The following is a 54,664-nucleotide window of genomic DNA, read 5'->3' on the forward strand; positions in this document are numbered from 1 at the left end:
TTGTCGGCGGTCAGCCGGTCCAGCCAGTAGCGCAGCCGGGGCCGCCCCTCGGTCTCCACCAACTCCTCGTACGACGGGCCCTTGCCGCCCCGCGCGCCCCGCAGCCCCCACTGCCCCAGGAACGTCGCCCGCTCGTCCAGCAGCGCCGCATACTCCGCCAGCGGCACCCCCCGCACCACCCGCGTGCCGAGGAACGGCGGCGTCGGCACCGCCACGTCGACCGCCACGTCCGAGCGCACCGACGCGTCGTCCAGCCCCGGCAGCGCCTGACCGACCGTCGCCCGCTGCCGCTCGCGGCGCTGCCGCCGGGCCGCCAGGGCCGCCTCCCGCTGCGGGTCCACCACCGGAGCGCCGCCCCGCTTGGCCGCCATCACCCGGTCCATCAGCGACAGCCCCTCGAACGCGTCCCGGGCATAGTGCACCTGACCGGGGAACGCCGCCCGCAGGTCGTCCTCCACGTACGCCCGGGTCAGCGCCGCCCCGCCGAGCAGCACCGGCCAGCGCTGCGCCACCCCGCGCTCGGCCATCTCGGCCAGGTTCTCCTTCATGACCACCGTGCTCTTGACCAGCAGCCCCGACATCCCGATCGCGTCGGCCCGATGCTGCTCGGCCGCGTCGAGGATCGCCGAGATCGGCTGCTTGATGCCGATGTTGACCACCTCGTAGCCGTTGTTGGACAGGATGATGTCCACCAGGTTCTTGCCGATGTCGTGCACGTCGCCCTTGACCGTGGCCAGCACGATCCGGCCCTTGCCGCCGTCGTCGGCCTTCTCCATGTGCGGCTCCAGGCAGGCCACCGCCGTCTTCATCACCTCGGCCGACTGGAGCACGAACGGAAGCTGCATCTGGCCCGAGCCGAACAGCTCCCCGACCACCCGCATGCCGTCCAGCAGCAGGTCGTTGATGATCGACAGCGGCGACCGGCCCTCCGCCATCGCCGCGTCGAGGTCGGCCTCCAGGCCGTTGCGCTCGCCGTCGACGATCCGCCGCCGCAGCCGCTCGTCCAGCGGCAGCGCCGCCAGCTCCTGCGCCCGGGTGGCCCGCGCCGACGAGGCGTCCACCCCCTCGAAGATCTCGATGAACCGCTGCACCGGGTCGTGGCCGGCGCGCCGCCGGGCGTACACCAGATCCAGCGCGGCCTCCCGCTGCTCGTCGGGGATCCTCGACATCGGCAGGATCTTGCTGGCGTGCACGATCGCCGAGGTCAGCCCCGCCCGCACGCACTCGTGCAGGAAGACCGAGTTGAGCACCTGCCGGGCCGCCGGGTTCAGCCCGAACGACACGTTCGACACGCCGAGGGTGAAGTTGACCCCCGGCCAGCGCCGCGCGATCTCCCGGATCGCCTCAATCGTCTCGACGCCGTCGCGGCGGGTCTCCTCCTGGCCGGTGGCGATCGGGAACGTCAACGCGTCGATCAGGATGTCGGACCGGCGCAGCCCCCACCGACCGGTCAGGTCCTCGATCAGCCGCCGCGCGACCCGCACCTTCCACTCGGCCGTGCGGGCCTGCCCCTCCTCGTCGATGAGCAGGGCCACCACCGCCGCCCCGTGCTCGACGACGACCGGCATCACCCGGGCGTAGCGGGAGCCCGGCCCGTCGCCGTCCTCGAAGTTGACCGAGTTGACCACGCACCGCCCGCCGAGCATCTCCAGCCCGGCCTCGATCACCGCCGGCTCGGTCGAGTCCAGCATGACCGGCAGCGTGGACGCGGTGGCGAACCGCCCGGCCAGCTCCCGCATGTCCCGGGCGCCGTCGCGGCCCACGTAGTCCACGCACAGGTCCAGCAGGTGCGAGCCGTCCCGGGCCTGGCCGCGGGCGATCTCCACGCACGCCTGCCAGTCGCCGGCCAGCATCGCCTCCCGGAACGCCCTCGACCCGTTGGCGTTGGTGCGCTCCCCCACCATCAGGACGCTGGCGTCCTGCGCGAACGGCACCTGGTGGTAGATCGAGGAGACCCCGGCCTCGGGGCGCGGCTCGCGGGCGCCCGGCCGCGCCCCGCGCAGCCGCTCGGCGACCAGCCGGACGTGCTCCGGCGTCGTCCCGCAGCACCCGCCGACCAGCGACACCCCGTACTCGGCGACGAACCGCTCCAGCGCGTCGGCCAGCTCCACCGGGGTCAGCGGGTAGACCGCGCCGTCGGCGGTGAGCTGCGGCAGGCCGGCGTTCGGCATCACCGACAGCGGCACCCGGGCGTGTCGGGACAGGTGGCGCAGGTGCTCGGTCATCTCCGCCGGGCCCGTCGCGCAGTTCAGCCCGATCAGGTCGACGCCCAGCGGCTCCAGCGCGGTCAGCGCCGCGCCGATCTCGCTGCCCAGCAGCATCGTTCCGGTGGTCTCCACGGTGACGTGGCAGATCAGCGGCACGCCCCACCCGGCCTCGGCCATCGCCCGGCGGGACCCGACCACCGCCGCCTTCACCTGGAGCAGGTCCTGGCAGGTCTCGACGATCAACGCGTCCACGCCGCCGGCGAGCAGGCCCGCCGCGTTCTGCTGGTACGCGTCGCGCAGCGTCGCGTACGCGACGTGCCCGAGGGTGGGCAGCTTCGTGCCGGGACCGATCGACCCGAGCACGAACCGGGGCCGCTCGGCGCTGCCCCACGCGTCGGCGGCCTCCCGGGCGATCCGCGCGCCGGCCTCGGACAGCTCCCCGATCCGGTGCTCGATACCGTATTCGCCCAGATTGGCGAGGTTCGCGCCGAAGGTGTTCGTCTCGACGCAGTCCGCGCCCGCCGCGAGGTAGGCGTCGTGCACCCCACGGATCACGTCCGGGCGGGTGACGTTGAGGATCTCGTTGCAGCCCTCGTGCCCCTCGAAGTCGTCCAGGGTCAGCTCGGCCGCCTGGAGCATCGTCCCCATCGCGCCGTCGGCGACGAGAACCCGCTCCGCCAGCACGTCCAGCAGCGAAGTCTGCACCTCACTCAGGGTAGTGCGAGGATCCGGCGGCGGGGGCGGGCCGCCGCGTACCGGGCCCGTGGGCCGGACCGGCGCGGCCGACGGGCCGCATCCGGCGCCGACACGTAGGCTGACGGACGTGAAGGACATCAGGGACGCCACCGGGCCCGGCGGGCGGACGACCGGGCCGCAGCCCGGGACCGCCCGCCGACGACAGGGTGAGGTGACGGCATGACCGAGTTCGACGGACTGCCGGTGCTGCGGTCCCCCGTGGCCATCGCCGCTTTCGAGGGCTGGAACGACGCCGCGGACGCCTCCACCGCGGCGGTCGAGCACCTGGAACAGGTGTGGCAGGCGCGGCAGGTCACCGAGCTGGACCCGGAGGACTTCTACGACTTCCAGGTCAGCCGGCCGACCATCACCATGGCCGACGGCGAGACCCGCCGGGTCGAGTGGCCCACCACCCGGTTCATGGTGGCCAGCCCGGAGGGCACCGAGCGGGACGTGGTGCTGATCCGGGGCATCGAGCCGAGCATGCGCTGGCGCACGTTCTGCGAGCAGGTGCTGGAGATCTGCCACAGCCTGGAGGTCGAACGGGTGGTGCTGCTCGGCGCGTTGCTGGCCGACGTGCCGTACACCCGGCCCCTGCCGATCAGCGGCAGCGCCTCCGACGCGGAGGCCGCGCGGCGCTACCAGCTCACCCCCACCCGCTACGACGGCCCCACCGGCATCGTCGGGGTGCTGCACGACGCCTGCACCCGCGCCGAGGTCGACGCGGTGTCGTTCTGGGTGCACGTGCCGCACTACGCCAACAACCCGCCGTGCCCCAAGGCCACCCTCGCGCTGCTGCACCGGGTCGAGGAGGTGCTCGACCTGCCGGTGCCGATGGCCGACCTGGCGGAGGAGGCTGCGGAGTGGGAGCAGCGGGTGCGCGGCGCCGCCGAGCAGGACGCCGAGCTCGGCGAGTACGTCCGTGAGCTGGAGGAACGCGTCGGCGACGCGGGCATCACCCCGCTGACCGGGGACGAGATCGCCCAGGAGTTCGAGAAGTACCTGCGCCGCCGCGGCGGCTCCGCCGGCCCCACAGCCGGCTCCTGGTAGTCACGCCTCTTCCGAAAGCCCCCGGATCGAACCGGTCCGGGGGCTTTCGCGTGTCCGGGGGGCTTTTGCGTGTTCGGGGTGGCGCGGTCACACCCGCTGGGGCATCCTAGGAACCTAGCTGTGATCTCCAGGAGGAGCCATGCAGATCAACCCGGGCGCCGCCGAGTTCCCGCACCGGCAGATCGCCGCGCAGCTCAAGGCCCAGGTGCGCCGCGGCGACTGGGGGCCGGGCGAGCGACTGCCGTCCATCCCGGCCATCGCCGAGATGTTCGGCGTCGCCAAGCAGACCGTGCAGCGCGCCGTCGACCAGCTGCGGGTCGAGGGCATCCTGATCACCAAACCCGGCTCCGGCACGTACGTCAGAGGCACCCGGCGTCGGCTCAACCGCCTCTCCCGGGGCCGGTACGGCGGCTTCCGCGGCTACCACACGGACCTGGCCGCCCGGTACCGTCAACAGCTCGTCTCGGTCGGCCGCGCCCCCGCCCCGCCCGAGGTGGCCGACGCGTTCGGGGTCGCCGACGGCACCGAGCTGCTCTGCCGCCGCCACCTCGTACGCACCGAGGACTCCCCCGTCGAGGTGGGCGCCTCCTGGTTCCTCCCGGCCGACACCGCCGGCACCACCCTGGAGCGGGGCGAGGCCTTCGGCCGGCCCCTCTACCAGGAGGCGGAGGAGGCCACCGGCCGGCAGTACGTCACCGCCACCGACACCATCACCGCCCGCCAGCCCAGCCGGGAGGAGGCCGAGACCCTCCAGATCCGCCCCGACACCCCCGTGCTGCACCTGCTGCACGTCGCCTACGACGCCCGGCGCAAGCCCATCGAGGTCGCCCAGGCCACCTGGCCCGGCCCGATGACGACGCTCACCGAGGAGTACAAGATCCCGGCCCCCACCCCGGCCCCCGACCCGGACCCGGGCCTGATCCTGGGCTGACTCCCCCTGCCCCCTGCCCCCGGTGCCGCCCCCGCCCCCTGGCCCCGGTGCCGGCCCCGGCCCCGGCGCCAGCCCCGGTGATCAAGAGGTTTGCGTCATCGCCGAGATCAACTCTGACGCTTTTCTCTTGATCACCGAGCCGGGCTGGGCCGGGCGGAGCTGGGCCGGGCCGGGCTGGGCTGGGCTGGGCGGAGGCGGGCCAGGCCGGGGGGGTAGGGGTGGGGGTGGGGTGTCAGAGGTGGAGGCCCAGGAGGGCGTCCAGGGTGGTGGCGAAGAGGTGCGGGGCGTCGGGGTCCGTGCCCGTGCCCGCCAGGGCACGCTCCGCCCAGTCGTCGGCGAGCGCGAGCGCACCCGGGGTGTCCAGGTCGTCGCCGAGGCGCTCGCGTACCCCCGCCAGGAAGTCCTCGCCGGACGGCCCGGACGGCGCGGCGGCGGCCCGCCGCCAGCGGGCCAGGCGCTCCTGGGCGGCGGCGAGCAGGTCGTCGGTCCAGGTGCGGTCGGCGCGGTAGTGGCCGGCCATCAGCCCGAGCCGGACCGCCATCGGGTCCACCCGGTCGGCCCGCAGCCGGGAGACGAAGACCAGGTTGCCCTTCGACTTCGACATCTTCTCGCCGTTCAGGCCGATCATGCCGGCGTGCACGTAGTGGGTCGCGAACGGCGACCGGCCGGTGAGCCGCTCGGCGTGCGCGGCGGAACACTCGTGGTGCGGGAAGATCAGGTCGTTGCCGCCGCCCTGCACGTCGATCGACTCGCCGAGCAGGTTCAGCGCGATCACCGCGCACTCGATGTGCCAGCCGGGCCGGCCCGGGCCGAGGTCGCCGCCGGGCCAGGACGGCTCGTCCTCGCGGGCGCCCCGCCACAGCAGCGGGTCCAGGGGGTCGCGCTTGCCGGCCCGCTCCGGGTCGCCGCCGCGCTCGGGGAAGATGTCCAGCATCTCGGCGCGGGACAGGTTGGACTCGTAGCCGAATGTGGGCACGGCGGTGATGTCGAAGTAGACGTCGCCGGTGCCGTCGTCGAGCCGGTACGCGGCACCGTCCTTGAGGAGGGTGAGGACCTTGTCGGCGATGTCGGGGATCGACTCGACCGCGCCGACGTAGTGCGCTGGCGGGATCATCCGCAGCGCCTCCATGTCCTCGCGGAACAGCGCGGTCTCCCGCATGGCCAGGACCTTCCAGTCCTCGCCGTCGCGTGCGGCGCGTTCCAGCAGCGGATCGTCGATGTCGGTGACGTTCTGCACGTAGCGCACCGTCAGGCCGGCGTCGAGCCACATCCGCTGCACCAGGTCAAAGGTGATCATGGTGGCGGCGTGGCCGAGGTGTGTGGCGTCGTACGGGGTGATGCCGCAGACGTACATGGTGGCCACGTCGCCAGGTCGACTGGGATGGGCACCGCGTCGCGCCGAGTCGAACAATGTCAGCGGGCCGCCCCTGCCGGGCAGCCGTGGCACCTCATGTCCCGTCCAAGACTCCATGACCGTCAGCCTAGCCAGCCGCCCCGCGCGCCGGACCCACCCCACGGGTGACCAACGCGACAGCCGCTCACGTCCCTGGTAGGCGACCCGGGCGATCCCACCGGCGGCCGAGATGCGGCCGAAGGGCACGGCATCGGGGCCCGCCGGGCAGCCCCGGAGGGGCAGTCCGGGGCGGTGGTCGGAGGCCGCCGGGCGGCCCCGGAGGCGGTAGTCGGAGGCGGTAGTCGGAGGCCGCCGGGCGGCCCTGGAGGCGGCCGGGCGGGTCGCCCGGTCGGCCCGGTCGACAGCTACATGGGCGGCCAGGGCATCGCCGGCCAGTCCTGCGGCGGCTGGGGGAACCGGCCGCCGTCGCGCAGCCGGCCCACGCGGGCCGCCAGCTCGGCGACCTCGCGGATCGTCAGGTGCTCGGCCAGCTCGTCACCCAACTCCCCGCCGAGCCGGACGGCCAGGTCGGCGAGCATGTCGAGGGCGTCCGGCGGCAGCTCGCGGCCGGCCCAGCCCCAGAGCACGGTGCGCAGCTTGTCCTCCACGTGGAAGCTCACCCCGTGGTCGACGCCGTAGATGCGGTCGTCCGCGCCGACCAGCACGTGACCGCCCTTGCGGTCCGCATTGTTGATGACCGCGTCGAGCACGGCCAGCCGGGCCAGGCGCGGATCGTCGGCGTGGGCCAGCGCGTACGCGGCGCCGTCGTCGTCCCGGGCCGCCGCGATCGGGAACCAACGCGGCGGCACCGCCTCCGCCGGCACGAACCCGACCAGCGGCTCGGCCTCGGCGGGCTCGTCGATCCACAGTTGACAGGAGCCGGGCCCGAACGGGCCGTCGCGCAACACCGTCGGCGGGACCAGATCCCAGCCGGTGGCCCGGGAGACCAGGTACGCCGAGACCTCCCGGCCGGCGAGGGTGCCGTCCGGGAAGTCCCAGAGGGGACGCTCACCGCGTACCGGCTTGTAGACGCAGCGGGCGCTCACCCCGTCGAGCGTGAGCGCACCGAGCAGCGTCGCGTTGGACGCGTCGACCAGGCGGCCCTCGACGGTCAACTCGCCGTCGCGGAGCAGCCGTAGCGTCGCCGCGTCGTCGTGCCGACGTTCGAGTTCCGACGAGGTCACCGGTGATAACCGTTGTGCCGCGGGCAGAGGTGCCCGGCGGGATCCAGCGGCTGGCCGCACAGCGGGCAGGGCGGGCGGCCGGCGTTGACCACCCGGCGGGCCCGCTCGATGAACTCGCGGGTCGCCTCGGGGGTCAACCGGACCCGCAACCGGTCCAGGTCCTCGTCCGGCTCCTCGTCGTCCTCGTCGTCGTCATCGTCCTCGCCGCCGCCCAGCTCGACCTCGGCCTCCGCCTCGCCGGCGGCGATCGCCTCGATCACGACGGTCGCGGTGTCGACGTCGAAGGCCAACCCGAGGGTGCCGACGCGGAACTCCTCGTCGACCGGCGTGTCCAGCGGGTCGTTGTCGCCCACGGACGCCACGGCCTCGGGCAGCTGCACGCCGAAGCGGCGCTGCGCCTCGGTGAGCAGCTCCTCCAGCTTCTCGGCGAGCAACGACACCTGGACCTTCTCCAGCGCGACGCTGACCAGCCGGCCGCCGCCGCGGGCCTGCAGGAAGAACGTGCGCTCCCCGGGCGGCCCGACGGTCCCGGCGACGAACCGCTCCGGCGGCTCGAAGGCGTGCACCTGGTGGGTCATACCCACGACCCTATCCGGCGCGCCACGGCGTCGCGCACCCCACCGACCCGGAATCGCGCGCCCGCGCCGCGCCCGTCGTGCCGCCCGGCCCGCCCGACCGGGGAGACACCTGCCGTCGGCCTCACCGCCCGGTCCCCGCTCCCCCGCCGACCGCGGCGTCGGACTCCGCCGGCCGCGCGGCCCGCCGCCGGCGCTTGCGCGGCGGCGGCACCAGCCCGGCCAGGTCACCCCCCGTGTCGTTGAGCCGCAGCAGGAAGGGCCGCAGCGGCGTGTACCGGATCGCCGTGACCGAAGCCGGGTCCGCGACGATGCGCTGGAAAAGATCAAGGTGTACGCCGAGCGCGTCCGCGACGATGGCCTTGATCACATCGCCGTGGCTGCATGCCAGCCAGATCGCCTCGGGCCCGTGCTCGGCGGTGATCCGGGCGTCCCAGGAGCGCACCGTGGCCACGGCGCGGGCCGCCATCGCCGCCATGGCCTCCCCGTCGGGGAAGACGACGGCGCTCGGGTGCTGCTGGACCACCGGCCAGAGCGGCTCCTTGGCGAGCTTCTTGAGCGGCTGCCCCTCCCAACTGCCGTACCCGCACTCGATCAGCCCCTCGTCCACCGCCGGCGTGGCCTGCGGCAGGGCCAGTTCCAGGGTCTGCCGGCACCGGACCAGCGGGCTGGTCACCACCGCCGCGAGGGGCAGCCCGCGCAGCCGCTCACCCACCGCCGTCGCCTGGGCCCGGCCCGTGTCGTCCAGCTCGACGGGCTGCCGTCCGGCGAGACCGCCGTCGGCGTTCGCGGTGGTGCGGCCGTGCCGCAGGAGGAGAAGAGTCGCCACCCTGCCCACCCTAGGCGGTACGGGCCGGCGCGGGACGAGGGGTTGATCGACTCCATGTCAGGGAGATGGCGGCATCCCGTCCCGTTGATACCCGCATCTGCCCGGCATCCCGTCACCCCTCGGCCGGGTTGGGCGGTTTGTCCGGCCTGGCGGGGCGGGGCGGGGCGGGGCGGGGTGACCGGCGGCACCCTGGGGCCGGAATCCCGGCCGGGCCGGGGTCGTTACACCTGACGGACCACCGAAGCAGCCCCCGCACCCCTGCGATCCGGCAGGCCCCCGCCCCCTGGGTGTCGTCACCCCCCCGGAATGCGGGCCGGCCGCCGGTCGTTACACCCGGACCCGGCGCCGCACGGCAGCCACCCCTGCTCGTTCTTCTGAGTTCGTTGTTCGGGCGCCTCGACGTGGTGCTCGCGCACCCCCTCACCGTCCCCCCTTGCGGGCGTGGGGTGCGCCGACCCCCGGATTGGAGACACCCCCATGAACACGACCATCCTGCGCAAGAGCATCCTCGGCATCGCCGGACTCGCCTTCGCCGGCGGTCTCGCCGCCGGACCCCTCCACCACACCACCCCCGACGCCGGCACCGGCACCGTCGACGCCCGGCCCGTCGCCGCTACCGTGCAGGCCGACAAGCCCACCGCCGGGGTCGACACCGGCAAGCTCATCCCCCACGGCGTGCAGGGCACGCAGTCGCGCATCGACCTCGACACCGAACAGACCGCCAACGCCAAGGCCATCATCGCCGCCACGAAGAAGACCGGCCTGGACGAGCGGGCCGCGGTCATCTCGATCGGCACCGCCCTGCAGGAGTCGAAGCTGCAGAACCTGGGCCACCTCGGCGACCGCAACGACCACGACTCCCTCGGCCTGTTCCAGCAGCGCCCCTCCAGCGGCTGGGGCTCGCCGGAGCAGATCACCGACCCCGAGTACGCGACGACGGCGTTCCTCAAGGGCCTCAGGCAGGTCGACGGCTGGCACGACATGGCGCTGACCGACGCCGCCCAGACCGTGCAGGTGTCCGCGTACCCCGACGCGTACGCGCAGTGGGAACAGCAGGCCGCCGACCTCGTCACCCAACACTGGAACAGCTGACACACGCACACGCCGACGGCCGGGCCCCGACCACCAAGGGGCCCGGCCGTCGGCGTCCCCACCACCCCGCCCAGCGTGGCGTTAACAAGGGGCCCTTCCTCTACAGAAAGCGTTAACAAGGGGCCCTTCCTTGCATCCCTAGGTGGCGGCGATCGTGCCCGTCATCAGGAGTGCCAGGACGAGGGTGCCCAGGGCGACCCGGTACAGCACGAAGACGTACAGGGTGTGGTGGGCGACGTAGCGCAGCAGCCAGGCGATGGCCGCGTAGCCGACGACGAAGGCGATGAGCGTGGCCACCACCATCTGCGCCCCGCTCGGCGCGGACGTCCCCGGCGCGGACGGCTCGAAGACGTCTCCGACGCTGAAGATGCCGGACATCACGACCGCCGGGATGGCGAGCAGGAACGAGTACCGGGCCGCCGCCTCCCGGGTGAGGTTGAGCAGCAGGCCGGCGGTGAGCGTGCCGCCGGAGCGGGACACCCCGGGGATCAGCGCCATCGCCTGGGCGAAGCCCATCACGATGCCGTCGCGCATCCGGAAGTTCGCCAGGGTGCGGTGCTGCCGCCCCCAGTACTCGGCGAAGGCCAGCACGAACGCGAAGACGATCAGCGTGGTGGCGACCACCCACAGGTTGCGTCCGGCGGTGCGGATCTGGTCCTTGAACAGGAAGCCGAACAGCCCGATCGGGATCGAGCCGACGATGACGTACCAGCCCATCCGGTAGTCGAGGCTGGACCGCACCGAGCGGTCCCAGAGCCCGACGATCCAGGTCCGGGTGATCCGCCAGATGTCCTTGGCGAAGTAGATGAGCACCGCAGCCTCGGTGCCGAGCTGGGTGACGGCGGTGAACGACGCGCCGGCGTCCCGGCCGAAGAAGATCGCCGAGGTGATCCGCAGGTGCCCCGACGAGCTGACCGGGAGAAACTCCGTGAGCCCCTGGACGACGCCCAGGACGATGGCCTCGATCCAGGTCACTCGCCGACTCCGGACAGCTCGAGGGCCTCGGCGACGGTGCGCAGCGTCTGCACGCCGCTGTCGCGGTCGGCGGCGAAGAGGGTCACCGACAGGGTGGTGACGCCGGCGGCGGCGTACTCGCGCAGCCGCTCGGCGATGCGCTCCTTGGGACCGAGCAGCGAGGTGCGGTCGATGAACTCGGTCGGCACGGCGGCGGCGGCGTCGCGCTGCCGCTTGGCCAGGTAGAGGTCCTGCACCTCGCGGGCGGCGTCGCCGTAGCCCATCCGGGTGGCGAGCTGGTTGTAGAAGTTCTGCTGGCGGCTGCCCATCCCGCCGACGTAGAGGGCGGCGTACCAGCGGACCAGCTCGGCGCAGGTCGCGACGTCGTCGCCGACGACCACCGGCACGGACGGCACGACGTCGAAGCCGGCCAGTTCCTTGCCGGCCTTCGCCCGGCCGGCGGCCACGGCGGTGAGCTGCTCGTCGGCGAACTCCGGGGCGTAGAACACGGCCAGCCAGCCGTCGGCGATCTCGCCGGCCAGTTCCAGGTTCTTCGGGCCGACGGCGGCGAGGTAGATCGGGACCTGCTCGCGCGGCGGGTGGAAGCCCAGCCGCAGCGCCTTGCCCGGGCCGTCGGGCAGCGGCAGGGTGTAGAACTCGCCGTCGTACGCGACCTCCTTGCGGGCGATGGCGAGCTTGACGATGTCGACGTATTCGCGGGTGCGGGCGAGGGGCTTGGCGAAGCGCACCCCGTGCCAGCCCTCGGAGACCTGGGGGCCGGAGACGCCCAGGCCGAGCCGGAACCGGCCGCCGGAGAGCGCGTCGATGGTCGCCGCCGTCATGGCGGTCATCGCCGGGGTCCGGGCGGGGATCTGCATCACCGCGCTGCCGACGTCGATCCGTTCGGTCTGGCCGGCGATCCAGGCGAGCATGCTGGGCGAGTCGGAGCCGTACGCCTCCGCCGCCCACACCACCGAGTAGCCGAGCCGGTCGGCCTCCTGGGCCAGCGCCAGGTGGTCGGCGGGTGTGCTCCACGCCGTCTGGTATCCGAGACTGAGCCCGAGTCGCACTGGTCCTCCCCCATCGGCACCACAGGTCGCATCAGGTTACGCAATGCGGGCGGCGCGGCCGATCACCGGCTCACCCCGGACGCGCCACGCGGCCGGGACGGGGTGTCGCCCGGAGGGCGAGCAGGAACTTGACGGGAGCGAGGATATCCGTGGCGGCGGGTTCGAAATAAGGTTCACCCATGCAACAGCGACCGCTCGGCCGAAGCGGGCTGGCGGTTTCCCGGCTCGCGCTCGGCACCATGACCTGGGGCCGGGACACCGACGCCGACGACGCGGCCGCCCAGCTGAAGAGCTTTCTCGACGCGGGCGGCAACCTGGTGGACACCGCCGACGTGTACGGCGACGGTGACGCGGAGTCGGTCATCGGGTCGCTGCTGGGCAGCCTGGTTCCCCGCGACGAGCTGTTGATCGCGACGAAGGCGGGGCTGCGGCCGGGCAGCGGCAGGCGTCGGGACGGCTCCCGGGGGCACCTGCTGCGTACCCTGGACGCCTCGCTGCGCCGGCTCGGCACGGACCACGTCGACCTGTGGCAGGTGCACGGGTACGACCCGGACACGCCGCTGGAGGAGACCCTGGCGGCGCTGGACCACGCGGTGGCCAGCGGGCGGGTCCGCTACGTCGGGGTGTCGAACTTCTCGGGCTGGCAGACGGCCCGCGCGGCGGCCTGGCAGGCGGCCTGGCCGGGGCGGGCCCCGGTGGTGGCCGCCCAGGTGGAATATTCACTGCTGGAGCGGGGTGTCGAGCGCGAGGTGCTGCCGGCCTGCGCGGCGCTGGGGCTGGGGGTGCTGCCCTGGTCGCCGCTGGGCCGGGGGGTGCTCACCGGCAAGTACCGGCACGGCCGGCCGGCGGACTCGCGGGCCGCGTCGCCGCACTTCGAGCCGTTCGTGGCGACGTACCTGGAGCCGCGCTGCTCCAGCATCGTGGAGGCGGTGGCCACCGCGGCCGGGGGGCTGGGCGTGTCGCCGCTGGAGGTGGCGCTCGCGTGGATCCGGGACCGGCCGGGCGTGACGGCGCCGATCCTCGGCGCGCGGACGGTCGGGCAGTTGCTCGGCGCGCTCCAGGTGGAGCGGATGACGCTGCCGGCGGAGATCATCGTCGCGCTCGACGACGTGTCGGCCGTGCCGGTGGGCTATCCCGAGCGGGACGGCTGAGCGCTCCGGCCGGGCCCGCCGCACGGCGGAGCCGGCCGGACGGGCCGGGCGGGGTGGCGGACGGCCGCCGGGCTGGGCAGCATGGAAGGCATGGACTACGAATACGCGCCGCTGCGGCTGCCCTCGAACGTCGACCGGCTGACCGCCGCGGCGCAGTTGGCGATCCAGGCCGAGTTCTCCGGGTGGGAGCTGGCCCGGGTGCGGTTGTACCGGGACGGCACGCGGCAGGTGGTGCTGCGCCGTCGCCTGGTGAACCAGCCGCAGCCCGGCCTGTCGTACTGACCCGGGCGGCCCGCGCCCGCCGTCCCGGGGCCCCGCCGGCTGGCCGGGCCCCGGGACGCGCCCGGCCTAGTGGTGGTGCCCCGCGTGGCCGTGGCCCGCGTGGTCGTGCTCCTCGTCGGTCAGGTCGAGGAACGGGTGCTCGTCGAGGCGGCCCACGAGGCGGTCGTCGGCGGCCGGCTGGAACGGGCCAACCGGGTCGTCGTCGTCGAACGACTCCAGGTCGACCGGGGTGCCGACCTCGCTGACCATCACCACCCCGTCGAGCGGTTCCAGCTCCGGCACGTCCAGCGCGGACAGCGACCCGTCGCCGCTCTGGAGCAACTCCAGCACCGCCTCGCCGACGCCCTCGACCGGCGCGGGCTCGTCCTCCTCGGGGGTGCCCTCGCGGCGGGCGGCCTCGGCGGCCCGGATCAGCGCGGCGACGCTGGGCACCCGGTAGTCGCGGCGCTGGCGCACCGAGATGACCCGGGGGTGCGGGTCGGTCGCCTCGACGCCCTCGGCCGCGCCGAAGCGCTCGTCGGCCTCGTCGGGGTCGATGGACTCGACGTCCCACGGCGTGACCTCGCCGAACGCGTCGAGCAGCCGCTCGTCGTAGGCGAACGAGGCGTTGTTCAGGGCGACGTACGCCTGCCAGACGTCGTCGTCGTCGATGCGGCCCTGTGCGGCGCGGACGGCGGCCAGGTGCTGGCGGGCGGCGTCGATCACCCGTTCCAGGGCGGCGTCCAGCTCACCGTGCTGGTCGGACATGTGTGTTCCCTTCGCGATGGGGGACGATCCGTGCCGGGCGGGATGGGGCGGCGGACACGGTCAGCAATTCCGGAGGAAGCGGTCGAGAACCCGCACGCCGAACTGTAGTCCGTCCACCGGCACCCGCTCGTCGATGCCGTGGAACAGGCCGGAGAAGTTGAGGTCGGGTGGCAGCCGCAGCGGGGCGAAGCCGAAGCAGCGGATGCCGAGCTGCGAGAACGCCTTGGCGTCCGTGCCGCCGGAGAGCATGTAGGGCACGGGCCGGGCGCCCGGGTCCTCCGCGCGCAGCGCCGCCGACATGGCCTCGACGAGGTCGCCGTCGAAGGTGGTCTCCAGGGCGGGCTGGCGGTGGACGTACTCGATGGCGATGTCGGGGCCGACCAGCTCGCGCAGCTGCTGTTCGAGGAGCTCCGACTGGCCGGGCAGGCTGCGGCAGTCGATGGTGGCGGTGGCCCGGCCGGGGATGACGTTGTCCTTGTAGCCGGCGGCGAGCCGGGTCGGGTTGGCGGTGTTGCGGATGGTCGCCCCGATGATGTTGGCGATGGGGCCGAGCTTGGCGATGGCGGTCTCCGGGTCGTCCGGGTCGAGTTCGACGCCGAGCAGGTCGGAGACCTCCTCCAGGAAGGCGCGCACGGTGTCGGTGACGACCACGGGGAAGCGGTGCCGGCCGATGCGGGCGACGGCCTCGGCGAGCGCGGTGACGGCGTTGTCGTCGTGCACCATCGAGCCGTGGCCGGGGCGGCCCTTGGCGTGCAGCCGCAGCCAGTCGATGCCCTTCTCGGCGGTCTCGATGAGGTAGAGCCGCTGGGACTCGTCGACGGTGTAGGAGAAGCCGCCGACCTCGCCGATCGCCTCGGTGCAGCCGTCGAAGGCGTCGCGGTGGTGCTGGACGAGGTAGTGCGCGCCGTAGTCGCTGCCGGCCTCCTCGTCGGCGGTGAACGCCAGCACGATGTCGCGGGCCGGCCGCACGCCCGTGCGTTGCCAGTTCCGCACCACGGCCAGCACCATGGCGTCGAAGTCCTTCATGTCGATCGCGCCCCGGCCCCACAGGTAGCCGTCGCGCAGCTCGCCGGAGAACGGGTGCACCGACCACTCGTCGGCGTCGGCGGGGACGACGTCGAGGTGGCCGTGGACGAGCAGCGCGTCGCGGCCGGGGTCGACGCCGGGGATGCGGGCGACGAGGCTGGCCCGGCCCGGGGCGGACTCGTGGATGCGGGACTCGACGCCCACCTCGGCGAGCCTCTCGGCGACGTACTCGGCGGCGACGCGCTCCCCCGCGCTGGTGGCGTTGTCCCCGGTGTTGGTGGTGTCGATGCGCAGCAGGTCGCGGCAGAGGTCCACGACCTCGGCGGTGGGGTCGGGCGGGGCGGAGGCGGCGTCGCTCGTCATCGCTTCTTCATACCAGCCCTGCCGGCCGGGCAGCGCCCCCGGCCGCCCGGGCCCCGCCGCACGCCCCCGCCGCACGGGCTCACCGCCCGGGCCCCGCCGCGCGGGTCCGCCGTTTCGCGGGGACGCGGTCTGGGTACCGCCGCTGCCGTCCCGCACCGCTCACCGGGCCGCCTCCTTCGCGCAGCGCGTGCCCGCCCGCCGAGGAGGGCACCATGACCGTTCCCCTGCCGCCGCTGCCGCCCGTGCCCGGGGAGGGCTACCGGCCCGGCGGCCCGAGCGTGGCCGACCTGGTCGACGGCGAGCACCGGCAGCTGCTCGACCTGGTCGACCGGGTCACCGGTCCGGACGCCGCGCCGCGGCGGCTCGGCGAGGCGGTCGAGGTGCTGACCGCCGTGGTGTCGCGGCACCTGTCGGCGGAGGAGCAGTATCTGTTCCCGGCCGTCCGGGCGGCCGTGCCCGGAGCGGGCGCGGCGGTCGACCGGGAGGCCGGGGCGGCGGCCGAGCTGCTGACCGCCCTCAAGGCGCTGGCCGGGCCGGCGGATCCGGCGCTGGCCGACGTGGCCGACCGGGTGCGCCGGCACGTCGCCGGGACGGCGGCGCTGCTGGCGTCGCTGCGCGAGGTGGCCACCCCCGCCGAGCTGATCCGGCTGGGCAACCGGTGGGAGATCGCCGAGGAGGCCGCGCCGACCCGGCCGCACCCGGGTACGCCGGCGAGCCCGCCGTGGAACCGGATCGTCGAGCCGGCGGTGGGGGTGGTGGACAAGGTCCGCGACGCGGTGACGGGCCGGCCGACGCACCCGTCGGACCTGCTTCCACCCGGAGACTGACCGAATACCGGACGGTTACCACGGGATCACCGACCGGATACCGGGCGGTCACCATCGGACATCGGTCAACTCCTATCCGCTAGGACCCTTCCATCGATCCTTCCGTGGTCATAACGTCACCGTATGAATCTGGAGCTGAGACACCTGCGGGTGGTCTGCGCCATCGCGGAGACAGGGAGCGTGACGAAGGCGGCGTCCACGCTCGGCCTGGCCCAGCCGGCGCTGACCGCCCAGCTCCAACGCATCGAGCGGGCGCTCGGCGGCCCGCTGTTCGAACGGGACCGCCGGGGCGCCCGGCCCACCGCCCTGGGCGAGCTGGTGCTGGCCCGGGCCCGGGTGCTGCTGCCGGCCATGCAGGGCCTCCAGGACGAGGCGGCCCGGCTGGCCGGGGCGGGCCCGACCCCCGCCCGGTACCGCTTCGGCGGGGTGAACAGCCCCATCCTCGGCCGCCTGGTGCACCGGCTCGCCGCCGCACACCCACAGGCCCAGATCACGACGTACGCCTCCTGGTCCGCCGACGAGCTGGCCCAACTCGTCGGCGGCGGCCGGCTGGACTACGCGCTGGTCGGGGTCTGCGGCGACGCGGTCCCGCCGGCCGGGTACGGGCTGACCTGGCGGGAGGTGGCGATGGAGCCGGTTCAGGTGCTGCTGCCCGAGCAGCACCCGATGTCCGACCAGGACGAGGTGCGGCTGGTGGACCTGCGCGCCGAGCAGTGGGTCGCCGCCCCGGGCGACGGCTGCTTCGGCGACTGCTTCGCCGCCGCCTGCGCCCGCGCCGGCTTCACCCCCCGCAAGGTGTACGAGGCCGACGTGCGCGGCTGCATCGACCTGGTGGAGGCCGGCGCGGCGGTGGCCCTGTGCCAGGCCACGTTCCGCGCGGTGCCCGGGCTGGTGACCCGCCGGTTGGCCGGGGCGCCGCTGCGCTGGCGGCTGCTGCTGGGCTGGCACCCCGACTCGGCCGGCGCGAGCTTCGCCGAGGAGGTGCTGGAGGCGGCGGTGGCCGTGTACGACGACTCGCTCGCCGCGCACCCCGACTACCTGGCCTGGCTGCTGCGGCACCCGGACTTCGGGGTGCGCCGCCCGGCCCCGGCCGGGCCGCTCGCCGGGGACGCCGATTCCGGGGTGCGAACCGCCTGACGGCGGGTATCAGGGGCCCATGACCGATGCCCAGCCGACCGCCGACGACCGGGAGACCCTGCGCGGGGCGGCTGCCGCGCACAGCGCCGCCGCCCGGGACGTGGAGGCGTTCCTGCGCCGCCTGCCCGAGGTCCCCGGCCCCGCCGACGTGACCGAGTACGCCACCCTGCTCAGCCGGGAGGTGCGGGCGCGCGGGGAACGGCAGGCCGCCGCCGACGCCGCCGGCCTCCAGATCGGCAGCATGGAATCGGAGTGAGCCCGGCCCGGCCCCGCCGCCCTCACGGGTGACGGGGCCGGGCCGGGCGGGCGCGTCGCACGCGGGCCGACGCCGTTCCCCGGGGCCCGGGGGCGGCTCAGCGTTCCACGAGGGCGTCGTGGCCCAGGTCGAGCAGGGAACGCCGCCACTCGTCGTCGGCGGCCCCGTCGGCCGGGCGGGCGGCGGTCAGGGACCGGATCCGGTCGACGGCCTCCCGCATCACCTCGATGTCCTCGCGGGTCAGGTCGACCTTGCGCTTGCGCAGCACGGCCAGGATCTGCCGGCCCGGCTCGGGCAGGTCGAGGTCGGGGCCCGCCCCGAACGACTCCGTGCCGGAGCCACGGGTCAGCAGCCAGCTGCGCAGCTGCTCGGAGGTGACGTTCACCTCGGCGTGGAAGTCCTCCCAGAGCACCTCGACCTCGGGATCGAGTCGCGCCTCGCGTACCATCACGCCTCCTCTGCGGGCGGCGGCCCGGACGGCTCCGGATCGCCGGTGTGGGAACCCAGGCCCTCCGGCGGCACCCGCACCCGCGCGGGGTTGGCCGTCGGCGGCGCCTCGATCGGCTCGCTGCGGTCCGGGTCGGTCCCGGACTCCTCGGCGGCCTCCTCGGGCTCGGTCATCTGCGGCCTCCGCCCGTTCACCGGGGGTGGGACGTGGCGGCGGCGGTGTAGCCCCGGTCGCCGGCGCCCACCTCGAAGGCCAGCGCGCCGTCGCGGGCGTCCACGGTGACCCGCTGCCCGGGCGAGACGGCGCTCTCCAGCAGCATCCGGGACAGCCGGTTGTCCACCTCGCGCTGGATCACCCGGCGCAGCGGGCGCGCCCCGAACTCCGGCTGGTAGCCGTGCTCCGCGAGCCAGTCGACCCCGGCGACGGTGAACGCGACGTCGATGTCCTGGGCGTGCAGGCGACGGCGGGTGTCCTCCAACAGCAGCTCGGTGATCTGGCGTAGCTGCTGCTGCTCCAGCCGCCTGAAGATGATCACCTCGTCGATGCGGTTGAGGAACTCCGGGCGGAAGTTCTCCTGGAGCCGGCGCATCAGCCGCTCGCGCAGCTCGTCGCTCTCCCGTTCGGTGCCGGGCTCCCCCGCGCCGAAGCCCACGGCGCGCTGGGTGCCGGTGATCAGCTCCGAACCGAGGTTGCTCGTCATGATCAGGACGGTGTTCTTGAAGTTCACCGTCCGGCCCTGGCTGTCGGTGAGCCGGCCGTCGTCGAGCACCTGGAGCAGGATGTTGAACACGTCCGGGTGGGCCTTCTCGATCTCGTCGAGCAGCACCACCGCGTACGGGCGGCGGCGCACCGCCTCGGTGAGCTGGCCGGCCTCCTCGTAGCCGACGTAGCCGGGGGGCGCGCCGACGAGCCGGGCGACGGTGTGCCGCTCCTGGAACTCGCTCATGTCCAGCCGGATCATCCGGTCGGCCTCGCCGAACAGCGCCTCCGCCAGGGCCCGGCCCAGCTCGGTCTTGCCCACGCCCGTGGGGCCGAGGAAGAGGAAGCTGCCCATGGGCCGGTTCGGGTCGGCCAGCCCCGTACGGGAGCGGCGCACCGCCTCGGCGACCGCGCCGACCGCGTCGTCCTGGCCGACGACCTTCTGGTGCAGGTGCCCCTCCAGGCGCAGCAGCCGGTCGCGTTCCTCCTCCGTGAGCTGGGCGACCGGGATGCCGGTGGCCCGGGACACCACCTCGGCGATCTCCTGCGGGCCGACGGCCGGCACCTGTGAGCCGCTGCCGTCGTCGCCCTTGGCCCGGCTGATCTGCGCCTCCAACTCGGCGAGCCGGTCGCGCAGGGCCGACGCCCGCTCGTACTGCTCGTCGGCGACCGCCTGCTCCTTGTCCCGGCGCACCTCGTCGAGCTGCTGCTCCAGCTCCCGCACGTCGGAGGCGGGGGTACGCGTGCGCAGCCGCACCCGGGCCCCGGCCTGGTCGATCAGGTCGATGGCCTTGTCGGGCAGGTACCGGTCGGTGACGTACCGGTCGGACAGCTCGGCGGCGGCGACCAGCGCCTCGTCGGTGAAGCGGACCTGGTGGTGGGCCTCGTAGCGGTCCCGCAGGCCGCGCAGGATGGCGACGGTGTCCTCGACGGTGGGCTCCGGCACCAGCACCGGCTGGAACCGGCGGGCCAGCGCGGCGTCCTTCTCGATGCTGCGGCGGTGCTCGTCCAGGGTGGTCGCGCCGATCACCCGCAGCTCGCCGCGGGCCAGCGCCGGCTTGAGCATGTTGGACGCGTCCATGCCGCCCTCGCTGCCCGCCCCGCCCGCGCCGACCAGGGTGTGGATCTCGTCGAGGAAGATGATCAGCTCGTCGCGGTGGGCGCGGATCTCCTCGATGACCTTCTTGAGCCGCTCCTCGAAGTCGCCCCGGTAGCGGGTGCCGGCGACCAGGCCGGCCAGGTCGAGCTGCACCACCCGCTTGCCGATCAACGTCTGGGGCACGTCGCCGTCGCAGATCCGTTCGGCCAGCCCCTCCACGATCGCGGTCTTGCCGACGCCGGCCTCGCCGATGAGCACCGGATTGTTCTTCGTCCGCCGGGAGAGGATCTCGACGGCCTGCTCGATCTCGGCGGCCCGCCCGATCACCGGGTCGATCTGGTCGTTGCGCGCCAGCTCGGTGAGGTCCTGGCCGTACTGGTCGAGGGTCGGGGTGCCGTGGTCGGGCCTCGGGCCGGACATCGGGCCGCGCTCGGCGCTGGCCGCCTGCAACGACTCGGGCTGGATCCGGCCGGCGGCCAGCATCCGGCCCGCCGGCGACTCGGGGTTCAGCGGCAGCGCCATCAGGATGTGCTCGGGGCCGATGTAGTTTGCGCCCATCGCGCGGGAGAGCTGGTGGGCGTCGAGCAGCGCCCGCTTCGCGGCCGGGGTGAGCGACAGGTTCGGCGGCACCTCGCCCCGGGGCGCCCCGTCGCCGCGCCCGCCGAGGGCGTTGACCAGGGCGTCCGGGTCCGCGCCGGCCCGGCGCACCAGGTCGCGCAGCGCCTCGCGCTGCAACGCCGCCCAGAGCAGGTGATCGGTGTCGAGGTCGTTGCTGTGCCGCTGCGCCGCCCGACGGGCCGCGTCGGCGAGCATCTCCCGCGCGTCGGCGGTCATCAGCCGGGTGATGTCGACCCGGTGCGCCGGCCGGCGTCCCCCCTCGCCCCGGCCGAAGTACCGGGCCAGGAACTCGTCCCACGGGTCGGAGCCGAGGTCGCCGGGTCCCATCATCGCTGTCCTCCCGCGGGTCGGGCACGCTCGCCGGTGCGGTCGCCGCCGGCACGGTCGGCGGTGGCTACCCGGCGGCCGGCGCGACAAACGCGCCCGGCCCGGGCCCGGGCGGAGGCGGGCAGGCCCAGGCCCGGACGGACACGGGCAGGCCCCGGCCCAGGCGGAGGCGGGCAGGCCCAGGCCCGAGCGGACGCGGGCGGGACGGGACCCAGGCGGACGCGGGCAGGCCCAGGCCAGGCGGACGCGGGCGGGACGGGGGCCCGGGCGGGGGGAGCACCAGGCCCGGGCGGTCGCGCCCGCACGGGGCCGGCGAAGGCAGCAGACCCAGGCGGCGAAGCCCGCACCAGGCCGGCGCGAGTGGTTGCCCCGGCGGGCCGGGCGGGGACGCCCGCTCGGCGGTGGCAGGCTGGGGGCATGGAGCCGACGCCGCTGCTGATCGTGGACGCCGCCAACGTGGTGGGTTCGCGCCCCGACGGGTGGTGGCGGGACCGGGCCGGTGCCACCGCCCGGCTGCGCGACGCCCTCGTCCCGCTGGCCGAGTCCGGGGTGCCGCCGCAGCTCGCCGGGCCGGCGGAAGTGGTGCTGGTGGTAGAGGGCGCCGCGCGTGCCGTCCCCGCCGTGCCGGGCGTGCGGGTGGTCGCCGCCCCGGGCTCGGGCGACGACACGATCGTCGACCTCGTCGGGGCCGCCCCGGACCGCCGCCGGCTGGTGGTCACCGCCGACCGGGAGCTGCGCTCCCGGGTCGGTGCGCTGGGTGCCGAGGTCCACGGCCCCCGCTGGCTCCCCACCTGACCCACCCCACGCGCCACGCCGGCCGCCCCCGCCCCGGTGATCAAGAGGAAAGTGTCAACCTTGATCTCGCCGATGACGCAAACCTCTTGATCACCGGGGCGGGGGCAGCGGGGCCGGGGGACGCGCGGGGCGGGGGCGGGGGGCACGCGGGGTGGGGACGGGGGTGAGTCCTGTGGGTGGGATCGGGTGACGCGCAGGTGGGACACTCGGGTGGGGTTCGCGCACGTCAGTGACGTAATCGGACAGCCGGGCGGCAACACCGACAGGGCGGATGTTCTCTCCCCACGGGGGATGGGTTGTAATGGAGATCTCCCCGCCCCCAGGAGGTCCCCGTGGCGAGCGTCGCCGAGCTGAAGGCAGCCATCGATGTCGCCCTGCAACAGATCGGTGACGGGCAGACGGCGGTGCAGGCGGCCGGGGAGAAGCTGGCCGAGGCGCAGCAGACACTGGCCGGCGCGCTGGAGGGCAGCGGGCACGAGACCGTCGAGGCGGCGCAGGCGTCACTGACCCAGGCCAGCCAGGAGCTGGAGGAGTGCCTCGCGGCGACCCTCGTCGCGGTGGAGCAGGCGCAACTCTACGTCTCGACCCTGTAGGGCCGGGCGTGTCGATCATCGAGGACGTCGGGGCCCAGGTGCGGGCCGCAGCGGAGGAGTTCCCGCTGGCCCAGCTCGCCCTCGCGCTGGAGAAGTTCGGTCAGGCCACCGAGCGGCTGCGCTGGGTGCGGCAGGAGTCGGCCAACCCGATGGGGGTGCCGGAGCTGTCCGCCGCCGTCGAGCACGCCGAGTCCGCCGGGCACGCGCTGCGGGTGGCCCAGGAGCAGTTGTCGGCGTACCTCGCGGCCATCGGCCTGGCCCCCGACGGCGCGCCGCCGGCCCGCCCGGCCGGCGACCGGCAGGTCCACGACGCCCCGCGCGACGCGCCGCCGGCTCCCGGCGACGGGCCGCCACCGGCGCGCGACGACAACCCGGTGCTGCGCCGCTGGTGGGCGGTGCGGGTCGCGGAGCTGACCGGCGGCCGGGAGGGCGCGCCCGACGAGCCGGACGAGCGGATCGGCGACTCCCGGGAGCTGCTGCGCCGGGTCGCCGACGGGGTCCGCGGCGGCGACCGGGACCGGCTGCACCGCGAGCTGCGGGCCGCGCACGCCGACGTCGGTCTCGGCCTGGCCGCGCTCGCCCCGCCGCTGCTGCGGGAGCTGGCCGGGGAGCTGCTCGGGCACCCGCCCCGCGCCGACGACCTGCCCCGGCTGCGCCGGGAGCTGGACGGCCGGGTACGCGACCTGCTGCCAGGGCTGCCCCCGCCGGTGCTGGAGACGCTGCTGACCCGGGTCTGCCGGATGCCCCCGCCGCCGCGCGGCAGCGGCGAGGAGCAGCCGCACGCCGCCGACGCGGCCGTCACCGCCGGCGTGGTCACCGCCGTGCTGCTGGACCGCCTCGGCAGGGACCTGCCCCGCGACGAGGGGCAGGCTGGCAAGGAGAACGGGCCCGCGCAGCAGAAGCGCCGCGAGGCCGAGCGCGACGCCTGGGACGAGGCGACGCGGCAGCGGGCGGACCGCGAGCGGGCCGCCCGGGAGCGGGCCGCGCAGGGCCTGCCCCCCGTGCCGCCCCCACCGCCCGCCGGGCGCGCCGCCGGCCGGGGGTCCGATGGCTGACCGCCGCACCCAGCTGGTGACCCGGGTGCGGGGCATGCTCTCCGAGGCGCTGGGCGCCACCCGGCACCGGCTCGCCGACGCCGACGCCGAGCTGGCCGCCGCCCGCGACCGGCTGGCCCGGGTGCAGCGCGCCGCGGCGGCCGTGCCGGCGAAGGTGGGGGCGCAGCGGGACCGGCGGCTCGCCGAGATCGACGCCCGGCACACCGCGCGGATCGCCGAGCTGGCCCGCCGGGCCGTCGACGCCGCCCGCCGCGAGGCGCCGGGCGCGGCCAGCGCCGACTGGGCGCAGTGGGCCGCGACACCGGCCGGTCGCGGCGAGACCCCCGGCGCCGTACGCGTCGGCACCGTGCGCATCCCCGGCGCGGAGCCGGTGCCGGCGCTGGTGCCGCTGCTCGACGCCGGCCACGTGCACCTGTCCGGGGCCGGGGCCGACGGCGGGGCGGCCGTGGTGCCGGCGCTGCTGCTGCGCAGCCTGGGCCGGGCCGACCCCGGCGCGGTGCGGTTGTTCGGGTACGACCCGGAGCGCCTCGGCGGCGGCCTGGCCGGCTTCGCCCCGCTGGGCACCGCCGGGCTGCTCACCTTCGTCGGCCCCGGCGGGCTGGGTCGGCTGCTGGACGACCTGGTGGAGCAGATCCGCCGGATCAACGAGACCGTGCTCGCCGGGGAGTACCGCTCGCTGCGGGAGCTGGCCGCCGCGACCGGCCGCCGCCCCGAGCCGTGGCGGGTGGCGGTGCTCCTCGGCGGCGACGAGCTGTCCCGGCACGAGCGCGGCCAGCTCGACCGGGTGGTACGCACCGGCGCGGCCTGTGGCGTGCACCTGGTCGTACGCGGCGTGCCGGTGCCCGACGACCCGACGGTGACCCGGGTCGTGGTCGGCCCCGACGGCGCCCGGGTGGGCGGCCCGCCCGGCCTGCCGGTGACCCTGGACCCGCCGCCGCCGGCCACGCTGGTCACCGAGACGTGCCGGCAGGTCGCCGCCCGGGTCAACGCCGGCCCCCCGCCGGCCCCGTTCACCGACCTGCTGCCGCCGCCGGAGCAGATGTGGCGGGAGGACTCCTCGACGGGGCTGACCGCGCCCATCGGCGAGGGTCCGCACGGCCGCCCGGTGCTGCTCAATCTCGGCGACTACCCGCCGCACGCGCTGATCGGCGGGCCGTCCGGCACCGGCAAGACCAACCTGATCTTCGCCTGGATCGGGGCGCTGGCCTCCCGCTACTCCCCCGCCGAGCTGGAGTTCTACCTGCTCGACTTCAAGGAGGGGGTGTCCTTCGCCCGGTTCGCCCAGGGCCGGCGGGACCCGAGCTGGCTGCCGCACATGCGGCTGGTCGGGATCAACGTCAACACCGACCGGGAGTTCGGGCTGGCGCTGCTGCGGTTCCTCGCCGAGGAGCTGCGCCGGCGGGCCGACGCGGCGAAGAAGCACGAGGTCACCAAGCTCGCCGAGCTGCGGGCGGTCGACCCGACCGGGCACTGGCCCCGCATCGTCGCCGTGGTCGACGAGTTCCAGGCGCTGCTGGCCGGGCGGGACGTGGTCGCCCGGGAGGCCGCCGACCTCCTCGAAGACCTGGCCCGCCGGGGCCGCTCCCAGGGCATCCACCTGGTGCTGGCCTCGCAGGACGTGCGCGGCATCGAGGCGCTGTGGGGGCGGCCGGCGCTGGTCGCCCAGTTCACCCTGCGCATCGCGCTGCCCAAGGCGCTGCGCATCCTCGCCGAACGCAACGACGCCGCCCAGTCGCTGCCCCGCCACCACGCGGTGGTCAACGCCGAGTCGGGCCTGGTCGAGGGCAACGAGGTGGCCCGCATCCCGTCGGCCAGCGACTGGGACGAGTGGAGCGAGTTGCAGCACCGGCTATGGCGGATGCGCCCCGCCGACGCGAAGCCCGCCCGCCTCTTCGACGGCGACGCGATCCCCCGGCTCGCCGAGGCCCCCGACTACCGGGCGCTCACCCCGCCCGAGGGCGACGGGACGCCACGCAGCCCGGTGGCGCTGCTCGGGGAGATCATCGACGTGCAGGCCCGCTCGGCGGCGCTGCGGCTGCCCCGGGCCCCCGGGCGCAACCTCGCCGTGCTGGGCACCCGCGTCGACGAGGCGTGCGCCGTGCTGGACGCCGCCGCCCGGTCGCTGGCCCGCCAGCACCGCCCTGGCACCGCCCGGTACTCCATCGCCTGCCTCGACCCCGACGCCGACCCGGCCGCCCGGGAGCTCTACGCCGACCTCGCCGACGACGCCGCCTGGTACGACGACGAGACCGTACCGGAGCTGATGGCCGAGACGGCGGCGGCCCTGGACCGGCCGGGCACCCCCGCCACCCCGCACTACCTGCTGCTGTACGCGGTCGACGCGGCGGCCGGGCGGCTGGCCGCGCGGGCCGGTGGGCGCACCGGGCTGGAGCACCTGCGGCGCATCCTGCACGACGGCCCGGAGCGGCGCACCCACGTGCTGGCCTGGTGGCGCGGCGTGGCCCGGATGCGGGTGGACCTCGGCGGGCCGGCCGCCCGCACCGACCAGATCGGCGCGTGGGTGGCCCTCGACGTGCAGGGCGGCGAGCTGGGCTCGTCGCTGTACCCGGGCACCGGCGGCCCCGACTGGTATCCCCGGCCGTGGCGGGGGCTGTTCTTCGACCGGGCGGCGCACCGCACCGGGCAGGTCATCATCCCCTACGGACCGTCGGCGTGAACGAACCGGTGACCAGTGAGTCGTACGCGGCGCAGGTGCGGCGGCTGGCCGAGCTGACCGACCGGGTGCGCACCCAGCGCGCCGAGGCCCACGCCTGGCACGAGCAGCAGTGCGCCGCCGCCGAGCGGGCTGTCGCCGAGGCCACCGAGCAGTTGCGCGAGGCCGAGCGGGAGGCGGCCGACGCGCGGGAGCTGGTGGAGCGGGTGGACGCCGAGGCGGCCCACCTGTGGCAGCAGTTGCGGGCCCGGTTGGGCGCGGGGGCCCGCCGGCTCGGCGACCCGCCCGGCCCGGCCCGGGACGCCTCGGGCGACCCGCTGCTGCTGCTGCACGGGGTGCGTGGCCTGCTGGACCGGACCCGGCAGCCCGGCGAGCTGCCCGCCTCGGCGAACCCGCTGCTGGCGCTGTGCGGGGCGGTGGGCGCGGCGCTGATGTTCGCCCTCGGCCTGGGCATCCGGGCGCTGGGGGCCCGCAACGGCGGGGACCTGGCGGTGGGCCTGCCGGTGCTGGCGCTGGTGGTGACCCTGCTCGGCCCCCTGGTCGGGTTGGCCCTGGCCAAGCGGCTCGCCGACCGTCGACACGCGGTGCTGTCGCCCCGGCCGATCACGGTCGTCCTGGTGGCGGGCCTGGTGACGACCGGCGTGCTGCTGGTCCTCGCCCGCTGACTGCTCCTCCCCGCCCGGCGGTTAGGAAGGGGCCCCTGCTATACCGAAAGCGTTAACAGGGTGCCCTTCCTTACCCCGCAGGAACGGCGATCGCCTCGCGCAGCAGCCGGCGGGCCAGGACGACCCGGTCGGCGTCGTCGTCGAGGCCGGGGAGGTCACCGACCCGGCTCACCGCGCCGGTGAGCAGCGCGCGCAGCGCCGGCGCGCAGCCGGCGGGCAGGGTGAGCACCCGGTCGAACAGGCGCAGCGCGACCTTGTCGTCCCCGGTCGGGTCGAGCCGCCAGCGCAGCCCCGGCCGGGGCGCGAGCCGGGTGTCGGCGTCGACGGCGGCGAGCGCGGCGGCCTGGGCGAGGGGCCGGATCGGGGCGGGCCGGGCTGCCGGCCAGGCCCGTTCCCGCAGCCGGGCGGCCACGGCGGCCGGGTCGGCGCGCAGCAGCCAGTCCCGCAGCGCCTCGACGGTCTCGGTCAGCTCCGGCTCGATCGCGTCGGGGTCGGCCACGTCGGTGCCGAACGGCAGGCCGGCGCGTAGCCGGGCGTCGGCGGCGGCGAGGGCGAGCAGCTCCTCGACGATGGCGTACCGGGTCAGCGCCCGGATGCCCACGGTCAGGTGCAGGGAGCTGGTCTCCTGGGCCTGGGCGCTGTGCAGCCAGCCGCGCGGCAGGTAGAGCGCGTCGCCCGGTTCGAGGACCACGTCGAGCGCGGCGGGGCCCTGGGCGGTCGCGGAGACCTCGTCGGCCCGGCCGCCCCAGGGCTGGCGTTCGAGGGGGTCGGGCAGCACCGGCGGGTGGATGCGCCAGTGCTTGCGCCCGTCGACCTGGAGCACGAAGACGTCGTGGGTGTCGTAGTGGGTGGCGAAACCCTGGCTGCCGGCCGGGGTCAGGTAGGCGTTGACCTGCAACGGCTGCGCGAGGGCGACGCCGAGGTCGCGGGCGAAGTCGACCAGGGCGGGCCAGGTGCGGTGCAGGCCCTGGAGCACCAGGGTCGCGCCGGAGGCGTACAGCTCCAGGACCCGCTCGTCGAGGACCTGGTCGCCGATCTCGGCGCCCGCGCCGCCGCCGCCGGTCCAGCGCGCCGCGGGCACGAGCTGGCCGTCCTTGGCGATGCGCAGGAACGGGGTACGCAGCCCGCGCCGGCTGAGCAGTTCGTCGGCGTCGGCGGGGCTGAGCAGGTCGGTGAAGCCGTCGGCGTTGGGCAGCTCGGCGGCGCGGGACAGCAGCGGCGCCCGGCCCCAGTGGGCGGCGGCGAACTTGCCGGGCTCGACGGCGACGCACCGCGCGAGGGCGCGGGCGGCGGTAGCCGGGACCGCCGGGCGGCCGTGGCCGCCCGGCGGGTCGGTGATCGTCATCGCGAGGCGTCAGGCGGCGCTGCCGTCGGCGCCACCGTCCTGCTGGCCCGGGGTCGCGCCGCCGTCGGCCGGACCCTCCGCGCCACCGTCAGCGCCACCATCCTGCTGACCGGGGGTCGCGCCGCCGTCGGCCGGACCCTCCGCGCCACCGTCAGCGCCACCATCCTGCTGACCGGGGGTGGCACCGCCGTCGGCCGGACCCTCCGCGCCACCGTCAGCGCCACCATCCTGCTGACCGGGGGTGGCACCGCCGTCGGCCGGGCCCTCCAGGCCGCCGCCGCTGGTCGTCTGGATGTCGTCGTCGTTGAGTGCCATGCGGTGCTCCCTCGCCAGTTCCCGCCCCGCCGCGCGGCGGGGGTTCGTCGTGCGACGGGTGGTACCCCCGGCGCGATCTTCTCTAACCACACGGTAGACGGCGTCGCCCGCCGGCACGCCCGGTTTCGCCCGGTGTGCCGGCGGGACGCGGGCGGTCAGCCGTTGGCGCAGACCCTGCCGTTGAACGTGAAGCTGGTGGGCGACGGGTTGGACCCGGTGTGGGTGCCCTGGAAGCCGAAGCTCACCGTGCCGCCGACGGCCACCGTGCCGTTGTAGCTGGCGTTGCGGGCCAGCACCTGGGTGCCGGACTGGCTGACGGTGGCGTTCCAGGCGTTGGTGACCTGCTGGCCGGCGGTGAAGGAGAAGCCGAAGCTCCAGGCGTTGACGGCGTCGGGGCCGTCGTTGCGGATCCGGATCTCGGCGGTGAAGCCGTTGCCCCAGGAGTTCGGCACGTAGGTCACCGTGCAGCTTCCGTTCGGGGCGGGCGTGGTCGGGGCCGGCGTGGTGGGCGCGGGGGTGGTCGGCGCCGGCGTGGTCGGCGCCGGCGTGGTGGGGGTGGTGCCGCCGCCGAGGGCCTCGGCGACCGCCTGGTACGCGGGCTTCGGCGCGTAGTTGTCGTCCCAGATCAGCGCGGCGCCCTCGCCCGGGAAGGTCCCCGGGATCCAGGAGTACTTGTCGGTGATGCCCCAGACGGTGACGCCCTGGCACCGGGCCACGGCGAGGCAGATGTTGACGACCTTCTTGTAGTCGGCTGCCTGCGTGGCCAGCTTGGAGGAGTTCGCCGGGGTGGACATCCGGATGTCCAGCTCGGTGACCCGCACGTCGACGCCGAGGTCGGTGAAGCGCTGGAGGTTGGCCTGCATGTCGCCGGGGACCTGGCCGATGATCAGGTGCGCCTGGAAGCCGACGCAGTCGATCGGCACGCCCCGGGACTTGAAGTCCCGGACCAGGTTGTAGATGGCGGTGCTCTTGGCGTTGATGCCGTCGGTGCTGTAGTCGTTGATGCACAGCTTCGCGTCCGGGTCGGCGGCGCGGGCGGCGCGGAACGCCTCCTCGATCCAGCTGTTGCCGATGCGCTGCTGGAGGATGCTGTCGCGACGTCCGCCGGAGCCGCCGTCGGCGAACGCCTCGTTGACCACGTCCCAGGCGAAGACCTTGCCCTTGTAGTGGCCGGCGACCGCGGCGATGTGGTTCTTCATCGCGGCGAGCAGGTCGGAGCCGGAGAGGTTCGACGTCCAGCCGGGCATCTGGTTGTGCCAGACGAGGGTGTGGCCGTACACCTTTTTGTTGCTGCCCACGGCGTAGTTGACGACCGCGTCGCCCTGGCCGAAGGAGAACTGGTTGCGGTTGGGCTCGGTGACTTCCCACTTCATCGCGTTCTCGGCGACGACGAGGTTGAACTCGGCGTCGGCGATCTGCTTGTACGGGCTCTCGGAGAGCCGGTTGGGGTCCAGGGCGAAGCCGATGTCGCGGCCCTTGGCGTCGGCGAGGCTCCTCAGGCTGGCGGCGGCCTCGGCGGTGCCGGGTTGCGCGACGGCGATGCCCATGGCGAGCGCGCTGGCGGCGGCGAGCAGCCCGGCCAACAGGCCGGACCGGGTGCGCCGGCCGATGTGGTGGTGGATGCGCATGCGTTCCCTGTCCTTCGTACGGGTCGCCAGCCACGGCGACGACGAGACGATGGGAGCGCTCCCGACATCCTGTCAGCATCGACGCCGGCCGTCAACCGACCGGTCCCGCCGCGCCCGCACCAGGCGGACGGGCACCGCGCAGCTCGACCCCGTCTCCCGCATCGCGGGATAGTCGTCCCTAATATCGGGACGGCGGCTAGCCTCGCCCTATGGCCGACTCCCGCCGGTGGGTCATGCTCGGCATCGGCACCGCCGCGCAGACCGCAGGCACCCTCTACCTGTACGGGCTGCCGTTCCTGCTGCCCGCGCTGCGCCGCGCCACCGGCCTGCCGCTGTGGGAGCTGGGCCTGCTCGTGGCCTGCCCCAGCCTCGGCATGGTGCTCGCCCTCATCGGCTGGGGCGTCCTCGCCGACCGGCGGGGCGAGCGCCTCGTCATCGGCCTGGGCCTGACCGGCGGGGCCGCGTTCCTGGGCGCCGCCGCCCACGCCGCCGGCCCGGCCCTGTTCGTGCTGCTGGCCCTCGCCGGGGCCGCCGGCTCCGCCGTGTACGCCGCCAGCGGCCGGGTGGTGACCGGGTGGTTCGCGCCCGGCGAGCGGGGCCTGGCGATGGGCATCCGGCAGACGTCACAGCCGCTGGGCGTGGCGGCGGCCTCGGCGGCCCTGCCGGTGCTGGCCGACTCCGGCGGCCCACGGCTGGCGCTGCTGGTCGCCGCCGCGGTCTCCGCGCTGACCGGGATCGTGGCCGCCCTGCTGCTGGTCGACGGGCCGAGGCCCACGAAGGGACCGACCACCGCCGCCTCGCCGGGCACCGGCACGGACGGTGCGCGCGGTCGGTCGCCGTACCGGTCGCCGACGCTGTGGCGGGTGCACGGGGCGAGCGCCCTGCTGGTCGTGGCGCAGTTCGTCGTCGGCGCGTACGCCCTGGACTACCTCGTCACCGAACGCGGCTGGCCGGTGCGTACCGCCGGGCCGTTGATCGCGGGGGCGCAGCTCGTCGCGGCGGCGGCGCGGGTGCTCGCCGGCCGCTGGTCCGACCGGTGCGCCCAGCGGCTGCGGCCACTGCGGGTCATCGCCGCCGGCACCGCCGCCGCCCTGGGGGCCCTGGCGCTCGCCGAGGCCCTGCACGCCCCGCCGGCGGCCCCGCTGCTGCTGATCGCGCTCGTCGCCACGGTGAGCTGGCACGGCGTCGCGTACGCGGCCGTCGTGGACGTGGCCCCCGCGAGCTGGGCGGGCCGGGCCACCAGCACGCAGACCGTGGTGCAGAACGTGGCCGCCACGGCCACCCCGCCGCTGTTCGGGCTGGCCGTGGCGGGGCTGGGCTTCGGGCCGGGGTTCGCCGTCGCCGCCCTGTTCCCGGTCGCCGCCGTGGCGGTGCTGCACGGCCTCACCGTCGGCGCGCAGCCACCCGCCCGCCCGGTGCGGGTGCCCGCGCCGGATGCGACGCGGCCGGCCGGCCGACCCGTGTCGGGATCGGCCGGCCGGTGACCGGTCGTCAGGGCATGAGCTGGGCCAGGTCCCGGGGCATGGTGGAGCGGACGTCCTCCCACTCCCCCTGCGTGACGTGCCGGCGCAGGGTGTCCAGCACCACCTGGACCACCCGCTCCGGGCCGCCCTCGACGTCGTACGGGAAGCCCTGGCGGACCTCGTAGAGGAAGTCGTCCCGGTTCAGCTTGACCGGCACGTCCGACGGCTGCCAGCCGTCGAAGTAGATGCCCCGCAGCAGCACCGGCAACTGCGCGGCGAACTCCGCGCTCTCCTGCACCGGCAGCCGGTCGCGCAGCAGGTGCAGCACCGTGCGCAGGGCCGCGTACGACTGGTTGCGCTGCTCCTTCGGCCAGCCGTACGCCGCCTCGATGTCCTTCAGGATCAGGTTGGTCTTGTCCAGCGAACTCTCGAACGCCGAGATCAACTGCTCAGCCATCTGCCCACCCCCGTTAGGTCGGTCGTGTCCGGCGTCGGTGCCCTCCACCGTCGGTCGTCGTCCAACGTCGCGTCTTCGTACAGCGTCGGTCTTCGTACAGCGTCGCGTCTTCGTACAGCGTCGGTCTTCGTACAGCGTCGGGTCGTCGTTCAGCGTCGGTCGTCCTCGCGGCGCGGCGGCCCGGCCGGGCCCCGCCACTGCGAGGTCAGTCCCCTGCGGCCCGGCCACGCCCGACCGGGGCGCGGGCCACCGGGTGACCCGACCACGTGCAGCACCCGGCCGCGCCGCCGCGCCACCGTGTCCCGAACCGTCATGCTCCGCACCTCCGTACCTGTCTGCGCCGTCGCGCCCACGTCTGCCGGCGCCGGCCACGGACCCGCCGACCGGCCCCGGGCACCGGACACGCACACGCCCATGGTGCGGCCGGCGAGGATGACGCCGGCTCACCCGATCCGGGTGACCTTCCTGGCGGCGCGGCCCCGGGACCCTAGGGGAAGCCGGCCGCAAACTTCAGGGATCCGCCCGGGGCGGGCGGCCGGCCACAGGCGACCCCCGCTCCCTACGCTGTACGGCGTGACACTCATCGCGACCGAGTCGCTGACCAAGACGTACGGGGGTGGGGTCACGGCGTTGGCCGACCTGACCGTCGCGGTCGAACCGGGCATCATCGGGCTGGTCGGCGCGAACGGCGCCGGCAAGTCCACCCTGATCAAGATCCTGCTCGGTCTCCTCACCCCGACCAGCGGCCGGGCCCGGGTGCTCGGCCTCGACCCCGCCACCGACTCCGCCCGGGTGCGCGCCCGGGTCGGCTACATGCCCGAGCACGACGCCCTGCCACCGGACCTCTCCGCCGCGGAACTGGTCACCCACCTCGGCCGGGTCAGCGGCCTGCCGCGTACGGTCGCCCGCGAGCGGGCCTCCGAGGCGCTGCGGCACGTCGGCCTCTACGAGGAGCGCTACCGCCCGGTCGGCGGCTACTCCACCGGCATGAAGCAGCGGGTCAAGCTCGCCCAGGCCCTCGTGCACGACCCCGACCTGCTGCTGCTCGACGAGCCCACCAACGGCCTGGACCCCGCCGGCCGGGACGCGATGCTGACCCTGGTGCACCGCATCGGCACCGAGTTCGGCATCTCCGTGCTGGTCTGCTCGCACCTGCTCGGCGAGGTGGAACGCATCTGCGACACCCTCGTCGCCATCGACGGCGGGCGGCTGCTGCGCGCCGACCACATCTCCGCCATGACCTCCGCCACCGACGTGCTCGCCGTGGAGGTCAGCGAGGGCACCGAGGAGTTGGCCGCCCGGCTGGGCGCGCTCGGCCTGCCGGTGCGCCGGGACGGCCGGCTGCTGCTCGTCGAGCTCGTCGACGACGCCACCTACGACCTGATCCTCGGCGCGGTCGCCGAGCTGGACCTGCCGCTGCACCGGCTCGACCAGCGCCGGCACCGGGTGGCCGAACTCTTCGCCACGAGGGAGCCCAGCCATGCCTGAGCCGACCGGCGTCATCCACGACATCGGCTACCAGCGGTACACCGGCCCCCGGCTGGGCCGCCGGGCCGTCTTCGGCGCGCTCTACCTGCACGGCCTGCGCACGGCGTTCGGGCTGGGGCGCAGCGCGAAGGCCAAGATCTTCCCCTGGCTGGTCGTCGGCATCGTCACGGCGGTCGCCGCCGCCCTCACCGCCATCCGCGCCCAGATCGGCGAGGCGGTGATGACGTACGCCCAGTTCGCCGACAACATGAGCTGGCTGGTCATCTTCTTCGTCGCGGTGGCCGCGCCCGAGCTGGTTTCTCGTGACCTGCGCAGCGGGGTGCTGCCGCTCTACTTCTCCCGGCCGCTGCCCCGCGCGGACTACCCGCTGGCCAAGCTGCTGGCGCTGGCGACCGCGCTGTGGCTGCTGCTCGGCGGGCCGCAGTTCGTGATGTTCCTGGGCGCCGCCTTCAGCACCGGCGACGGCATGAGTGGCGTCGCGGAGGAACTGCTCGACCTGCTGCCGAGCCTGCTCTACGCCGGGCTGTGGGCGGCGGTCTTCGCCTCGGTCGGGCTGCTGGTCGCCTCCCTCAGCGGCAAGCGGGCGTTCGCGGCCGGCGGGATCGTTGCCGTGTTCCTGATGACCACGCCGGTCGTCGGCACCCTGTCGGTCATGCCGTCGCGGACGGTCAACGAGCTGGCCTTCCTCGCCTCGCCGTCGACGCTGGTGGGCGGCGTGGGCTCCTGGGCGCTCGGTGACCTGCTGGTCTCCGAGGGCCAGAGTGGAGTCCCGATCGGCGGCTTCGGCCCCGTCTACGCGGTCGCCGCCGTGCTGCTCGTGGCCGGCTGCGTCGCCCTGCTGCTGCGTCGATACCGGAAGGTGGCCGCCCGATGACCACGACCAGCGCCGCCCGGGCGACGGGGACACCCACGGCCGTCGCCAGCGCCCTCGACCTCGCGGGCGTCTCCCGCTGGTACGGCAACGTGGTGGCCGTCAACGACGTCAGCATGAGCCTCGGCCCCGGGGTCACCGGGTTGCTCGGCCCCAACGGCGCGGGCAAGACGACCCTGCTGCACATGATGGCGGGCTTCCTGGCCCCGTCGCGCGGGATGGTGACCCTCGGCGGGCGGCCCACCTGGCGCAACCCCGAGGTCTACCGCCGGCTCGGCCTGGTCAGCGAGCGGGAGGCGGTGCACACCTTCCTCACCGCGTACGAGTTCGTGCTGGCCAGCGCGAAGCTGCACCGGCTGGCGGACCCGGCCGCGGCGGCCCGCCGGGCGATCGCCCTGGTGGAGCTGGAGGGCGCGCAGGACCGCCGGATCGGCACGTACTCCAAGGGCATGCGGCAGCGGGCCCGGGTGGCCGCCGCGCTGGTGCACGAGCCACAGGTGCTGCTGCTCGACGAGCCGTTCAACGGGATGGACCCGCGGCAGCGGCTGCACATGATGGAGCTGCTGCACCGCCTCGGCGACGCCGGCCACACCATCCTGTTCAGCTCGCACATCCTGGAGGAGGTCGAGCAGGTCTCCGGCACCGTCCAGGTGATGGTCGCCGGCCGGCTGGCCGCCTCCGGTGACTTCCGCACCATCCGCCGGCTGATGACCAACCGGCCGCACGTGTTCACCGTGCGTTCCACCGACGACCGGTCGCTCGCCGTCGCGTTGATGGCCGAGGCGTCGGTGACGGGCGTCGAGCTGGGCCGCGCCGGGTTGACGGTGCGCGCCGGCGACTACGGCGCGTTCACCCGCATGCTGCCGAAGATCGCGCTGCGGGAGGGCGTCCGGGTGCGCCAACTGGTGCCCGAGGACGAATCCCTGGAGAGCGTCTTCTCCTACCTGGTGGAGGCCTGAACCCCATGTCTACCGTTTCCTGGCTCACCCTGCGCGGACTGTTCGGGCGTCGCCGCTTCCTCCTGCTGCTGCCGCTGCCCCTGGTGCTGGTCGGCCTGGCGGTGCTCTCCCGGTCGCTCGGGGTCGCCCCGCGCGACTGGGGCCCGCCGGTGCTGGTCGGTCTCGGCCTGGCCGTGGTGCTCCCGGTCGTCGCCCTGATCGTCGGCACCGGCGTGCTCGGCGCCGAGATCGACGACGGCACGGTCGTGCACATCCTGACCAAGCCGCTGCCCCGCTGGCAGATCGTGCTGCCCAAGCTGGCGGTGGCCACCGTCGTCACCGCGGTCACCGTCGCCGTGCCGCTCTACGCCGCCGGCCTGCTGGCCGACTCCCCACGCCTGGGCCTGGCGCTCGCCGCCGCGTCGGCGGTCGGCGCGCTGGCGTACTCGGCGCTGTTCCTGGCGCTCAGCCTGCTCACCCGCCGGCCGGTGCTGCTCGGCCTGGTCTACGTGCTGATCTGGGAGGGGTTGCTCGGCAGCGTCGTCAGCGGCACCCGGGTGCTCTCCATCCAGCAGTACGTGATCACCCTCGCCGACCGGATCGCGCCGACGGAGCTGCTGCTGGGCGACGTGTCGGTGCCGGTGGCGGCGGCGATGAGCGCGCTGATCAGCGTGGGCTTCACCCTGCTGGCGATCGACCGGCTCCGCTCGTTCAGCGTGGCCGGCGAGACGAGCTGACCCCGGCGGCGGGTCAGGGGCAACATCGCCACGGCACGGTCCCGCCTCGCGGGAGCCATCGTCGAGGCCGCCCGCAACGGCATGCGCCAGGTGGACATCGTCCGGGCCACCGGCTAGACCCGCGAGCGGGTCAGGCAGATCCTCCGGGCCGGCGGCGTCGAGGCGAGCTGACCCGGCTCAGACCCCCTGCCCCCAGTTGCCCCTGAAGCAACGGCGACGAGCCGCGGCGAATCTTGGAAGATTTCGGCCCCCGGAGGGGCCGTCCGTTTCCAAGATCTCCCATTCGCGGCGTGGCCGGCGACTTCGCGGCGTGGCCGGCGACGTCGGGGTGGGGCAGCGCGGAAAGATCGTGCTCGATCGCGGAAAGAGTGGCTCCTGGCCCGGGGTGATGCCACTCCTTCCCGGATCGAGCGCGATCTTGGACCCCGCGCGAGAGACCGGGCCCGTCAGGGGCCGGCGTCCAGGAGGGACTGGAGGCGCTGGCCGTTACGTTGGGCGTAGTCCCGGTAACAGTTGTTCATGAGCACGTGCGTCTCGCCCGCGTCGTCGGCGAGCGCGCGCAGCTTCGGGGCCCAGTCGCGCAGCTCCCGGTCGGAGTAGTCGTAGCCGAACTTCTCGTGGATGTCCTTGCTGGTCCACCTGGCGCTGTGGCCGTGGAAGCGGACCACGGCCAAATCGGCGGTGGCCGCCAGCACCGGGGGCACCGACGAGCGGTGGCCCTGGGGCATGTCCACGCAGACGTACGCCAGGTCGTGCTCGCGCAGGAAGCCGAGCGTCTCGTCGCGGTTGTCCCCGGCGAACCAGGACGCGTGCCGGAACTCGAACACCGGCCGCAGGGGCGCGCACCGGCGGGCCACCTCCAGCAGGTACTGCTTGTTGTCCCGCTTGATGGTGAACCACGGCGGGAACTGGAACAGCAGCGCGCCCAGCCGGCCCGCCTCGACGAGCGGGTCGAGGGCGGACAGGAACCGGGTCCACACCTCCTCGTACGCCTGGGCGGGCAGGTCGCCGGGGTAGACGTTGCGCTTGCCGGTCTCCGGCCGCAGGTCCTTGTAGAGCGCGGAGACCCGCGTCGGGTGCCCGGTCAGCAGGCTGAACGCCTTGACGTTGAAGGTGAACCCGGCCGGGGTGCGCTCGGCCCACAGCCGCGCCGTGCGTTCGGCCGGGGGCGAGTAGTAGGTGGCGTCGACCTCGACCAGCCGGAACTGCGTGGCGTAGTAGGACAGGCGCTTCTCCGGGGTGTCCGCCGTCTGTGGATACCAGCCGGAGTCGAGCAGGGTCCGGTCGGTCCAGGACGCGGTGCCCACCCTGATCTCACCCATGGGTGGGGCGCACCGCGTCCACTACCGACCGGCAACCGGAGGGCACCGCCTCAGGCGGCCCGCCGCTCCCGGCTCTGCTTGCAGGTGACGCAGGCGGTGGCGGAGGGGAAGATCTCCAACCGCTCCACGGGGATCGGGGCCGAGCAGCCCTCACAGAAGCCGTACGTGCCCTCGTCGAGCCGGCTCAGGGCCCGCTCGAACTGGGCCCGGCGGTCGAGGATGGTGCGCAGCAGCGACTGCGCGGTGTCCCGCTCGGCCGTCTTGGTGCCGCTGTCGGCCTGGTCGTCGCCGGCGGTGTCGCCGACCTCCACCAGGCGCAGCACCTGACTCTGGAGCACCGCCTGCTCGTACTCGGCGGAGAGCTCGTCGTAGCGGGCCCGCAGGGACGCCCGGATCTGGTCGGTGTCCGCCTGCGATCGGCCGGTGGCTACCGTGTCGTGGACGAGCATCGCTGCCTGCCTTTCCTGGCTGGTACGCCGGGGTGGTGCCCGGCCCGGTCGCGGTGTGCCGCGGGTGGAGATCACTCGCGCTCTGTGAGCCGGGCGATTACCCCGGGTGCAGCCGCGCCAAACCACCGAATTTCTGGAATCTGCGGCCCGCACCCCCGGGGCCGCGCCCTGGGCCGTACGGCCGGGTGTCACCGGCCGGCGTCCGGCTCCACGATGGCGGGGCGGCGGGGGTCGTCGACGCGGACCACCACGTCGGCGAAGCTGGCCGGGGCGACCTCCTCGGCGTAGCGGGCGAAGGCCGGCAGGGTCCAGCGCAGCGCCGGGTCGGTGCGGCGGGCCAGGGCGGCCGGGGAGAGCTCCAGGTGCACGGCGAGGTCGACGGGGAGCCCGCCGCCGAGCAGGAGCGCCCCGCTGACCAGGACGACGCCGTGGGGCGGCAGCGTGACGTACCCGGCCCGGCTCGCCCGGTCGGTGCGGGGGTCCCAGAGGGAGGGCAGGATCCGGCCCGAACCGCCGGGCCCCGCCGGGTCGAGGACCTCGCGGCGCAGGCCGGGCTCGTCGACCCAACCCTCGTAGTAGGCGTCGGGGTTGGTCCGCCCGTACTCCAGCCGCACGGAGGCCGGGCGGAGGAAGTCCGCGGCCCGCACGTGCAGCACCGGGCGGCCGTGGGCGCGCAGCGGGTCGACCAGCGCGGCGGCCAGCTCGTCGGGGGCCGCTGCCGGGGCGCCGTCCACCGCGACGCGAAGCCGGCCGGGCGGGTCGGCGGCGACGAGCCGTTCGGTCAGCTCGGTGACGAGTCGCTCGGGGGTGATGGGACGCACGCGCATCCGACCATCGTGCCCGGTCGCCGGACGCGACGCGGGCCGGGCGGGTGGAGCCGGACGCGACGCTGGCCGGGCGGGTGGGGCCGTCAGCCGCTGCGGTCGATGGTCACCCGGGCGTCGTCGGCGAGGCGGTAGCCGACACCGTAGACGGTGGTGACCAACGGCACGTCCACGCCGACCTTGCCGCGCAGCCGGCGCACGTGCACGTCGACGGTGCGGACGCCGGCGTGTTCGTAGCCCCAGACGGCGTTGAGCAGTTGCAGCCGGGTGAACACCCGCCGGGGGTGGGCGACCAGGTGCAGCAGCAGGTCGAACTCCAGCCGGGTCAGGGGCAGCGGCTCGTTGTCGCGCAGCACCGACCGGGACGACGCCAGGATGTGCAACGCCGGGATGGTCGGGGCCAGGGGGCGGGGCGGCGTGCGCCCGGCGGACGCCTGGTCGGGCCGCCGCTCGGGGGCGGGGCCGGCGGTGACGACGCCCTCGCCCCGCTCCAGCATCTCCCGCGCCGCGTCGAGCAGGCGACGGGCCGCCGGGGTCAGGGTCTCCTCGGCCGCCAGGGGGATGCTGAGGGTCACGGTGAGCACGGGCGTGGTGCCGTTGACGGGACGGCGCTGGCCACCGGGGGGTCGGCCGGGAACCGCGGGTTGGGACGTATGCCATCCGGCGCGCGGCGATGCGGGGCTGACCGACATGGTCCTCCTTGGCTGGTCCGGGTATCTCCCCACGGCCCGGGACGCCGCTGCATCGATGCTTCCCGGCGCCCACCTGGCGGTCAAGGGGCGGCTACGTTGCATGAATGTGACAATTGACGAACACATCGGAGCCGGATGCTCGCTCTGCGTACGAGGTCTGATGATTACAGCAGAGCCACCAAGATCGTGGGATACGGGGGTACCCCGTGCGGCCCGCCGGTCGCGGCCGGACCGGAGGATGACCGGCCAGGCGGCGCGGACGTCCGACACGCGGACGCGGCGCACCCCGGTTCCGGGGTGCGCCGCGTCGCCGACGGGCCGGCGGACGCCTCAGCGGTGCGGGTCGACGCTGACCCGCGCCTCGTCGGCGAGCCGATAGCCGACACCGTAGACGGTGGTGACCAACGGGGTGGCGGCGCCGAGCTTCGCGCGCAGCCGTCGCACGTGGACGTCGACGGTGCGGGCGACGGCGTGCTCGTAGCCCCAGACGTTGCTGAGCAACTGCATCCGGGTGAAGACCCGGCGGGGATGCTCGGCCAGGAAGTGCAGCAGGTCGAACTCGATGCGGGTCAGCGGGATGACCCGGGCGCCCTGTCGCACCACCCGCGAGGCGGCCAGGATGCGTACCTCGTCGGGGTCCTCGGGGGGCGGCGGGGCGGCGGCTACCCGGGAAACGACCGCCCGCGGCCCCACCGGGTCGGCCTGCGCCGGCCGGAACTCGACCGGGCGGGGCCGGCGCTCCGCCGGGGCCCACGGCTCCGGCGCGCGGCGGTCCTGGTCCACGGGACCGGCCAGCAGCGTGCCCTCGCCCGACTCGGCCAGCTCACCGAGCAGTTCGACCAGGCGGGCGAGGCGGGGCGTCAGCTGCCCGGGGGCGAGTTCGACGGTGACGGTCAGTGTCGGTACCGACCGGGCGTGTCCCGGCGACGGGACCCGGTCGACCCGGCCTGCCGGCGCGCGGTCGGGGCGGCACTGGGGGGCCCGCTCGGTCCGGCCCGGCGGGTGGGGGCGCGAGGAGATGGCGACGACGGACATGGTGCCTCCTGGGATGGCGGTGCCGACCGCCGCGTCCGGTGGGGCGCGACGGTCAGTGGTGCGCCCGGCCGGCGGTCACCGGCGGCGCGACGGACGGGGAACGGGGCGGGGGCATGGGCGCCGGGCCGAGCGTCGGCAGGCCGGCGATGCGCCAGGCGGCGAAGCCGCCGACGACGTCGGTGGCGCGGTGCAGGCCGATGTCCTGGAGCGCGGCGGCGGCGAGCGAGGAGGTGTAGCCCTCCTGGCACAGCACCACCACGGGCACGTCGTAGCCGACCGCCTGGGGCAGCCGGGCCGCGCACCGGGGGTCGAAGCGCCACTCGAGGACGTTGCGCTCGATCGCCAGGGCGCCGGGCACCGTGCCGTGCGCGGCGCGCTGCCCGGCCGGCCGGATGTCGACCAGCAGCGCGCCCTCGCGGTACGCCACGTGCGCCTGCTCCGGGTCGAGCCGCCGCAGCCGGGAGCGCGCCTCGGCGAGGATCTCGTCGATGCCCCGGGAGCCCGGTGGCGGCACGGGAGGTGGACAGCTCTGGGCGCGGGCGGGCTGGTGCGGCATGGTCGGGTCCTTCCAGGGACGCCGGGCGGCCGTCCGCCCGGTCAAAGTCGTCGTCGGAGTCGTGGTCGAAGTCGAAGTCGGAGGCGTCGTCGGAGTCGCCGTCAAGGGTGTCACCACGCGACGCCGGCCTCGGCGACCTCGGCCACCCGCAGCAGGCCGTCGACGAGCCGGTAGCGGGTCATCCGGGTCAACGCGGGACGGTAGACGTGCACGCTGACCGCCGGCTGGTCGTCGCGGTTGGTGACCACGTGCACGTGCCGGGCGCCGAAGCGGCGACCGGCCCCGGCGGCGAGGCGGTGCGGGCGCAGCCGGCCGCCGCTGACGGTCTCCTCGGTGAGGACGCCGTCCACGACCAGGAAGGCCCCGGAGGAGCCGCCGTGGTCGTGCAGGTCGGTGCCCTGGCCGGGGAGCCAGCTCAGCGCCCAGACCTCGTGGTCGTCGGCAACCGCGAGGCGGGCGTACCACCGCTGTTCGGGGTCAAAGCGCAGCGGCACCGGCCAGCCGGCCGGGTCGGCGGCGTACCGGGCGGCGACGGCGAGCAGGTCGGGCTCGCGGCGGCGGCTGACTACCATGCGGGACCTCACGGGATCGGGCGGATTGTGCCCCGACAGCATAGAAGGTAAAGCCTATAGGATTAGTAGGTAATACCACATGCTGGGAGGCGAGCGGGTCCGCGGGCGACTCAGCGGCGCACCGGTGGCTCCACCCGGTAGCCCGGCACCGACGGCCAGCGCACGGTCAGCAGCACCGACTCGCGCTCGGCGTACCAGCAGTGGTCCACGCCCCGGCCCCACACCACGTAGTCACCCGGCTCGGCGAGCAGCACCGTGCGGTCCGGCAGCTCGACCCGGAACCGGCCGCCGCTGACCAGCACCAGCAGCGCGGTACGCCGCTCGCCGGTGGCCCACCGGGAGCGGGCCTCCCCCGCCGCGTGCACGCCCCACTTCACCTCCACGTCGCCGCTGCGCCGCACGTCGCCCTCCGGCATGAAGTGGCCCAGCAGCCAGCCGCCCTCCCGTGGGCCGTCCACGTCCGCCTTGCCCACGTACACCCTGTCGTCGCCCATCGACCCCTCCCGCGTCGGCCCGGCAAGCTATCAGGCGACGCGCCGGCCCCGCCCGTGGCGCGCGGACCGCGCGCCGCCGGGTATACAGGGTCGGTGGACGATCCCCTACCCCAACAGATGCGCGCGGCCGGCGTCGCGTTGCTCGGCGCGCTGGACGGGCCGGCGCGGGCGCGCGCCACGCACCGGTTCGACGACGAGGCGGCCCGGCGGTGGCTGGAGTACCGTCCCCGGCCGCGCCCCGGGGTCTGCCTGGCCGACCTGGACCGCGCGGGCCGCAAGGCCGCGCACCGGCTGCTGGCCACGGCCCTGAGCCCCGCGGCGTACGCGCAGGCGATGGCGGTCGTGGCGCTGGAGGAGGTGCTCGACCGGGCCGAGGGGTGGCGGCGCGGGCGGCACAGCGGCGACTACTGGGTGGCGGTCTTCGGCGACCCGGCCCGCGACGACCGGTGGGCCTGGCGGTTCGAGGGGCACCACCTGTCGGTGAGCATGACCGTGGTCGACGACCAGGTCTCCCCCGCCCCCGTCTTCCTCGGCGCCAACCCGGCCGCCGTCCGGCACGCCGGGCATCCGGTGTCCCGGCCGCTCGGGGTCGAGGAGGACCTGGGCCGGGCCCTGCTCGACGCCATGGGCCCGGCGGGACGGGCGGCGGCGGTCGTCGCCGACGAGGCCCCCGCCGACATCGTCAGCGCCACCCGCCCGCGCGTCGCCGGGCCGATCGCGCCGCTGGGGGTGCCGGCCGACCGGCTCGGCCCCTCCGGCCGGGCCATGCTGGACCAACTCGTCGCCGTGTACCTGGACCGGCTGCCGCCGCAGCTGGCCGCCCGGGAGGCCCGCCGGCTCGCCGGCGGGGCGCTGCACTTCGCCTGGGCCGGCCCCACCGGGCCCGGGCAGCGCCACTACTACCGGGTGCAGGGCGACGACCTGCTGATCGAGTACGACAACACCGCCGACGACGGCAACCACGCCCACACCGTGCTGCGCCGCCCGGCAAGCGACTTCGGCGCGGACGTGCTCGCCGCGCATCACGCCGAGGCGCACGGCTGACCCGAGCCAATCCCCGGGGGCGCGGGCGACGCCGGCCGCAGGCAGGCCGGCTCAGGCGGGCCGGACCGCCTCGATCAGGAACCGCCGGGCATGGGCGACGAACGCGCCGTCGGCCTCGATCCGCTCGTGCAGGCGGGCGAGCTGGGGCCGGTACCGCTCGACGGTGAACCCGGGCACCGTCCAGACCACCTTGCGCAGGAAGTAGACCACCGCCGCGATGTCGTGGAACACCGTACGCAGGGTCGCCTCGCGCAGGTCGAGCACCCTCAGCCCGGCCGCCCCGGCGGCTGCGACGGCCTGGCCGGGGAGCTGCCGCCGCGGCGGGGGCAGCGGGCCCAGCAGCGCCTCGCTCAGCTCCCGGACGGTGCCGCCGCCGATCTGCTGGGACAGGAACGTCCCGCCGGGCCGCAGCACCCGCGCGACCTCGTCCCAGCGGGTGCGCACGGGGTGCCGGCTCACCACGAGGTCCAGGGCGGCGTCGGCCACCGGCAGGTCGCCGCCCTCGGCGACCTGGAGGACCGTCGCGCCCACCGCGCGCAGGTTGCGCCGGGCCACCTCGACGTTGGGCGGCCACGCCTCGGTGGCCAACAGGACCCGGGGAGCGTGGGGCACCTCGGCGAGGACCTCCCCGCCGCCGGTGTCGACGTCCAGCGCCGCGTCGGCCCGGGCCATCCGGTCGGCCACCAGGCGGGTGTAGCCCCACGGCGGCCGTTCCTCGCTGGCCCGCCCGTGCAGCCAGGAGAACTCCCAGCCCTGCACCGGCACGGACGCGCCCTCGGCGACCAGGTCCTCGAACCCCCGCTTCCCGCTCATGGGCGGAAGCATCGTCGGGCCCGGCCGCCGGGACAACCGGGTTTCAGGCGCGCGGCCGGACGATCTCCACGGTGGAGCCCGCCACCGGGCCCAGCGCGTCGAGGCTGCCCGCCTCGGCGTGCCCGGCCTCGAACTGGCGCATCAGGCGGGCGCCGAGCCACACGCCGGCCCCGCCCAGCCCGAGCGCGACCAGCTCGGCGGCGAGCATGACCCCGGTCGCGCCGCGCTGCGGCGAGTGCGCCCGGATCAGGCAGGTCAGCAGGAACAGCGCGGCCATCGCCGCGTTGACCAGGTTGAAGGTGATCTTGGTGCGGCGGGTCCGGTCGCCCGCGGCGTCCCACAGGTCGACCATCCCCGCGACGGTGGACAGCGCGGCGGCCACCAGCGCGGCGACCGAGGTCCAGTAGCCGACCTCGCCGAGGAAGGCGGGACCGCCGACGACGTCGGCCAGGTCGAGGACGGTGGCGCTGACGAAGAGCCCGAACGGGAACGTCACCAGCATCGGTTGGATGGGATGCCCGTGCACCCGCAGTCGGCTCTCCATCGCGCCCTCCCCTGGTCGCTTCCGCTCACCAGTCCAGGGTGCTACCCGCCGGCCGCCAGGGGGAAACGGCCGGCGGTCGGATCGCCGACAGGCAGGTGGCCGCACGCACCGGCCGCCCGGCCCCGCAGCTAGCCCTCCCGGGGGCGGGCGACCGTGGCCACCAGGCGTTCGGCGACCTCGCGCAGCGGGATGTCCAGCGACGTCGCCGCGCTGCGCAGCACCTCCAGGGCCTCCGGGGCGGGGCAGCCGCGCTGGGTCATGATGACGCCGATCGCCTGGCCGACCACCCCCTCGCCGAGCAGGGCGGCGTCCCGCTCGGTGGCCTCGGCGGCCCGCCGCTCCCGGCCCCGGACGGCGGCCAGCAGCAGGCCGGCGTGCTCGGCGAGGAGCATCGCCGTGAGCTGGTGGCGGGTGGTCAGCGCGTCCGGCGTCGAGGCGTACAGGTTGATCGCACCGATGACCTGGTCGTCGACGTCGACCGGCGCGGAGATGACGCCCCGCACCCCCGCCCGGCGGGCCCGGTCCGTCCACGCCGGCCAGCGCGACTCCCGCCCGAGGTCCTCGGCGATGATCATCTCGCGGCGGTGGACCGCGCTCATCGCCGGCGTGTCGGGGCCGTCGCGCAGGTCGTCCAGGCCCGCGAGGGCCGGGTCGGAGGCGGCCACCCCGGCCGGCTCGCCGGCCCGCAGCGCCGTGAAACCGCACCAGGCGACCCCGGCGACGGCCGCCTGGGCGATCCCGACCAGCCGCGCCAGCGCCGCGTCGAAGTCCGTCACCTCGATCAGGCCGGCGGTGAGCTCCCGCAGCAACGCCGCCGTCTCCAGCACGCTCAGGGTCTCGGTGCCGGCGACCCGGGTCTCCAGGTTCACCGGGCCACTGCCCCCGCCGGGAACGCCGGCCACCGACGCCCCGTACCGCCCCTGCGCTGTCTCATCGTCTGTGCTCTCCCGATTCGTTGGACGCGCGCTAGTACCCCCGGCAAGCCGGGTCGAAACGGCCAAAAAGGCGCACCTCAGCGTGGGGCGGCGCTGAGCCGACGCCCCACCGAGGCGATGAGCCGGTCCAGCTCCGAGCCGAACGGGTTGTCGTGGACGAGGTACGTCCACGTCGCCGACGGCCGCACCAGCGTCGAGGCGTCCGGCTCCCAGTCCTCCTCGAACTCGGTCTCGGTGAACGTGGCGATGGTGCGGGCCTCGATCTCCGGCACCAGCGCGTTGAACGCCGGCACCGCCGCCCGGTGGAACTCGTCGAGCGGGTCGAGCCGGCCCAGGGCACGCAGGTGCACGCCCTCGCGCACCTCGGACAGCTCGGCGAGGTGCTCGGCCCACAGCCGGTCGAGATGGTAGAGGGCGATCGACCGGGCCACCCGGGCGAGCAGGTCCTCGTCCATCTCCTCGGCCTTCTCCGGCACCCGCTCCAGCAGCATCAGCGCGGCGATGTCGCTGGTCAGCAGCCGCTCCCGGCGCTCGGCGAGGGCCTTGCGCTGCTGCTCGATCACGACGCTGTAGCGCCAGGTGTTGCGGTGGATCTCGTGGTTGACGCCCTCGGCGACCCGCTGGGCGTGCTCCACCGCGTAGTCGACCTGCGGGTCGGTGACCAGGCCGTCGGCGTTCATCCGGGGCGAGGCCGGGACCGCGTCGCCGGCGTGCCGGACCACGAGGTCGTCCTCCAGGCTGACGAAGAACACCGACCCGCCCGGGTCGCCCTGCCGGCCGGCCCGGCCGCGAAGCTGGTCGTCGACGCGGCGGCTGTCGTGCCGGCCGCTGCCGATGACGTAGAGGCCGCCCAGCTCGGCGACCCGGTCCCGGTCGGCGGAGTCGCTGCCGCCGAGCCGGATGTCGACGCCCCGGCCGGCCATCTGGGTGGAGACGGTGACCGCGCCGTACGCGCCGGCCTCGGCGATGATCGCCGCCTCGTCGTCGTCGTTCTTGGCGTTGAGCACCACGCAGGGCACCCCGGCGGCCTCCAGCCCGGCGGCGAGCTGCTCGGACTCCTTGACGTCGAGGGTGCCGACCAGCACCGGCCGGCCCTTGTCGTGGCAGCGCTTGATCTCGTCGACCAGCGCCTCGTCCTTCTCGGCCCGGGTGGCGTAGATGCGGTCCGGCTCGTCCTCGCGCACGCAGGGGGTGTTCGGCGGGATCACCGCCACCTCCAGGCCGAAGAACTCGCGCAGCTGGTCGCCGACCAGCACCGCCGTGGCGGTCATGCCGCACACCTTCGGGTAGAGCGCGATGTACGCCTGCACGGCGATGGTGCCCAGCACCTCGCCCTCGGCGGTGGCGTCGAGCCCCTCCTTCGCCTCGACCGCCGCCTGGAGGCCGTCGGGCCAGCGGCGGCGCTGGGCCACCCGGCCGCGCATCTCGTCGATCAGCTCCACCGAGCCGTCCCGCACGATGTAGTCGACGTCGCGGTGCAGCAGGGCGTGCGCGTGCAGGGCCACGTTGACGGCGGAGAGCTGACCCACGTGCTCGGCGTCGTACAGGTCGATGCCGCCGAGCTTGGCCTCCACCGCGGCCAGGCCGGCGGAGGTGAACGCGACGCTGCGCCCGTCCTCGGCGACCGTGTAGTGCTTGCCCTTGCGCAGGCCGCGCACCAGCGCCGCGGCGGCGTGCACCGGGTCCTGCTCGCCGCCGACCGCGCCCGCGAGGACCATCGGCACCCGGGCCTCGTCGATCAGGATGGAGTCGGCCTCGTCGACGATCGCGGTGCGCAACGCCGGCTGGACCCGGTCGTCGAGGTCGGTGACGAGCTGGTCGCGCAGGTAGTCGAAGCCGGCCTCGCTGACCGAGACGTACGTGACGTCGCACGCGTAGGCGTCGCGCCGCTCCTGCGGGGTGGACGCCTCGTTGACCCAGCCGACGCTCAGCCCGAGCAGGGCGTAGACCGGCTCCATCCAGCGGGCGTCGCGGCGGGCCAGGTAGTCGTTGACGGTGAGCACGTGCACCGGGCCGTTGCCGAGCCGGACGTGCCCGTACGCGGCGATCGTGGCGGTCAGGGTCTTGCCCTCACCGGTGGCCATCTCGGCGACCTTGCCGGAGAGCAGGGCCATCGCGCCGAGCAGCTGCACGTCGTACGGCCGCTGGTCCAGCCCACGCCGGGCGGCCTCGCGGCCGATCGCGCAGATCTCCTCGTAGCCCGTGGCGGAGCCGGCGGCCTCGGTGAGCTCGGCGTCGGACAGCGCCGACAGCTCCTCCTCGCGGGCCTCGATGGCCGGCAGCAGCTTCTCCAGCGGACCCAGGTCGACCGTGGTGCCCGGGCGCTGGAGGAACCGACGGAACCTGCTCTTCAACCGTTGCGACACACCCATGAGCCGCAACGGTACGCGACCCGGGCCCGATCGCGCGGCCCGGTCAGCCGGTCAACACCACCTGCAACTCCTGTCGCCGGCGTTCGGCCAGGTCGGTGAGCAGCTCCGGCGCCTGGTCGAAGGGCACCACCGCCGACACGAGATGCGTGCGGATCGGGTCGCCGTACGCCCGCAGCAGGTCGATGGTCTCGGCCGACAGCCGCTCCCGGTCCCAGGTCGGGGCGAGCCCGCGCGGCACCCGCCCGATCTGGGCGCAGCGCAGCGACAGCCCGTTGTGGTGGAACTCCTCGCCGAAGCGGACGGCGTCCGCGCCCGTCTGGTAGAAGGCCAGGTCGATCACGGTGCCCTGGGGACGCAGCAGGCGCAGGGCGAGCTGCAACGCCCACGCCTGCCCCCGGCACTGGAAGACGACGTCGGCGCCCCGGTCGCCCGGGGCGTGGTTCCACCGGGTCTTCAGCACCACCGCCGGGTCGTCGACGCCGGGGTCGAGGGTCTCCAGGCCGAGCGCCCCGGCGACCGCCCGCCGCTGCGGGGTCGGGTCGAGCACCACCACCGACGCCGCGCCGTGACGCCGGGCGAACAGGGCGGTGAGCAGGGCCACCACGCCGCCGCCGACCACCGCGACCCGGCGGCCGGCCACCCCGTCGCCGAGGGAGCGCACGTCCGTGCCGCACAGGTCGGCGGCGGCGTGCAGCACCCCGTTGGCGCAGATCGGGCCCATGTGCGCGACGTAGACGCCGAGCAGGGGGTCGAGGTCGTCGGGCAGCGGGACGAACCGTTCGGTGAGCGGGTCGGCGACGTGGGAGGTGCGGTGGCCGTACGTCATCGCGCCGACCGTGCCGACGGCGACGGCCGGCGTGCGGCTCTCCACCACCCGCCCCACCTGCATGTAGCCCAGCCGGGTCACCGGGTACGGGGTGCTCGCCGCGCCCGGCTGGAACAGCCCCAGCCCGGCGTTCCAGGTGACGTTGAGGTAGGGGTTGGTGCCCTTGACGAAGCTCAGCTCGGTGCCGGCGGAGACCCCGCTGAACAGGGTCCGCACCCGGAACGCGCCGTCGCGCAGCTCGGCGGCGTCCTGCTCGACCAGTTCGACCCGCCCCGGGCCGCTGACCACCACCACGCGGTCACGCATCGACGCCCACCCGCGTCGGGGCCGGCCCTGCGGCGCCGGCCGCGGCGGGACCGGTCGGCAGGGACACCGGCCGCCCGGTGCGGGCGCTCTCGGCGATCGCGAGGGCCAGTCGCTGGGTGCGCAGCGCCTCGGCGTACGGGACCCGCACGTCGTCGCCGACGCCCCGGACCGCGTCGACGAAGGCCCGGTCGACGGCGGTGCGGGCCCCGTCGGGGCTGGCGGGCAGGTGCCGCTCGCCGTCGGCGTCGCGGACGGTCAGGCCGTCCTCGGTCAGGCTCAGGGCGAGGCCGTCGGCCAGGATCTCCAGCCCGGCCCGGTGCTTCCAGCCCAGCACGCAGGCGGCGGAGACGGTGCCGACCGCTCCGGTGGCGAAGCGCAGGGCGGCGGCGGTCACCGAGTCGATGTCGGCGCCCTCGACCGGCGGCGGGACGCCGTCGCCGTACGCGGTCACCTCCGTCACCTCGCCGGCGAGCGCCCGCATCAGGTCCAGCACGTGCGCGGCCTGCTCGACCACGGGGCCGCCGGAGCGGTCCCGCCGCGCCCACCAGGCGACCGGGGGCACCTTGTCCAGCCACGCGCCGCCGACCATCCGCACCGGCCGGTCGGCGAGCAGCTCGCGGGCGTGCTGGACCACGTGCAGGTAACGCCAGTGGTGGCCGACGCCGGTGAGCAGCCCGCGCCGGGCCACCAGGTCGGCGACCCGCTCGGCGGTGTCCAGGTCCACCGCGACGGGCTTCTCCACGAACATCGGCACCCCGGCGGCGATCACGGCCTCCTCCACCGGCCCGTGCGCGAACGGCGGCACGCAGACGTACACCGCGTCGGGGCCGGCGGCGAGCAGCTCGTCGACGTCGGCGAACGTCCGCGCCCCGTGCGCGTCGGCCAGCCGGGTCGCGGCGTCGCGCGCCACGTCGGTCACGCCGAGGATCTCCACGTCGCCGAAGCTGTCGAGCACCCGGGCGTGGCGCTGCGCGACCCCGCCGGCACCGACCAGCCCCACCCGGCACGACCGCATCGGCAATCCCCCTTGCCCGGCTTTCACGTTCCGTCACGTGCACACTCCCCGGTGGGGCGCGCAATCAAACGTTCACCTGCCGAAAACCGGCGGCGGCGCGGCCCGTGATCAAGCTGTTAGCGACAATCCGGTTAGCGGGCGGGCGGGGATGGGAATTCTCCGATCCGCGTTTTCCACCACGATCTGGGGGTGCGTCAGTGCGGGATGCAGAGGCGAGTGTGACACCAGTGGTGGAGGCATGGGCGACATACCGGACCAGCTCGGCGGCCGAGTGGACGCCCCGGCGGCTGCTGCGCGCCAAGGGCGACAGCCGGGTCAGCGTCGTCCTGCCGGCGCGCAACGAGGAGGCGACCGTCGGCGCGATCGTGGCGACCATCCGCGAGCACCTCATGGACCGGGTGGCCCTGGTCGACGAGCTGATCGTGGTCGACTCCCGCTCGACCGACCGGACCGCGCAGGTGGCCCGGGCCGCCGGCGCGGAGGTGGTCGGCCAGGACGAGATGACGCGGGGACTGCCCCGGCTGACCGGCAAGGGCGACGCGCTGTGGGCCGGGCTGGCCGCGGCCGAGGGCGACGTGGTGGCGTTCGTCGACGCCGACCTGCACGAGTTCCGCCCGCACTTCGTCACCGGCCTGATCGGGCCGCTGCTGACCGACCCTTCGGTCGACTTCGTCAAGGGCTTCTACCACCGGCCGCTGGTGGGGGCGGCCAGCGTGGAGGCCGACGGGGGCGGCCGGGTCACCGAGCTGATGGCCCGCCCCCTGCTCAACCTGTTCTGGCCAGAGCTGGCCGGCTTCGTCCAGCCCCTCGCCGGCGAGTACGCCGGCCGCCGCGACGTGCTGGAGCGGGTGCCGTTCGTCTCCGGATACGGGGTGGAGACGGCGATGCTGATCGACCTGCTCGACCTGGTCGGCCTGGACGCGCTGGCCCAGGTGGACCTGGGCGAGCGCCGGCACCGCCACCAGGACACGGCGGCGCTGGGCCGGATGTCGGCGCAGATCGTGCTGACCGCCTGGTCGCGCCTGCAGCGGCGGGGCTGGGCCAGCCCCGGCACGGTGCCGGCCACCCTGCTGACCCAGTTCCGGCGGGGCGGCTCCGACGCGCTGCCGAACCTCGACCGGGAGATCGTCGTCAGCGACGTCTCGGTCGAGGAGCGCCCGCCCCTGGCGGAGCTGCGGCACCGGGTGCCCCGACGCCGCGTGCCGGCGTGACGAAGCGTCCGTCGGCGCGACCCGACGGCCCCGCCGAGGGAAGGAATCCCGCGTGAGCCTCACCGTCCTGATGAACGCCGGCCCGTGGCTGTCCGTGCCGCCGCCCGGCTACGGCGGGATCGAGAACGTGATCGCCACCCTCGTGCCGGAGCTGCGCCGGCTGGGCGTGCGGGTGGTCCTCGCCTCCGTGGGCAGCAGCACCCTGCCCGTCGACGAGAGGATCGCCGTCTTCGGCGACGGCCAGTTCCACGCCCTGCAACGGCCGTACAACCAGGTCTGCGGGATCTCCCAGGCGCACCTGGGCGGCGTGGTGCGCGCGCTGCACGCCCGCGACGACTTCGACCTGGTGCACGACCACGTGGAGGCCGTCGGCCTGGCCACCCTCGCGGCGATGGGCCCGCAGGGCCCGCCGGTGCTGCACACCCTGCACTGGGACCTGGCCAAGCATCCCGACCTGTACGGCAACCTCGACGGCGGCGACCGGGTGCGGGTCAACGGCGTGTCCGCCGCGCAGCTGGCCCGCGCCCCCCGGGCGCTGCGGGAGCACTCCGTCGGCCACGTGCACCTGTCCACCCCGCTCGCGGTCGACGCCGACCGGCGGCCCCGACCGGACAAGGGCGACTACCTGATCATCCTGGGCCGGATCAACCCGGGCAAGGGCCAGGACGTCGGCGCGCGGCTGGCGCGGCGGGTCGGCGTGCCGCTGGTGCTCGCCGGGCCGGTCGGGCCGTACCACCGGCCGCAGGACCTGGCCGCGGCGGGCGAGGAGGCCCGGCAGAACCCGGACGTGCGGTTCTTCTACGACGAGGTGGCCCCGCACGTCGACGGCGACCTGGTCCGCTGGGTCGGCACGGTCGCCGGGCAGGAGCGCGACGACCTGCTGGCCGGGGCCCGCGCGTCGCTGTTCCCGCTGCGCTGGGAGGAGCCCGGCGGCACGGCCGTGGTCGAGTCCCTGGCGCTGGGCACCCCGGTCGTGGCCACGGCCCGGGGCTGCCTGCCCGAGCTGGTCGAGCACGGCCGCACCGGGCTGCTCGCCGACGACGAGGACGAGCTGGCCGACCTGCTGCTGGCCGCGAGCGTGCTCGACGGCGACGAGTGCCGCCGGGAGGCCGCGGCCCGGTTCACCCCGGCGGTGATGGCGCAGCGGTACGTCGGGCTGTACGAGAAGGTCCGCCGCCGCGCCGCCCGCCCCCTGCAACCCGCCTGACGGCGGCGCAAGGAAGGGCACCCTGTTAACGCTTTCTGTATAGCAGGGGCCCCCTGCTATACACGCCTGCTCGCCGCCCGCGTTTGCGCCCGGCCGTGGGGGGAACACGTCGCCCGGCCGGAAGGGCTCCCCGCCCCCGGCGGTCAGCCAGTCGCGGCGAGGAGGTCATGGTGGCCGGTCCGATGGCCCACGCGCGGGCCCGACGCAACCCGGCCGACGGCCGGGCCCCGGTGCGGCGCGCCGCAGCCACCGTCGGCGTGGTCTTCCTCCTGGTCGGGCTGCTCGGCTTCGTCCCGGGGATCACCACCGGCTTCGGCGACCTGCGCTTCGCCGGGCACGGCTCCGGGGCGAAGCTGCTCGGGGTGTTCCAGGTCTCGGTCCTGCACAACGCCGTACACCTGGCGTTCGGGCTGGCCGGCCTGGCGCTGTCGCGCACGTGGGCCGGGGCGCGGGTGTTCCTGATCGGCGGCGGGGCGATCTACCTGGTGCTGTGGCTCTACGGCCTGGCCGTCGACCACGGCAGCGACGCCAACTTCATCCCCGTCAACAACGCCGACAACTGGCTGCACCTGCTCCTCGGCGTCGGCATGATCGCGCTGGGCGTGCTCACCACGCGTGACCGCCGGCACCGCTGACCACGCCCGCCGTCCCGTTTCGCCCGGCACCGCGCCGGGTACGTCCGGGTCACCCCGAGACGGAAACGAGGGCCAGGCATGCCGAGCCGGATCACCTGCGAGGTCCGCGACGAGTCGCCGGTGACCGTGGTACGTGTCGCCGGCGCGCTCGACCTGGCGACCATGCGGACGGTGCACCGGGTGCTCGACCGCTGCCTCACCGCCCAGCCGGACGCGATGGTCGTCGACCTGCACGACCTCACCGTCCGCGACGGGCTCGCGCTGTCGGTCTTCGCCGCCGCCGCCCGCCGGGCGGCCGGTTGGCCGGCGGTGCCCGTCGTGCTCTGCGTGCCGCCCGAGCGCACGGCGAGCTGGCTGACCGAGTCGAGGGTGTGCCGGGGGCTGCCGGTGCAGCGGGACTGCGCGGAGGCGGCCCGGGCGGCGGGCGCCGCCGCCGCGCCCCGGCTGCGGGTCCGGCTGGAGCCGGTGGCGGGCGCGTGCCGGCGGGCCCGGGAGCTGGTCGCCGACGCCTGCGGCCGATGGAACCTGCCGGAGCTGGTCGGCCCGGCCTCGGTGGTGCTCAGCGAGCTGGTCGGCAACGTGGTGCGCCACGCCGGGACCCCGATGCAGGTCACGCTGACCCTGCGCCGGCCGTACCTTCAGGTGGCCGTCGCCGACGGCAGCCGCGCCGCGGCGCGCGCGGCGACGCGCACGGACGTGCGGGCCGAGGGGGGCCGGGGCCTGCTGCTGGTCCGGGAGCTGACCCAGCGCTGGGGCAGCGCGCCGGTCGTCGACGGCAAGGTGGTCTGGGCGATGCTGCCCGCCACCTGACCGGCTGTGCCCGCCCGGCCGGCTGTGCCCGCCTGCTGTCGACCCGCCCGCCCGCCAATTGACCGAAATTACCGCTCTCGCCTGGTTACATAGTGAGAGGGGCGGGTAGGCACGCCCGTCCCTTTTGTCGCCACGACGGGGTGAGAAGCATGCCCAAGCGGGTAACCACGGAGCCTGCCCGAGACCGGGGGCCCGCGATCCTCGCGCCGGCCCGCTTCGGCGGTTTTCCCGGCCCGGTCCGCCCGGCCCTGCCCGGAGCCAAGCTGATCAAGCTGATCGGCACCACCGACGCCAAGCAGATCGGCCTGCTCTACCTGGTCACCTCGTTCGTCTTCTTCCTCATCGGCGGGGTGCTGGCCCTGCTGCTGCGGGCCGAGCTGGCCCAGCCGCGCATGCAGTTCCTCTCCCCGGAGCAGTACAACCAGGCGTTCACCATGCACGGCACGATCATGCTGCTGCTGTTCGCGACGCCGCTGGTGTTCGCGTTCGGCAACTACATCGTCCCGTTGCAGATCGGCGCGCCGGACGTGGCGTTCCCCCGGCTCAACGCCTTCGCGTACTGGCTCTACCTGTTCGGCGGGACCCTGGTGGTCGGCGGCTACGCCACCCCGGGCGGGGCCGCCGACTTCGGCTGGACGGCGTACACGCCGCTGAGCCGGATGGAGCACTCCCCCGGCGTCGGCGGGAACATGTGGATCGTCGGCCTGGCCATCTCCGGCCTCGGCACCATCCTCGGCGCGGTCAACCTGATCACCACCACCCTGACCCTGCGCGCGCCCGGCATGACCATGTTCCGGATGCCGATCTTCACCTGGAACATGCTGCTGACCAGTCTCCTGGTGATCCTGGTCTTCCCGCTGCTGGCCGCCGCCCTGTTCGCCCTCGCCGCGGACCGGCTGCTCGACGCGCACGTGTTCGACCCGGCCACCGGCGGGATGATGCTGTGGCAGCACCTGTTCTGGTTCTTCGGCCACCCCG

The 54,664-nt window shown here is 75.0% G+C and carries 55 protein-coding genes (2 of these 55 only partly in view); 24 read left to right on the top strand and 31 right to left on the bottom strand.

Translation table 11 applies throughout. The features are described from left to right. On the bottom strand, positions 1-2,912 hold the 5' portion of the coding sequence (metH, locus tag ACFYWL_RS05080; protein WP_386967522.1) for a methionine synthase. Its footprint begins 604 nt before the window's first position; only the first 2,912 of its 3,516 coding nucleotides appear in the window; it begins with the start codon at positions 2,910-2,912; its stop codon lies beyond the left edge, outside the window. A 210-nt stretch (positions 2,913-3,122) separates the two neighbouring features. Here metH and ACFYWL_RS05085 point away from each other — a divergent pair, with 210 nt between their 5' ends. Then, positions 3,123-3,992, top strand: a complete 870-nt coding sequence (locus ACFYWL_RS05085; RefSeq protein WP_043968784.1) for a PAC2 family protein — start codon at positions 3,123-3,125, stop codon at positions 3,990-3,992. A 139-nt stretch (positions 3,993-4,131) separates the two neighbouring features. Then, the gene (locus tag ACFYWL_RS05090; protein WP_043968783.1) at positions 4,132-4,923 is read left to right on the top strand and encodes a GntR family transcriptional regulator; all 792 of its coding nucleotides are present in this window, start codon (positions 4,132-4,134) and stop codon (positions 4,921-4,923) included. 232 nt (positions 4,924-5,155) lie between these two features. Here ACFYWL_RS05090 and mshC read toward each other — a convergent pair whose 3' ends face one another. The 4 genes from mshC to ACFYWL_RS05110 form a co-directional block, all read right to left on the bottom strand. Next, entirely contained in the window at positions 5,156-6,394 is a 1,239-nt protein-coding gene (gene mshC / locus ACFYWL_RS05095; protein WP_386967525.1) for a cysteine--1-D-myo-inosityl 2-amino-2-deoxy-alpha-D-glucopyranoside ligase, read from the bottom strand. Between the two features lie 287 nt (positions 6,395-6,681). After that, positions 6,682-7,500 carry an SCO1664 family protein gene (locus tag ACFYWL_RS05100; protein ID WP_386967528.1) on the bottom strand — a complete coding sequence of 273 codons (819 nt, stop codon included), beginning with the start codon at positions 7,498-7,500 and terminating at the stop codon, positions 6,682-6,684. Further along, positions 7,497-8,078, bottom strand: a complete 582-nt coding sequence (locus tag ACFYWL_RS05105) for a DUF3090 domain-containing protein (RefSeq protein WP_386967529.1) — start codon at positions 8,076-8,078, stop codon at positions 7,497-7,499. Before ACFYWL_RS05105 ends, ACFYWL_RS05100 begins: the two co-directional genes overlap by 4 nt. Before the next feature lie 121 nt (positions 8,079-8,199). Next, complete coding sequence (locus ACFYWL_RS05110; protein WP_386967532.1) at positions 8,200-8,904, bottom strand: histidine phosphatase family protein; 705 nt, start codon at positions 8,902-8,904, stop codon at positions 8,200-8,202. 477 nt (positions 8,905-9,381) lie between these two features. On the opposite strand from ACFYWL_RS05110, the gene ACFYWL_RS05115 reads away from it, so the two are divergent. Continuing rightward, positions 9,382-9,996, top strand: coding sequence for a hypothetical protein (locus tag ACFYWL_RS05115; protein WP_386967534.1), 615 nt, complete (start codon positions 9,382-9,384; stop codon positions 9,994-9,996). A gap of 138 nt (positions 9,997-10,134) precedes the next feature. Here the strand turns inward: ACFYWL_RS05115 and ACFYWL_RS05120 are convergent, their stop codons facing one another. Together ACFYWL_RS05120 and ACFYWL_RS05125 are read right to left on the bottom strand one after the other, a co-directional pair. Next, positions 10,135-10,971 carry an undecaprenyl-diphosphate phosphatase gene (locus ACFYWL_RS05120; RefSeq protein ID WP_386967536.1) on the bottom strand — a complete coding sequence of 279 codons (837 nt, stop codon included), beginning with the start codon at positions 10,969-10,971 and terminating at the stop codon, positions 10,135-10,137. Next, positions 10,968-12,020: an LLM class F420-dependent oxidoreductase gene (locus tag ACFYWL_RS05125; RefSeq protein ID WP_386967539.1), complete on the bottom strand. Its 1,053-nt coding sequence runs from the start codon at positions 12,018-12,020 to the stop codon at positions 10,968-10,970. Before ACFYWL_RS05125 ends, ACFYWL_RS05120 begins: the two co-directional genes overlap by 4 nt. A gap of 179 nt (positions 12,021-12,199) precedes the next feature. Here ACFYWL_RS05125 and ACFYWL_RS05130 point away from each other — a divergent pair, with 179 nt between their 5' ends. Together ACFYWL_RS05130 and ACFYWL_RS05135 are read left to right on the top strand one after the other, a co-directional pair. Beyond that, the gene (locus ACFYWL_RS05130) at positions 12,200-13,171 is read left to right on the top strand and encodes an aldo/keto reductase (RefSeq protein ID WP_043968769.1); all 972 of its coding nucleotides are present in this window, start codon (positions 12,200-12,202) and stop codon (positions 13,169-13,171) included. 90 nt (positions 13,172-13,261) lie between these two features. After that, positions 13,262-13,453 (top strand): DUF5703 family protein, encoded by a 192-nt coding sequence (locus ACFYWL_RS05135; protein ID WP_216933611.1) that lies wholly within the window; start codon positions 13,262-13,264, stop codon positions 13,451-13,453. A 66-nt stretch (positions 13,454-13,519) separates the two neighbouring features. On the opposite strand, the gene ACFYWL_RS05140 is transcribed toward ACFYWL_RS05135, so the two are convergent. After that, on the bottom strand, positions 13,520-14,200 hold the full coding sequence (locus tag ACFYWL_RS05140; protein WP_386967542.1) for a hypothetical protein: 681 nt from the start codon (positions 14,198-14,200) through the stop codon (positions 13,520-13,522). 60 nt (positions 14,201-14,260) lie between these two features. Continuing rightward, positions 14,261-15,589 (bottom strand): M20/M25/M40 family metallo-hydrolase, encoded by a 1,329-nt coding sequence (locus tag ACFYWL_RS05145; protein ID WP_386967544.1) that lies wholly within the window; start codon positions 15,587-15,589, stop codon positions 14,261-14,263. 212 nt (positions 15,590-15,801) lie between these two features. On the opposite strand from ACFYWL_RS05145, the gene ACFYWL_RS05150 reads away from it, so the two are divergent. The 3 genes from ACFYWL_RS05150 (at position 15,802) to ACFYWL_RS05160 (ending at position 17,809) form a co-directional block, all read left to right on the top strand. Next, positions 15,802-16,416, top strand: a complete 615-nt coding sequence (locus tag ACFYWL_RS05150; RefSeq protein WP_386967547.1) for a hemerythrin domain-containing protein — start codon at positions 15,802-15,804, stop codon at positions 16,414-16,416. Positions 16,417-16,539: 123 nt separating this feature from the next. Continuing rightward, positions 16,540-17,553 (top strand): LysR family transcriptional regulator, encoded by a 1,014-nt coding sequence (locus ACFYWL_RS05155; RefSeq protein ID WP_386967550.1) that lies wholly within the window; start codon positions 16,540-16,542, stop codon positions 17,551-17,553. A gap of 19 nt (positions 17,554-17,572) precedes the next feature. After that, positions 17,573-17,809: a hypothetical protein gene (locus ACFYWL_RS05160; RefSeq protein ID WP_386967553.1), complete on the top strand. Its 237-nt coding sequence runs from the start codon at positions 17,573-17,575 to the stop codon at positions 17,807-17,809. Between the two features lie 97 nt (positions 17,810-17,906). Here ACFYWL_RS05160 and ACFYWL_RS05165 read toward each other — a convergent pair whose 3' ends face one another. The 3 genes from ACFYWL_RS05165 to ACFYWL_RS05175 are packed head-to-tail and all read right to left on the bottom strand — an operon-like array spanning position 17,907 to position 21,003. Next, positions 17,907-18,257 carry a DUF3140 domain-containing protein gene (locus tag ACFYWL_RS05165; RefSeq protein WP_386967555.1) on the bottom strand — a complete coding sequence of 117 codons (351 nt, stop codon included), beginning with the start codon at positions 18,255-18,257 and terminating at the stop codon, positions 17,907-17,909. After that, positions 18,257-18,430, bottom strand: a complete 174-nt coding sequence (locus ACFYWL_RS05170) for a hypothetical protein (RefSeq protein WP_386967557.1) — start codon at positions 18,428-18,430, stop codon at positions 18,257-18,259. The genes ACFYWL_RS05165 and ACFYWL_RS05170 overlap by 1 nt, the downstream gene beginning before the upstream one ends. Before the next feature lie 17 nt (positions 18,431-18,447). Beyond that, the gene (locus ACFYWL_RS05175) at positions 18,448-21,003 is read right to left on the bottom strand and encodes an ATP-dependent Clp protease ATP-binding subunit (protein ID WP_386967560.1); all 2,556 of its coding nucleotides are present in this window, start codon (positions 21,001-21,003) and stop codon (positions 18,448-18,450) included. Between the two features lie 414 nt (positions 21,004-21,417). Here ACFYWL_RS05175 and ACFYWL_RS05180 point away from each other — a divergent pair, with 414 nt between their 5' ends. The 5 genes from ACFYWL_RS05180 to ACFYWL_RS05200 all read left to right on the top strand — a co-directional run bounded on the left by ACFYWL_RS05180 (position 21,418) and on the right by ACFYWL_RS05200 (position 26,782). Beyond that, positions 21,418-21,795, top strand: a complete 378-nt coding sequence (locus tag ACFYWL_RS05180) for a hypothetical protein (RefSeq protein WP_386967562.1) — start codon at positions 21,418-21,420, stop codon at positions 21,793-21,795. Positions 21,796-22,127: 332 nt separating this feature from the next. Beyond that, positions 22,128-22,388 carry a hypothetical protein gene (locus ACFYWL_RS05185; protein ID WP_007076395.1) on the top strand — a complete coding sequence of 87 codons (261 nt, stop codon included), beginning with the start codon at positions 22,128-22,130 and terminating at the stop codon, positions 22,386-22,388. Positions 22,389-22,396: 8 nt separating this feature from the next. Then, positions 22,397-23,443: a hypothetical protein gene (locus tag ACFYWL_RS05190; protein ID WP_386967566.1), complete on the top strand. Its 1,047-nt coding sequence runs from the start codon at positions 22,397-22,399 to the stop codon at positions 23,441-23,443. Next, complete coding sequence (locus ACFYWL_RS05195) at positions 23,436-26,120, top strand: FtsK/SpoIIIE domain-containing protein (protein WP_386967569.1); 2,685 nt, start codon at positions 23,436-23,438, stop codon at positions 26,118-26,120. The genes ACFYWL_RS05190 and ACFYWL_RS05195 overlap by 8 nt, the downstream gene beginning before the upstream one ends. After that, positions 26,117-26,782, top strand: a complete 666-nt coding sequence (locus ACFYWL_RS05200; protein WP_386967572.1) for a hypothetical protein — start codon at positions 26,117-26,119, stop codon at positions 26,780-26,782. Before ACFYWL_RS05195 ends, ACFYWL_RS05200 begins: the two co-directional genes overlap by 4 nt. Positions 26,783-26,852: 70 nt before the next feature. Here ACFYWL_RS05200 and ACFYWL_RS05205 read toward each other — a convergent pair whose 3' ends face one another. From ACFYWL_RS05205 to ACFYWL_RS05215, 3 genes are all read right to left on the bottom strand, one after another. Beyond that, on the bottom strand, positions 26,853-28,127 hold the full coding sequence (locus ACFYWL_RS05205) for a cupin domain-containing protein (protein ID WP_386967574.1): 1,275 nt from the start codon (positions 28,125-28,127) through the stop codon (positions 26,853-26,855). Between the two features lie 9 nt (positions 28,128-28,136). Beyond that, positions 28,137-28,442, bottom strand: coding sequence for a hypothetical protein (locus tag ACFYWL_RS05210; RefSeq protein WP_386967577.1), 306 nt, complete (start codon positions 28,440-28,442; stop codon positions 28,137-28,139). Positions 28,443-28,597: 155 nt separating this feature from the next. After that, the gene (locus ACFYWL_RS05215) at positions 28,598-30,070 is read right to left on the bottom strand and encodes an endo-1,4-beta-xylanase (RefSeq protein ID WP_386967580.1); all 1,473 of its coding nucleotides are present in this window, start codon (positions 30,068-30,070) and stop codon (positions 28,598-28,600) included. Between the two features lie 209 nt (positions 30,071-30,279). Here ACFYWL_RS05215 and ACFYWL_RS05220 point away from each other — a divergent pair, with 209 nt between their 5' ends. Next, on the top strand, positions 30,280-31,554 hold the full coding sequence (locus ACFYWL_RS05220) for an MFS transporter (RefSeq protein ID WP_386967582.1): 1,275 nt from the start codon (positions 30,280-30,282) through the stop codon (positions 31,552-31,554). A gap of 7 nt (positions 31,555-31,561) precedes the next feature. Here ACFYWL_RS05220 and ACFYWL_RS05225 read toward each other — a convergent pair whose 3' ends face one another. Beyond that, entirely contained in the window at positions 31,562-31,990 is a 429-nt protein-coding gene (locus ACFYWL_RS05225) for a DUF2267 domain-containing protein (RefSeq protein WP_386967585.1), read from the bottom strand. A 149-nt stretch (positions 31,991-32,139) separates the two neighbouring features. After that, complete coding sequence (locus ACFYWL_RS05230; RefSeq protein WP_386967587.1) at positions 32,140-32,304, bottom strand: hypothetical protein; 165 nt, start codon at positions 32,302-32,304, stop codon at positions 32,140-32,142. A 259-nt stretch (positions 32,305-32,563) separates the two neighbouring features. Between ACFYWL_RS05230 and ACFYWL_RS05235 the strand changes: the two genes are divergently transcribed. From ACFYWL_RS05235 to ACFYWL_RS05250, 4 genes are read left to right on the top strand one after another with little or no spacing between them, the layout of a single operon-like run. Continuing rightward, positions 32,564-33,478, top strand: coding sequence for an ABC transporter ATP-binding protein (locus tag ACFYWL_RS05235; RefSeq protein ID WP_386967589.1), 915 nt, complete (start codon positions 32,564-32,566; stop codon positions 33,476-33,478). Beyond that, positions 33,471-34,352, top strand: coding sequence for an ABC transporter permease (locus ACFYWL_RS05240; protein ID WP_386967591.1), 882 nt, complete (start codon positions 33,471-33,473; stop codon positions 34,350-34,352). Before ACFYWL_RS05235 ends, ACFYWL_RS05240 begins: the two co-directional genes overlap by 8 nt. After that, complete coding sequence (locus ACFYWL_RS05245; RefSeq protein WP_386967594.1) at positions 34,349-35,308, top strand: ABC transporter ATP-binding protein; 960 nt, start codon at positions 34,349-34,351, stop codon at positions 35,306-35,308. The genes ACFYWL_RS05240 and ACFYWL_RS05245 overlap by 4 nt, the downstream gene beginning before the upstream one ends. A gap of 5 nt (positions 35,309-35,313) precedes the next feature. Further along, positions 35,314-36,024 (top strand): ABC transporter permease subunit, encoded by a 711-nt coding sequence (locus ACFYWL_RS05250; RefSeq protein WP_386967596.1) that lies wholly within the window; start codon positions 35,314-35,316, stop codon positions 36,022-36,024. Between the two features lie 446 nt (positions 36,025-36,470). On the opposite strand, the gene ACFYWL_RS05255 is transcribed toward ACFYWL_RS05250, so the two are convergent. The 8 genes from ACFYWL_RS05255 to ACFYWL_RS05290 all read right to left on the bottom strand — a co-directional run bounded on the left by ACFYWL_RS05255 (position 36,471) and on the right by ACFYWL_RS05290 (position 41,968). After that, the gene (locus tag ACFYWL_RS05255) at positions 36,471-37,346 is read right to left on the bottom strand and encodes a DUF72 domain-containing protein (RefSeq protein WP_386967598.1); all 876 of its coding nucleotides are present in this window, start codon (positions 37,344-37,346) and stop codon (positions 36,471-36,473) included. A 50-nt stretch (positions 37,347-37,396) separates the two neighbouring features. Then, on the bottom strand, positions 37,397-37,795 hold the full coding sequence (locus tag ACFYWL_RS05260) for a TraR/DksA family transcriptional regulator (RefSeq protein WP_386967600.1): 399 nt from the start codon (positions 37,793-37,795) through the stop codon (positions 37,397-37,399). A gap of 188 nt (positions 37,796-37,983) precedes the next feature. Continuing rightward, the gene (locus tag ACFYWL_RS05265; RefSeq protein WP_386967603.1) at positions 37,984-38,622 is read right to left on the bottom strand and encodes a uridine kinase; all 639 of its coding nucleotides are present in this window, start codon (positions 38,620-38,622) and stop codon (positions 37,984-37,986) included. Between the two features lie 83 nt (positions 38,623-38,705). Next, positions 38,706-39,311, bottom strand: coding sequence for a winged helix-turn-helix domain-containing protein (locus tag ACFYWL_RS05270; protein WP_386967606.1), 606 nt, complete (start codon positions 39,309-39,311; stop codon positions 38,706-38,708). A 330-nt stretch (positions 39,312-39,641) separates the two neighbouring features. Next, positions 39,642-40,346 (bottom strand): winged helix-turn-helix domain-containing protein, encoded by a 705-nt coding sequence (locus ACFYWL_RS05275; RefSeq protein WP_386967609.1) that lies wholly within the window; start codon positions 40,344-40,346, stop codon positions 39,642-39,644. Between the two features lie 52 nt (positions 40,347-40,398). Continuing rightward, positions 40,399-40,902 (bottom strand): rhodanese-like domain-containing protein, encoded by a 504-nt coding sequence (locus ACFYWL_RS05280; RefSeq protein ID WP_386967611.1) that lies wholly within the window; start codon positions 40,900-40,902, stop codon positions 40,399-40,401. Positions 40,903-41,012: 110 nt separating this feature from the next. Continuing rightward, positions 41,013-41,474, bottom strand: a complete 462-nt coding sequence (locus tag ACFYWL_RS05285; protein ID WP_386967614.1) for a cysteine dioxygenase — start codon at positions 41,472-41,474, stop codon at positions 41,013-41,015. Between the two features lie 110 nt (positions 41,475-41,584). After that, positions 41,585-41,968 carry a signal peptidase I gene (locus tag ACFYWL_RS05290; RefSeq protein ID WP_386967616.1) on the bottom strand — a complete coding sequence of 128 codons (384 nt, stop codon included), beginning with the start codon at positions 41,966-41,968 and terminating at the stop codon, positions 41,585-41,587. A 93-nt stretch (positions 41,969-42,061) separates the two neighbouring features. Between ACFYWL_RS05290 and ACFYWL_RS05295 the strand changes: the two genes are divergently transcribed. Further along, on the top strand, positions 42,062-43,012 hold the full coding sequence (locus tag ACFYWL_RS05295; protein ID WP_386967619.1) for a DUF3500 domain-containing protein: 951 nt from the start codon (positions 42,062-42,064) through the stop codon (positions 43,010-43,012). 51 nt (positions 43,013-43,063) lie between these two features. On the opposite strand, the gene ACFYWL_RS05300 is transcribed toward ACFYWL_RS05295, so the two are convergent. The 6 genes from ACFYWL_RS05300 to ACFYWL_RS05325 form a co-directional block, all read right to left on the bottom strand. After that, positions 43,064-43,825, bottom strand: coding sequence for a class I SAM-dependent methyltransferase (locus tag ACFYWL_RS05300; protein WP_386967621.1), 762 nt, complete (start codon positions 43,823-43,825; stop codon positions 43,064-43,066). Positions 43,826-43,868: 43 nt separating this feature from the next. Then, positions 43,869-44,369, bottom strand: a complete 501-nt coding sequence (locus ACFYWL_RS05305) for a DUF2231 domain-containing protein (protein WP_386967622.1) — start codon at positions 44,367-44,369, stop codon at positions 43,869-43,871. 128 nt (positions 44,370-44,497) lie between these two features. After that, the gene (locus tag ACFYWL_RS05310) at positions 44,498-45,238 is read right to left on the bottom strand and encodes a GAF and ANTAR domain-containing protein (protein WP_386967625.1); all 741 of its coding nucleotides are present in this window, start codon (positions 45,236-45,238) and stop codon (positions 44,498-44,500) included. A gap of 143 nt (positions 45,239-45,381) precedes the next feature. Then, entirely contained in the window at positions 45,382-47,676 is a 2,295-nt protein-coding gene (gene secA2 / locus ACFYWL_RS05315; RefSeq protein WP_386967628.1) for an accessory Sec system translocase SecA2, read from the bottom strand. A 43-nt stretch (positions 47,677-47,719) separates the two neighbouring features. Beyond that, positions 47,720-48,808, bottom strand: a complete 1,089-nt coding sequence (locus ACFYWL_RS05320) for a zinc-binding dehydrogenase (RefSeq protein WP_386967631.1) — start codon at positions 48,806-48,808, stop codon at positions 47,720-47,722. Then, positions 48,801-49,823: a Gfo/Idh/MocA family protein gene (locus ACFYWL_RS05325; RefSeq protein ID WP_386967633.1), complete on the bottom strand. Its 1,023-nt coding sequence runs from the start codon at positions 49,821-49,823 to the stop codon at positions 48,801-48,803. Before ACFYWL_RS05325 ends, ACFYWL_RS05320 begins: the two co-directional genes overlap by 8 nt. Before the next feature lie 230 nt (positions 49,824-50,053). On the opposite strand from ACFYWL_RS05325, the gene ACFYWL_RS05330 reads away from it, so the two are divergent. The 5 genes from ACFYWL_RS05330 to ctaD form a co-directional block, all read left to right on the top strand. After that, positions 50,054-51,034, top strand: a complete 981-nt coding sequence (locus ACFYWL_RS05330; protein ID WP_386967798.1) for a glucosyl-3-phosphoglycerate synthase — start codon at positions 50,054-50,056, stop codon at positions 51,032-51,034. Between the two features lie 52 nt (positions 51,035-51,086). Further along, positions 51,087-52,241 carry a glycosyltransferase gene (locus ACFYWL_RS05335; RefSeq protein ID WP_386967636.1) on the top strand — a complete coding sequence of 385 codons (1,155 nt, stop codon included), beginning with the start codon at positions 51,087-51,089 and terminating at the stop codon, positions 52,239-52,241. A gap of 182 nt (positions 52,242-52,423) precedes the next feature. Further along, on the top strand, positions 52,424-52,876 hold the full coding sequence (locus tag ACFYWL_RS05340) for a DUF4383 domain-containing protein (protein ID WP_386967801.1): 453 nt from the start codon (positions 52,424-52,426) through the stop codon (positions 52,874-52,876). A gap of 78 nt (positions 52,877-52,954) precedes the next feature. After that, the gene (locus ACFYWL_RS05345) at positions 52,955-53,686 is read left to right on the top strand and encodes an ATP-binding protein (RefSeq protein ID WP_386967639.1); all 732 of its coding nucleotides are present in this window, start codon (positions 52,955-52,957) and stop codon (positions 53,684-53,686) included. A 149-nt stretch (positions 53,687-53,835) separates the two neighbouring features. Further along, on the top strand, positions 53,836-54,664 hold the 5' end (the start) of the coding sequence (gene ctaD / locus ACFYWL_RS05350) for a cytochrome c oxidase subunit I (protein ID WP_386967641.1). Its footprint extends 1,175 nt past the window's final position; 829 of the gene's 2,004 nt are visible here — the first part of the coding sequence; it begins with the start codon at positions 53,836-53,838; its stop codon lies off the right edge, out of view.

The sequence above is a fragment of the Micromonospora sp. NPDC002575 genome, from assembly GCF_042889525.1.
In the GTDB taxonomy this organism is placed as follows: domain Bacteria; phylum Actinomycetota; class Actinomycetes; order Mycobacteriales; family Micromonosporaceae; genus Micromonospora; species Micromonospora carbonacea.

Excerpts from the sequence above, each read along its gene's own strand:
- ACFYWL_RS05085 (WP_043968784.1), top strand. The coding sequence starts at position 3,123 with ATGACCGAGTTCGACGGACTGCCGGTGCTGCGGTCCCCCGTGGCCATC.
- ACFYWL_RS05090 (WP_043968783.1), top strand. The coding sequence starts at position 4,132 with ATGCAGATCAACCCGGGCGCCGCCGAGTTCCCGCACCGGCAGATCGCC.
- mshC (WP_386967525.1), bottom strand. The coding sequence starts at position 6,394 with ATGGAGTCTTGGACGGGACATGAGGTGCCACGGCTGCCCGGCAGGGGC.
- ACFYWL_RS05105 (WP_386967529.1), bottom strand. The coding sequence starts at position 8,078 with ATGACCCACCAGGTGCACGCCTTCGAGCCGCCGGAGCGGTTCGTCGCC.
- ACFYWL_RS05115 (WP_386967534.1), top strand. The coding sequence starts at position 9,382 with ATGAACACGACCATCCTGCGCAAGAGCATCCTCGGCATCGCCGGACTC.
- ACFYWL_RS05130 (WP_043968769.1), top strand. The coding sequence starts at position 12,200 with ATGCAACAGCGACCGCTCGGCCGAAGCGGGCTGGCGGTTTCCCGGCTC.
- ACFYWL_RS05135 (WP_216933611.1), top strand. The coding sequence starts at position 13,262 with ATGGACTACGAATACGCGCCGCTGCGGCTGCCCTCGAACGTCGACCGG.
- ACFYWL_RS05140 (WP_386967542.1), bottom strand. The coding sequence starts at position 14,200 with ATGTCCGACCAGCACGGTGAGCTGGACGCCGCCCTGGAACGGGTGATC.
- ACFYWL_RS05145 (WP_386967544.1), bottom strand. The coding sequence starts at position 15,589 with ATGACGAGCGACGCCGCCTCCGCCCCGCCCGACCCCACCGCCGAGGTC.
- ACFYWL_RS05150 (WP_386967547.1), top strand. The coding sequence starts at position 15,802 with ATGACCGTTCCCCTGCCGCCGCTGCCGCCCGTGCCCGGGGAGGGCTAC.
- ACFYWL_RS05155 (WP_386967550.1), top strand. The coding sequence starts at position 16,540 with ATGAATCTGGAGCTGAGACACCTGCGGGTGGTCTGCGCCATCGCGGAG.
- ACFYWL_RS05160 (WP_386967553.1), top strand. The coding sequence starts at position 17,573 with ATGACCGATGCCCAGCCGACCGCCGACGACCGGGAGACCCTGCGCGGG.
- ACFYWL_RS05165 (WP_386967555.1), bottom strand. The coding sequence starts at position 18,257 with ATGGTACGCGAGGCGCGACTCGATCCCGAGGTCGAGGTGCTCTGGGAG.
- ACFYWL_RS05170 (WP_386967557.1), bottom strand. The coding sequence starts at position 18,430 with ATGACCGAGCCCGAGGAGGCCGCCGAGGAGTCCGGGACCGACCCGGAC.
- ACFYWL_RS05175 (WP_386967560.1), bottom strand. The coding sequence starts at position 21,003 with ATGATGGGACCCGGCGACCTCGGCTCCGACCCGTGGGACGAGTTCCTG.
- ACFYWL_RS05180 (WP_386967562.1), top strand. The coding sequence starts at position 21,418 with ATGGAGCCGACGCCGCTGCTGATCGTGGACGCCGCCAACGTGGTGGGT.
- ACFYWL_RS05195 (WP_386967569.1), top strand. The coding sequence starts at position 23,436 with ATGGCTGACCGCCGCACCCAGCTGGTGACCCGGGTGCGGGGCATGCTC.
- ACFYWL_RS05205 (WP_386967574.1), bottom strand. The coding sequence starts at position 28,127 with ATGACGATCACCGACCCGCCGGGCGGCCACGGCCGCCCGGCGGTCCCG.
- ACFYWL_RS05210 (WP_386967577.1), bottom strand. The coding sequence starts at position 28,442 with ATGGCACTCAACGACGACGACATCCAGACGACCAGCGGCGGCGGCCTG.
- ACFYWL_RS05215 (WP_386967580.1), bottom strand. The coding sequence starts at position 30,070 with ATGCGCATCCACCACCACATCGGCCGGCGCACCCGGTCCGGCCTGTTG.
- ACFYWL_RS05220 (WP_386967582.1), top strand. The coding sequence starts at position 30,280 with ATGGCCGACTCCCGCCGGTGGGTCATGCTCGGCATCGGCACCGCCGCG.
- ACFYWL_RS05225 (WP_386967585.1), bottom strand. The coding sequence starts at position 31,990 with ATGGCTGAGCAGTTGATCTCGGCGTTCGAGAGTTCGCTGGACAAGACC.
- ACFYWL_RS05230 (WP_386967587.1), bottom strand. The coding sequence starts at position 32,304 with ATGACGGTTCGGGACACGGTGGCGCGGCGGCGCGGCCGGGTGCTGCAC.
- ACFYWL_RS05240 (WP_386967591.1), top strand. The coding sequence starts at position 33,471 with ATGCCTGAGCCGACCGGCGTCATCCACGACATCGGCTACCAGCGGTAC.
- ACFYWL_RS05245 (WP_386967594.1), top strand. The coding sequence starts at position 34,349 with ATGACCACGACCAGCGCCGCCCGGGCGACGGGGACACCCACGGCCGTC.
- ACFYWL_RS05250 (WP_386967596.1), top strand. The coding sequence starts at position 35,314 with ATGTCTACCGTTTCCTGGCTCACCCTGCGCGGACTGTTCGGGCGTCGC.
- ACFYWL_RS05255 (WP_386967598.1), bottom strand. The coding sequence starts at position 37,346 with ATGGGTGAGATCAGGGTGGGCACCGCGTCCTGGACCGACCGGACCCTG.
- ACFYWL_RS05260 (WP_386967600.1), bottom strand. The coding sequence starts at position 37,795 with ATGCTCGTCCACGACACGGTAGCCACCGGCCGATCGCAGGCGGACACC.
- ACFYWL_RS05265 (WP_386967603.1), bottom strand. The coding sequence starts at position 38,622 with ATGCGCGTGCGTCCCATCACCCCCGAGCGACTCGTCACCGAGCTGACC.
- ACFYWL_RS05270 (WP_386967606.1), bottom strand. The coding sequence starts at position 39,311 with ATGTCGGTCAGCCCCGCATCGCCGCGCGCCGGATGGCATACGTCCCAA.
- ACFYWL_RS05275 (WP_386967609.1), bottom strand. The coding sequence starts at position 40,346 with ATGTCCGTCGTCGCCATCTCCTCGCGCCCCCACCCGCCGGGCCGGACC.
- ACFYWL_RS05280 (WP_386967611.1), bottom strand. The coding sequence starts at position 40,902 with ATGCCGCACCAGCCCGCCCGCGCCCAGAGCTGTCCACCTCCCGTGCCG.
- ACFYWL_RS05285 (WP_386967614.1), bottom strand. The coding sequence starts at position 41,474 with ATGGTAGTCAGCCGCCGCCGCGAGCCCGACCTGCTCGCCGTCGCCGCC.
- ACFYWL_RS05290 (WP_386967616.1), bottom strand. The coding sequence starts at position 41,968 with ATGGGCGACGACAGGGTGTACGTGGGCAAGGCGGACGTGGACGGCCCA.
- ACFYWL_RS05300 (WP_386967621.1), bottom strand. The coding sequence starts at position 43,825 with ATGAGCGGGAAGCGGGGGTTCGAGGACCTGGTCGCCGAGGGCGCGTCC.
- ACFYWL_RS05305 (WP_386967622.1), bottom strand. The coding sequence starts at position 44,369 with ATGGAGAGCCGACTGCGGGTGCACGGGCATCCCATCCAACCGATGCTG.
- secA2 (WP_386967628.1), bottom strand. The coding sequence starts at position 47,676 with ATGGGTGTGTCGCAACGGTTGAAGAGCAGGTTCCGTCGGTTCCTCCAG.
- ACFYWL_RS05320 (WP_386967631.1), bottom strand. The coding sequence starts at position 48,808 with ATGCGTGACCGCGTGGTGGTGGTCAGCGGCCCGGGGCGGGTCGAACTG.
- ACFYWL_RS05325 (WP_386967633.1), bottom strand. The coding sequence starts at position 49,823 with ATGCGGTCGTGCCGGGTGGGGCTGGTCGGTGCCGGCGGGGTCGCGCAG.
- ACFYWL_RS05340 (WP_386967801.1), top strand. The coding sequence starts at position 52,424 with ATGGCCCACGCGCGGGCCCGACGCAACCCGGCCGACGGCCGGGCCCCG.
- ACFYWL_RS05345 (WP_386967639.1), top strand. The coding sequence starts at position 52,955 with ATGCCGAGCCGGATCACCTGCGAGGTCCGCGACGAGTCGCCGGTGACC.